This window comes from Bradyrhizobium sp. STM 3557 (genome assembly GCF_045571465.1).
In the GTDB taxonomy this organism is placed as follows: Bacteria; Pseudomonadota; Alphaproteobacteria; order Rhizobiales; family Xanthobacteraceae; genus Bradyrhizobium.
In genome coordinates this window covers 3,517,170-3,573,947 of record NZ_CP120697.1, presented here as the reverse complement: position 1 = coordinate 3,573,947, position 56,778 = coordinate 3,517,170, and the positions used below count along the sequence as shown (strand labels likewise).

General features: G+C 64.0%; 53 protein-coding genes and 1 tRNA gene (1 of these 54 cut by a window edge). 24 read left to right on the top strand and 30 right to left on the bottom strand.

Going from position 1 to position 56,778, the window contains the following annotated elements; genetic code table 11:
* Positions 1-265: 265 nt before the first annotated feature.
* The 4 genes from P6U24_RS16165 to P6U24_RS16150 form a co-directional block, all read right to left on the bottom strand.
* The gene (locus P6U24_RS16165; protein ID WP_407160061.1) at positions 266-622 is read right to left on the bottom strand and encodes a Zn-ribbon domain-containing OB-fold protein; all 357 of its coding nucleotides are present in this window, start codon (positions 620-622) and stop codon (positions 266-268) included.
* Positions 622-1,758, bottom strand: a complete 1,137-nt coding sequence (locus tag P6U24_RS16160; RefSeq protein ID WP_407160060.1) for a thiolase family protein — start codon at positions 1,756-1,758, stop codon at positions 622-624. The genes P6U24_RS16165 and P6U24_RS16160 overlap by 1 nt, the downstream gene beginning before the upstream one ends.
* A gap of 165 nt (positions 1,759-1,923) precedes the next feature.
* The gene (locus P6U24_RS16155; RefSeq protein WP_407160059.1) at positions 1,924-3,090 is read right to left on the bottom strand and encodes an acyl-CoA dehydrogenase family protein; all 1,167 of its coding nucleotides are present in this window, start codon (positions 3,088-3,090) and stop codon (positions 1,924-1,926) included.
* Positions 3,091-3,093: 3 nt separating this feature from the next.
* Positions 3,094-4,305: a CaiB/BaiF CoA transferase family protein gene (locus P6U24_RS16150; protein WP_407160058.1), complete on the bottom strand. Its 1,212-nt coding sequence runs from the start codon at positions 4,303-4,305 to the stop codon at positions 3,094-3,096.
* Between the two features lie 474 nt (positions 4,306-4,779).
* Here P6U24_RS16150 and P6U24_RS16145 point away from each other — a divergent pair, with 474 nt between their 5' ends.
* Positions 4,780-5,862 (top strand): IS4 family transposase, encoded by a 1,083-nt coding sequence (locus P6U24_RS16145; RefSeq protein ID WP_407155089.1) that lies wholly within the window; start codon positions 4,780-4,782, stop codon positions 5,860-5,862.
* Between the two features lie 804 nt (positions 5,863-6,666).
* The gene (locus tag P6U24_RS16140) at positions 6,667-7,233 is read left to right on the top strand and encodes a DinB family protein (protein WP_407160057.1); all 567 of its coding nucleotides are present in this window, start codon (positions 6,667-6,669) and stop codon (positions 7,231-7,233) included.
* A 72-nt stretch (positions 7,234-7,305) separates the two neighbouring features.
* Here the strand turns inward: P6U24_RS16140 and P6U24_RS16135 are convergent, their stop codons facing one another.
* Positions 7,306-7,914 carry a CGNR zinc finger domain-containing protein gene (locus tag P6U24_RS16135; protein ID WP_407160056.1) on the bottom strand — a complete coding sequence of 203 codons (609 nt, stop codon included), beginning with the start codon at positions 7,912-7,914 and terminating at the stop codon, positions 7,306-7,308.
* A 76-nt stretch (positions 7,915-7,990) separates the two neighbouring features.
* Here P6U24_RS16135 and P6U24_RS16130 point away from each other — a divergent pair, with 76 nt between their 5' ends.
* The gene (locus P6U24_RS16130) at positions 7,991-8,881 is read left to right on the top strand and encodes an EamA family transporter (RefSeq protein WP_407160055.1); all 891 of its coding nucleotides are present in this window, start codon (positions 7,991-7,993) and stop codon (positions 8,879-8,881) included.
* Between the two features lie 265 nt (positions 8,882-9,146).
* Here the strand turns inward: P6U24_RS16130 and P6U24_RS16125 are convergent, their stop codons facing one another.
* The 6 genes from P6U24_RS16125 to P6U24_RS16100 form a co-directional block, all read right to left on the bottom strand.
* Positions 9,147-10,316 (bottom strand): acetyl-CoA acetyltransferase, encoded by a 1,170-nt coding sequence (locus P6U24_RS16125; RefSeq protein ID WP_407160054.1) that lies wholly within the window; start codon positions 10,314-10,316, stop codon positions 9,147-9,149.
* A 27-nt stretch (positions 10,317-10,343) separates the two neighbouring features.
* On the bottom strand, positions 10,344-11,330 hold the full coding sequence (gene denD, locus P6U24_RS16120) for a D-erythronate dehydrogenase (RefSeq protein ID WP_407160053.1): 987 nt from the start codon (positions 11,328-11,330) through the stop codon (positions 10,344-10,346).
* Between the two features lie 284 nt (positions 11,331-11,614).
* On the bottom strand, positions 11,615-12,547 hold the full coding sequence (locus P6U24_RS16115) for a carbohydrate ABC transporter permease (protein WP_407160052.1): 933 nt from the start codon (positions 12,545-12,547) through the stop codon (positions 11,615-11,617).
* On the bottom strand, positions 12,544-13,500 hold the full coding sequence (locus P6U24_RS16110; RefSeq protein WP_407160051.1) for a carbohydrate ABC transporter permease: 957 nt from the start codon (positions 13,498-13,500) through the stop codon (positions 12,544-12,546). The genes P6U24_RS16115 and P6U24_RS16110 overlap by 4 nt, the downstream gene beginning before the upstream one ends.
* Before the next feature lie 190 nt (positions 13,501-13,690).
* A complete protein-coding gene (locus P6U24_RS16105) occupies positions 13,691-15,013 on the bottom strand; it encodes an ABC transporter substrate-binding protein (protein WP_407160050.1) in 1,323 nt (440 codons plus the stop codon).
* A gap of 67 nt (positions 15,014-15,080) precedes the next feature.
* Entirely contained in the window at positions 15,081-16,142 is a 1,062-nt protein-coding gene (locus P6U24_RS16100) for an ABC transporter ATP-binding protein (protein WP_407160049.1), read from the bottom strand.
* A 224-nt stretch (positions 16,143-16,366) separates the two neighbouring features.
* On the opposite strand from P6U24_RS16100, the gene P6U24_RS16095 reads away from it, so the two are divergent.
* From P6U24_RS16095 to P6U24_RS16085, 3 genes are all read left to right on the top strand, one after another.
* A complete protein-coding gene (locus tag P6U24_RS16095; protein ID WP_407160048.1) occupies positions 16,367-18,166 on the top strand; it encodes an IlvD/Edd family dehydratase in 1,800 nt (599 codons plus the stop codon).
* A gap of 158 nt (positions 18,167-18,324) precedes the next feature.
* Positions 18,325-19,059: an SDR family oxidoreductase gene (locus P6U24_RS16090; RefSeq protein ID WP_407160047.1), complete on the top strand. Its 735-nt coding sequence runs from the start codon at positions 18,325-18,327 to the stop codon at positions 19,057-19,059.
* Between the two features lie 191 nt (positions 19,060-19,250).
* Positions 19,251-19,997, top strand: coding sequence for an SDR family NAD(P)-dependent oxidoreductase (locus tag P6U24_RS16085; protein WP_407160046.1), 747 nt, complete (start codon positions 19,251-19,253; stop codon positions 19,995-19,997).
* 136 nt (positions 19,998-20,133) lie between these two features.
* On the opposite strand, the gene P6U24_RS16080 is transcribed toward P6U24_RS16085, so the two are convergent.
* Positions 20,134-21,036, bottom strand: a complete 903-nt coding sequence (locus P6U24_RS16080; RefSeq protein WP_407160045.1) for a DMT family transporter — start codon at positions 21,034-21,036, stop codon at positions 20,134-20,136.
* A gap of 102 nt (positions 21,037-21,138) precedes the next feature.
* On the opposite strand from P6U24_RS16080, the gene P6U24_RS16075 reads away from it, so the two are divergent.
* Positions 21,139-22,002 carry a LysR family transcriptional regulator gene (locus P6U24_RS16075; RefSeq protein WP_407160044.1) on the top strand — a complete coding sequence of 288 codons (864 nt, stop codon included), beginning with the start codon at positions 21,139-21,141 and terminating at the stop codon, positions 22,000-22,002.
* Here P6U24_RS16075 and P6U24_RS16070 read toward each other — a convergent pair.
* Both P6U24_RS16070 and P6U24_RS16065 read right to left on the bottom strand, forming a co-directional pair.
* Complete coding sequence (locus P6U24_RS16070) at positions 21,995-22,291, bottom strand: type II toxin-antitoxin system RelE/ParE family toxin (protein ID WP_407160043.1); 297 nt, start codon at positions 22,289-22,291, stop codon at positions 21,995-21,997. The two genes, P6U24_RS16075 and P6U24_RS16070, sit on opposite strands and share 8 nt — an antisense overlap.
* Positions 22,284-22,469: a hypothetical protein gene (locus P6U24_RS16065; protein WP_407160042.1), complete on the bottom strand. Its 186-nt coding sequence runs from the start codon at positions 22,467-22,469 to the stop codon at positions 22,284-22,286. Before P6U24_RS16065 ends, P6U24_RS16070 begins: the two co-directional genes overlap by 8 nt.
* 272 nt (positions 22,470-22,741) lie before the next feature.
* Between P6U24_RS16065 and P6U24_RS16060 the strand changes: the two genes are divergently transcribed.
* Together P6U24_RS16060 and P6U24_RS16055 are read left to right on the top strand one after the other, a co-directional pair.
* On the top strand, positions 22,742-23,431 hold the full coding sequence (locus P6U24_RS16060) for a site-2 protease family protein (RefSeq protein WP_407160041.1): 690 nt from the start codon (positions 22,742-22,744) through the stop codon (positions 23,429-23,431).
* An 81-nt stretch (positions 23,432-23,512) separates the two neighbouring features.
* Positions 23,513-23,920 (top strand): hypothetical protein, encoded by a 408-nt coding sequence (locus tag P6U24_RS16055; protein ID WP_407160040.1) that lies wholly within the window; start codon positions 23,513-23,515, stop codon positions 23,918-23,920.
* Between the two features lie 78 nt (positions 23,921-23,998).
* On the opposite strand, the gene P6U24_RS16050 is transcribed toward P6U24_RS16055, so the two are convergent.
* From P6U24_RS16050 to P6U24_RS16010, 9 genes are all read right to left on the bottom strand, one after another.
* Positions 23,999-24,787, bottom strand: coding sequence for a TonB family protein (locus P6U24_RS16050; protein WP_407160039.1), 789 nt, complete (start codon positions 24,785-24,787; stop codon positions 23,999-24,001).
* Positions 24,788-24,803: 16 nt separating this feature from the next.
* Positions 24,804-25,262, bottom strand: coding sequence for a TonB system transport protein ExbD (gene exbD, locus P6U24_RS16045; RefSeq protein ID WP_407160038.1), 459 nt, complete (start codon positions 25,260-25,262; stop codon positions 24,804-24,806).
* Between the two features lie 3 nt (positions 25,263-25,265).
* Positions 25,266-26,201: a tonB-system energizer ExbB gene (exbB, locus tag P6U24_RS16040; RefSeq protein WP_407160037.1), complete on the bottom strand. Its 936-nt coding sequence runs from the start codon at positions 26,199-26,201 to the stop codon at positions 25,266-25,268.
* Positions 26,198-26,887, bottom strand: a complete 690-nt coding sequence (locus tag P6U24_RS16035) for a Fe2+-dependent dioxygenase (RefSeq protein WP_407160036.1) — start codon at positions 26,885-26,887, stop codon at positions 26,198-26,200. Before P6U24_RS16035 ends, exbB begins: the two co-directional genes overlap by 4 nt.
* A gap of 10 nt (positions 26,888-26,897) precedes the next feature.
* The gene (locus P6U24_RS16030; protein WP_407160035.1) at positions 26,898-29,489 is read right to left on the bottom strand and encodes a TonB-dependent receptor; all 2,592 of its coding nucleotides are present in this window, start codon (positions 29,487-29,489) and stop codon (positions 26,898-26,900) included.
* Between the two features lie 263 nt (positions 29,490-29,752).
* A complete protein-coding gene (locus P6U24_RS16025; RefSeq protein ID WP_407160034.1) occupies positions 29,753-32,173 on the bottom strand; it encodes a TonB-dependent receptor in 2,421 nt (806 codons plus the stop codon).
* Between the two features lie 226 nt (positions 32,174-32,399).
* Positions 32,400-32,639, bottom strand: a complete 240-nt coding sequence (locus tag P6U24_RS16020) for a hypothetical protein (RefSeq protein WP_407160033.1) — start codon at positions 32,637-32,639, stop codon at positions 32,400-32,402.
* A 130-nt stretch (positions 32,640-32,769) separates the two neighbouring features.
* A complete protein-coding gene (locus P6U24_RS16015) occupies positions 32,770-33,036 on the bottom strand; it encodes a DUF2798 domain-containing protein (RefSeq protein ID WP_407160032.1) in 267 nt (88 codons plus the stop codon).
* Positions 33,037-33,251: 215 nt separating this feature from the next.
* A complete protein-coding gene (locus P6U24_RS16010; RefSeq protein WP_407160031.1) occupies positions 33,252-33,713 on the bottom strand; it encodes a MarR family winged helix-turn-helix transcriptional regulator in 462 nt (153 codons plus the stop codon).
* Between the two features lie 147 nt (positions 33,714-33,860).
* Here P6U24_RS16010 and P6U24_RS16005 point away from each other — a divergent pair, with 147 nt between their 5' ends.
* The 3 genes from P6U24_RS16005 (at position 33,861) to P6U24_RS15995 (ending at position 38,500) form a co-directional block, all read left to right on the top strand.
* Positions 33,861-35,030, top strand: coding sequence for an efflux RND transporter periplasmic adaptor subunit (locus P6U24_RS16005; protein ID WP_407160030.1), 1,170 nt, complete (start codon positions 33,861-33,863; stop codon positions 35,028-35,030).
* Entirely contained in the window at positions 35,027-38,179 is a 3,153-nt protein-coding gene (locus tag P6U24_RS16000; RefSeq protein WP_407160029.1) for a multidrug efflux RND transporter permease subunit, read from the top strand. Before P6U24_RS16005 ends, P6U24_RS16000 begins: the two co-directional genes overlap by 4 nt.
* A 247-nt stretch (positions 38,180-38,426) precedes the next feature.
* Positions 38,427-38,500: transfer RNA gene (locus P6U24_RS15995), tRNA-Gln, on the top strand.
* Between the two features lie 51 nt (positions 38,501-38,551).
* Here P6U24_RS15995 and P6U24_RS15990 read toward each other — a convergent pair.
* The 5 genes from P6U24_RS15990 to P6U24_RS15970 all read right to left on the bottom strand — a co-directional run bounded on the left by P6U24_RS15990 (position 38,552) and on the right by P6U24_RS15970 (position 44,248).
* Complete coding sequence (locus tag P6U24_RS15990) at positions 38,552-38,878, bottom strand: hypothetical protein (protein ID WP_407160027.1); 327 nt, start codon at positions 38,876-38,878, stop codon at positions 38,552-38,554.
* Between the two features lie 186 nt (positions 38,879-39,064).
* Positions 39,065-39,490 (bottom strand): OsmC family protein, encoded by a 426-nt coding sequence (locus tag P6U24_RS15985; protein ID WP_407160026.1) that lies wholly within the window; start codon positions 39,488-39,490, stop codon positions 39,065-39,067.
* A 375-nt stretch (positions 39,491-39,865) separates the two neighbouring features.
* The gene (gene hpaD / locus P6U24_RS15980; RefSeq protein WP_407160025.1) at positions 39,866-40,783 is read right to left on the bottom strand and encodes a 3,4-dihydroxyphenylacetate 2,3-dioxygenase; all 918 of its coding nucleotides are present in this window, start codon (positions 40,781-40,783) and stop codon (positions 39,866-39,868) included.
* A 96-nt stretch (positions 40,784-40,879) separates the two neighbouring features.
* Complete coding sequence (locus tag P6U24_RS15975) at positions 40,880-42,613, bottom strand: thiamine pyrophosphate-binding protein (RefSeq protein WP_407160024.1); 1,734 nt, start codon at positions 42,611-42,613, stop codon at positions 40,880-40,882.
* A 9-nt stretch (positions 42,614-42,622) separates the two neighbouring features.
* Positions 42,623-44,248: an FAD-binding dehydrogenase gene (locus tag P6U24_RS15970; protein WP_407160023.1), complete on the bottom strand. Its 1,626-nt coding sequence runs from the start codon at positions 44,246-44,248 to the stop codon at positions 42,623-42,625.
* A 363-nt stretch (positions 44,249-44,611) separates the two neighbouring features.
* On the opposite strand from P6U24_RS15970, the gene P6U24_RS15965 reads away from it, so the two are divergent.
* Positions 44,612-46,345, top strand: coding sequence for an ATP-binding protein (locus tag P6U24_RS15965; RefSeq protein ID WP_407160022.1), 1,734 nt, complete (start codon positions 44,612-44,614; stop codon positions 46,343-46,345).
* Between the two features lie 15 nt (positions 46,346-46,360).
* Here the strand turns inward: P6U24_RS15965 and P6U24_RS15960 are convergent, their stop codons facing one another.
* On the bottom strand, positions 46,361-47,632 hold the full coding sequence (locus P6U24_RS15960; RefSeq protein WP_407160021.1) for an MFS transporter: 1,272 nt from the start codon (positions 47,630-47,632) through the stop codon (positions 46,361-46,363).
* A gap of 90 nt (positions 47,633-47,722) precedes the next feature.
* Between P6U24_RS15960 and P6U24_RS15955 the strand changes: the two genes are divergently transcribed.
* The 5 genes from P6U24_RS15955 to P6U24_RS15935 all read left to right on the top strand — a co-directional run bounded on the left by P6U24_RS15955 (position 47,723) and on the right by P6U24_RS15935 (position 51,964).
* Positions 47,723-48,196: a MarR family winged helix-turn-helix transcriptional regulator gene (locus tag P6U24_RS15955; protein ID WP_407160020.1), complete on the top strand. Its 474-nt coding sequence runs from the start codon at positions 47,723-47,725 to the stop codon at positions 48,194-48,196.
* Between the two features lie 2 nt (positions 48,197-48,198).
* On the top strand, positions 48,199-50,247 hold the full coding sequence (locus tag P6U24_RS15950; protein WP_407160019.1) for an FUSC family protein: 2,049 nt from the start codon (positions 48,199-48,201) through the stop codon (positions 50,245-50,247).
* Positions 50,244-50,453, top strand: a complete 210-nt coding sequence (locus P6U24_RS15945) for a DUF1656 domain-containing protein (protein WP_407160018.1) — start codon at positions 50,244-50,246, stop codon at positions 50,451-50,453. The genes P6U24_RS15950 and P6U24_RS15945 overlap by 4 nt, the downstream gene beginning before the upstream one ends.
* Positions 50,454-50,470: 17 nt before the next feature.
* Positions 50,471-51,316: an efflux RND transporter periplasmic adaptor subunit gene (locus P6U24_RS15940; protein WP_407160485.1), complete on the top strand. Its 846-nt coding sequence runs from the start codon at positions 50,471-50,473 to the stop codon at positions 51,314-51,316.
* A 63-nt stretch (positions 51,317-51,379) separates the two neighbouring features.
* Entirely contained in the window at positions 51,380-51,964 is a 585-nt protein-coding gene (locus P6U24_RS15935; protein ID WP_407160017.1) for a peroxidase-related enzyme, read from the top strand.
* Between the two features lie 13 nt (positions 51,965-51,977).
* Here the strand turns inward: P6U24_RS15935 and P6U24_RS15930 are convergent, their stop codons facing one another.
* Complete coding sequence (locus tag P6U24_RS15930; protein ID WP_407160016.1) at positions 51,978-52,604, bottom strand: ParB-like protein; 627 nt, start codon at positions 52,602-52,604, stop codon at positions 51,978-51,980.
* Between the two features lie 140 nt (positions 52,605-52,744).
* Between P6U24_RS15930 and P6U24_RS15925 the strand changes: the two genes are divergently transcribed.
* From P6U24_RS15925 to P6U24_RS15900, 6 genes are all read left to right on the top strand, one after another.
* Positions 52,745-53,659, top strand: coding sequence for an ion channel (locus tag P6U24_RS15925; RefSeq protein WP_407160015.1), 915 nt, complete (start codon positions 52,745-52,747; stop codon positions 53,657-53,659).
* A 119-nt stretch (positions 53,660-53,778) separates the two neighbouring features.
* Entirely contained in the window at positions 53,779-54,138 is a 360-nt protein-coding gene (locus P6U24_RS15920; protein WP_407160014.1) for a hypothetical protein, read from the top strand.
* 229 nt (positions 54,139-54,367) lie between these two features.
* On the top strand, positions 54,368-54,649 hold the full coding sequence (locus tag P6U24_RS15915) for an acyl carrier protein (protein WP_407160013.1): 282 nt from the start codon (positions 54,368-54,370) through the stop codon (positions 54,647-54,649).
* A gap of 9 nt (positions 54,650-54,658) precedes the next feature.
* Positions 54,659-55,129, top strand: coding sequence for a 3-hydroxyacyl-ACP dehydratase FabZ family protein (locus P6U24_RS15910; RefSeq protein WP_407160012.1), 471 nt, complete (start codon positions 54,659-54,661; stop codon positions 55,127-55,129).
* Positions 55,126-56,328: a beta-ketoacyl-ACP synthase gene (locus P6U24_RS15905; RefSeq protein WP_407160011.1), complete on the top strand. Its 1,203-nt coding sequence runs from the start codon at positions 55,126-55,128 to the stop codon at positions 56,326-56,328. The genes P6U24_RS15910 and P6U24_RS15905 overlap by 4 nt, the downstream gene beginning before the upstream one ends.
* A 30-nt stretch (positions 56,329-56,358) precedes the next feature.
* On the top strand, positions 56,359-56,778 hold the beginning of the coding sequence (locus P6U24_RS15900) for a beta-ketoacyl-ACP synthase (protein ID WP_407160010.1). 861 nt of this gene lie beyond the right edge of the window; 420 of the gene's 1,281 nt are visible here — the first part of the coding sequence; its start codon is at positions 56,359-56,361; the stop codon falls past the right edge of the window.

Genomic DNA, 56,778 nt, shown 5'->3' with positions numbered 1-56,778 from the left:
GCTCATTCGGTCGAGTAAGGGTTGCGTAGGGTTGAGTGAGTATCGAGTTGGGCCGTATCAGTTTCGCGTCGGTGCCAGCAGGTAATGAGTTCGAGTCCGCGTTGTACGAGTTTGAGTCCGCGTAAGAAGTAAGCGTATCGAGTGTTAACGGGTATCGCGCGCGCACGCAGCGATACGGGGCGGGGCGAAGTTTGTAGTTTGGAGTATCGTCCCGCCCCGGCTACCCGGATGGCGGTACAAGGTTGCACGGCAGTCAGCTCGTCAATCATCTTGTTGCCTTCTCAAAGTAAGGCACCAGTCGGCCAGCGAATTGCACGAAGCCAGCGGTAACGAGATCGCCGATCGCAAGATCGCCTGCGCCGTGCGCCATCATGCGAAAGCCTTCCTTCATATCGATCAGCACGATGTTGTAGGGCACATGCGCCCGCGTCTCCGGCGACGCGGCGCGGCAGACCAGCGACGTCGCATAGACCGTGCCCTCGCCGCTTGCCGTCTCCTCAGCGAGATGGATCGCGCCGCAGGCGGCACAGAAGTCACGCCGGAAATACTGCACGTGGCCGCACCGCGCGCAGCGCTGATATCGAATGGCGGGATCGCCCGTGGTCCAGTCCGGAGCCTGCATCAGCGCACCCGCTCCAGAAACATGCTGACATGGGACGACAGCACGCCACCATCGCCATGCAGCAGCGTGACCGAGGCGTCCCGCACCTGCCGCGCGCCGGCGCGGCCCGTCATCTGCAGATGCGCTTCTGACAGATGCGCCATCGCGCCGCCGACGCCGCAGTGACCGTAGCTCAAGAGGCCGCCATGGGTGTTGAGCGGCACCGCGCCGTCGCGGCTGAAATAGCCGGCCCGCACCTGCGCAGCCGCCTCGCCCCGCCCCGCGAGGCCAAGGTCCTCCAGCAGCATCGCGAGCGTGATCGTGAAGCTGTCATAGACGGCAGCGTAGCGCACGTCGCTGATCGATAGTCCCGACGCCGTCTTGGCTCTTGCGATCGCGATCTCGGCACCCAGCTCGCCAAGTGCGGGCGCTGCTGTGACATGCTGATGCGTGTGCGCCTGGGCGCAGCCGCGCACCTTGATCTGCGCATCGCCTGCCGGCTCGCGGCTGACGATGCAGGCCGCGCCTCCATCCGACACCGGACAGCAATCCAGCAGCTTCAGCGGCAACGCCACCGGCTTTGACGCCATCACATCAGTGACGCTGATCGGCTCGTGGAACTGCGCGCCGGGATGGCTCAGCGCATGGTTACGCATCAGCACCGCGAATTCGGCGAGGTCCTCCTGCGTGACGCCGTATTCGTGCATGTAGCGCGAGGCGACGAGGGCGTAATAGGCAGGGATGGTCGGCCCCAGGGGCACTTCGTAGTCGGGATGGCCGACCTGCGCTAAGGCCTGGATCGAGGCGTCGCGGCTTTGCCCGGTCAGCCGGTTCTCTCCGCCGACCACCAGAACGTGGCGAGCGAGGCCGGCGTCGACCAGATGATGCGCCAGCATGGCCATCGCGAGCCCCGTGGCGCCGCCGACCTGCACCGCATGGGCATAGGATGGCTGGACGCCGAAATGCTCGGCAAAAACGGTCGCGAGCATGATGTGCGGCGACACCGTGGAATAGCCGCAGAGGATGCCGTCGATGTCGGCACGCTTGAGCCCGGCATCGTCGAGCGCGAGCTGTGCCGCCATGCTCATCAGGTCGAGCGAGGAGCGGCCCTCGTGCTTGCCGAAAGGCGTGAGGCCCGTGCCGGTGATGTAGCTCATAGGGTCACCCTCGCTGCCGCTCTTTGCTCCCTCCTTGCAGGGGAGGGCCAGGGAGGGGGGTGCTCCACAAACGGTCTTCGTGTGGGGACCCCCACCCCCAACCCCTCCCCGCAAGGGGGAGCGGAGCGAAGCAGCGTGCGTCCATCACGATTGCTCTCACCATCATCAATACGACTTCGGCAGGCCGAGCACCTTCTCGGCGATGAAGCTCAGGATCAGCTGGGGGCTGATCGGGGCGATGCGCGGGATCAGGGATTCGCGAAGATAACGCTCGACGTGGTATTCCCTGGCGTAGCCGAATCCGCCATGGGTCATCATGGCCTGCTCGCAGGCATGAAAGCCGGCCTCTGCCGCGAGATATTTCGCCGCGTTCGCCGCAGGGCCGCAGGCTAGGCCTTGGTCGTATTGCCAGCCGGCCTGCAAGGTCATCAGCCACGCCGCCTCCAGCTCCATCCAGTTCTTCGCCAGGGGATGCTGGATCCCCTGGTTCTTGCCGATCGGCCGGTTGAAGACGTTGCGGGTCTTGGCGTAGCCAGAGGCGCGCGACAGCGCGAGATGGCCTAGCCCGACCGCCTCGGCCGCGATCAGGATGCGCTCCGGATTCATGCCGTGCAGGATATATTCGAAGCCGCGGCCCTCTTCTCCCAAGCGATCCTCGACCGGGATCTCGAAATCCTCGAAGAACAATTCGTTGGAATCGACCGGCTTGCGGCCCATCTTCTCGATCTCATGCACGGTGATGCGGCTGCGATCGAAATCGGTGTAGAACAGGCTGAGGCCATGGGTCGGGCTCTTCACCTCCTCGAGCGGCGTGGTCCGCGCGAGCAGCAGGATCTTCTCGGCGACCTGCGCCGTCGAGATCCACACCTTCTGGCCGTTGACGACATATTTGTCGCCCTGACGCACCGCACGGGTCTTCAGCTGCGTGGTGTTGAGGCCCGTATTCGGCTCGGTCACGGCGAAGCAGGCGCGCTCACGGCCGTCGACAATGCCCGGCAGCATGCGCGCGCATTGCTCCTTCGTGCCGAACACCACGACCGGATTGAGCCCGAACACGTTCATGTGGATCGCAGATGCGCCGGACATGCCGGCGCCGGATTCCGCGATGGTGCGCATCATGATCGCGGCATCGAGAATGCCCAGCCCAGAGCCACCATACGCTTCAGGAATGCAGATGCCGAGCCAGCCGGCCTCGGCCATGGCCTTGTGGAAGTCCGAGGGAAAGCCGCCCTCCTTGTCCTTCCTCAACCAATAGGCATCATCGAAACGCGCGCAGATTTTCGCCACGGCATCGCGGATCGATTCCTGATTGGCAGAGAGCGCGAAATCCATGGCTTACTCCTTCACTGCCGATGGCGCAGGGCGGGTCACGCCGTCGCGGATCATCGCGGCGATCTCATCATCCGAAAATCCGGCCTCGCGCAGGATCGCCTCGCCGTGCTCGTTCAGGCGCGGTGCCAGCCGCTGCGGCTCGGCCTTGGTCTCGGACCAGGTTGCGGAGACCCGCATGCTGCGGATCGGTCCTTCGGTCGGGTGCGCGACCACAGGAAAGAAATCGGTCACGACCAGATGCGGATCTTCGAGCACGCTCTCGAGATCGTGCATCGGCATGACGGGCACATCGGCCTTGGTCAGCAGCTCGGTCCACTCGCCGGTGGTGCGGGTCAGAAAGATGCGCGCGAGCTCGCCATAGACTGCGTCGATGTTCGCCGCACGGCCGGCGAAGGTGGCAAAGCGCGGGTCATCGCGCAGATCGCTGCGGCCGGAGGCCTCGAAGAACGCGTTCCACTGCTTGTCATTGTAGACGATGACGCAGAGATAGCCGTCTGATGTCTTGTAGGGCCGGCGGTCGCGCGACAGATGCCGCGCATAGCCGCCCTTGTCGAGCGGCGGGTCAAAGGTGAGGCCGCCCATGTGGTCGCCCATCACGAAGCCGGTCATGGTCTCGAACATCGGGATGTCCAGGCGCTGGCCACGGCCGGTGCGGTCGCGATGCACGAGGCTCGCGCAGATCGCGCCCACGGCCGTGAGGCCGACGATACGGTCGACCAGCGCATTCGGCACATAGCGCGGCGTGTCGTCTCCGCCGAGCGCCATCAGATGCGCGAGCCCCGCCCCGCCCTGGATCAGATCGTCATAGGCAGGCTTGGCCGCATAGGGACCGTCCTGGCCGAAGCCGAACACGCCGGCATAGATCAGCCGCGGATTGAGTGCGGAGACGACGTCGTAGCCGAGATCGAGCCGCGCCATCGCCTGCGGGCGGACATTATAGACCAGCACGTCGGCGTCCTTCAGCAGCCGCAGCACGGCCTCGCGACCCATTGGCTTCTTCAAATCGAGGCAGATCGAGCGCTTGCTGCGATTGGTATTGAGGAACACCGGCCCCATGCCGGGATGGCGCGTCGGACCGATCAGCCTCGTCACGTCGCCCTCCGGCGATTCCACCTTGATGACGTCGGCGCCATAATCGCCGAGCATCTGGGTGGCATAAGGCCCCATCAACACCGTTGTCATGTCGATGACCTTGATGCCGGCAAGCGGTCCCATGGCGGCGTCGGCTCCCTGTTATCTGTTTTCCAGTCGACCTAACGGCAGCGGCGTCGCGAGCGCAAGCATGGCTGGCGTATGGGGGTATGCGCTAAGCTCGCGCTGCAGCCGCTCCCTGCGCGCCACATCATCGCTGTCATCGCCCGGCTTGCCGCCTTCGCTGAAGCTTCGGCGCGCCCCCCCCCCCGAGTGTGCGGCCGCGTCGAAGCCGAGAGGCGAAGACGGGACCGGGCGATCCGGTAAACGCCGGCATATCGAGTCCTCACGACTGCCGCGGCGTACGGGATGCCCCGCCTCGCGGGGCATGACGACTGAATATGCATCATCGTTCTCGCGGCGCGTTTGCGTCCGAGCTATTCCGGCAAACCACCCTCCGTCGATCGGAGGGCGCAGGGAAGACCGCATAGGCGTTAAGTTTAGTCTTGCGTGTTGGAATCGTTCGTGATTCGAACATGGGATGACACGAGATCGCTTTTGAACGAAGACTGGGCGAGCGTCGTTACGCAGCTAGGTGGGGCTGCGCAGCTCGAGAGCAGCGCGCGCCAGACGAAAGCTTTCGTGCGGCAACGGCGGATCCCTGATGCGGTGGCGTTGCTTCGGCTGATGCTGGCTTATTGTCTGGGTGAAAGAGGGTTAAGATCGACGGCCGCGTGGGCTGCTTCTGTTGGCCTTGCCAATCTGAGTAGCGTGGCGCTGTTCTACCGCCTGCGTCAATGTGGCGATTGGTTTACCGTGCTTGTGGAGCGCTTGCTCGCGGCGGCGGCGCCAAAGGCGAGCCGAGGCCGTCTGATCCGTATCATCGATGCCACGACAGTGCCTCAGGCAGGGCCGGCTGCGCGCAAGAACAGCGAGCTTTGGCGCATTCATAGTGCATTTGATCTGCCATATGAGCGGTTTGGCCATTTCGAACTGACAGATCAGCAAGAGGGCGAGACGTTTGACCGCATACCAGTGGTCAAGGGTGAGATCCGTATTGCTGACCGCGCCTATCTACAACCTGATCGCATCTCGGCAGTGCTCGAAGCTGGTGCAGATGTTTTGATCCGAGCGGGCTGGAAGAACGCACGTTGGCTTGATGCCAAAGGCTATCCGCTCGATCTGATAGCCGAATTACGGGCGGGGAACGCCCGCGGACTGATCGATCGGCCGATTTGGATCAAACGCAAGGCCGGCGCGCCTCTGGCTATGCGTCTGATCGCAGTCAAGAAGTCTGCCGATGCGGCTGCCGCGTCGCGTCGTAAAGCCCGGCGAGACGCCCAAGACGAAAACCGCACCATCTCTAAAGAAACTTTGGAAGCGGCGGATTGGGTCATCCTGGTCACCTCGCTAGCGCCGGACGAGTTCACCGTCGAAGATGTGCTTGCGCTTTACAGACTGCGATGGCGGATCGAACTCGGCTTCAAGCGATTGAAGAGTTTGATCGGCCTCAAGACACCGCCTGGAACCGATCCGCGCTCCGCCAAGCCCTACCTGCTGGCTCATCTCTTGATCATTTTGCTGCTCGAACCGCTTGTCCGCGAGTTCGAGGACTCTCCCCACTGGACGCAGGCCGCCTGACGACACCTGGCGCTTGGCGTGTCTTGCAGCAACTCATTGCGTCCTTGCTACAAGCAATCATTCCACAACCAACCATCCGCCGCCTCCATCACAGCAAACGGGTACTGGACCGGCACCTCTACGAGCCACCTCGAAAACGACGATATCAATCGATGCCCGCATTATCTTAACGCCTATGGGGAAGACCGGGCGTTGGCCTCGCCCATGGCCCGCCTGCAGAAAGAAAAGCAGGCGGCAGTCACCACAGGTTTGGCCGAAACAACCCGGCCTTCCCTGCGCGATAGTGTTACGGCTTATACGCGCTCTCCTCGGGGACCGGCGTTCTCGCCCCCGTCACCTTGCGAGATCATCTTCGCAAGGCTTGGCATCAGCACCGGGATGCCAGGACCACACGATTTCACCGTCCGCCGCGGTGCCAGTCGTCTTGCGCAAAAGCACCTGACACACGGCGGCCATCGCATCCCGCGCCAACGTTCGTGACGATCGCGAAGCGCCCCTCGGATCGGAGCGGGACGGCGCCACCATACACGCATTTCTGAAAAGGCGAAAGCAAAATATTTTTGCCGACAGGGCTGGACAGCCAAATCAGCCTGTCCTCACTCGCAGAAATCGCGTTTCGGCAGCCCCGATTTTCCCTCAGGAACTGGCGGCGGCGGAGAGCCTGCCGTTCCGTCTCGGGCAAACCGGTCGATCCCGAAGGGAATGCAGCAAACAACTGCGTCCATTCGCGCCTGCGTTCCCAGCGCGTGACGCTTATAGTGACATCGATCGCATGATGTCTGCCTTCCGCACCAAGAGCAACCAATGCCAGCCGACCTCATTCAGCCCTTTCGGGCGTTCGCCTACAACAATGCCTTCGCCAACCACCGCCTGCTCACGGCATGTGAACGATTGAGCGAGGCGGAATTCGCGGCCGCGCGGACCGGCTTCTTCCCCAGCCTGAAGCGCACATTGAACCACATCTACGTCATCGACCTCTTCTATATCGATGCGCTGGAAGGTGGATGGCTCGGCCCGCGCGCCTGGGAGAACGAAGTGCCGTTTCCATTGCTTGCGCAGCTAAAGCCGGCACAGGCCGCGCTAGATCGGCGCCTGATCGCCTTCTGCGAGGCACTGACACCGGCGGGTCTCGCCGATATCGTCCGGATCAATCGCGACACGCGGGTGCAGAACGAGCGCTGCGATCGCCTGCTGATGCATCTGTTCCAGCACGACATCCATCACCGGGGCCAGGCGCATGCAATGCTCTCAGCAACGAGCGTTGCGCCGCCTCAGCTCGACGAATTCTTTGCGGCTGATGAGGCTCCGCTCCGGGCTAATGAGTTCGCCGAGCTGGGCTGGACCGAGGAGATGATATGGCGCGGCAAGTAGCCTCTGAAGATCGCCCCCGAAAACCTCTTCGGCCGGCACCTGATCCGCTCGGTGATCCGTAGCTGCATCTGGTCAAGTTCCGCCGGCTGCGCGGGCGCGGTGGCGCCGCGCCTTGGCGACATTGCCGCAATCGCCCATCGAGCACCAGCGGCGGTTCTTGAGCCTGCTGTCATCGACAAAGAGCCAGCCGCAGCCGCGCTCGTCCGCGCATTGCTTGAGCCTGTCAGCGCGCGGACCGGTGACCAGCGCGGCCGCTGACAGCGCGATCGGCTTCAGCAGATCATCCGTCGCGTCCGGCAATTGTGTTGCGCGCCAGCTCGGCCGGCCCTCGTGCCATCCAAGGCGCAGCGTGGATGGACGGCCGATGAATTCGCTGAGATACGCCATGACCGCAGCGTCGGCCGGGCGCTGACGGATCACGCTCAGAAACATCGCGTAGATGGCCTCGCGTAATCGCAAGGCGCTGTCGTGGGCGGCGCTGGCCGCGTCCGGCCGCGCCTTCCAGGCTGACGCCAGGCGCCGGCTTTCGCCCGCGGAAATCAACTCGTTCTGCTCCAGCCAGCGCAGCAGAGCCTCAGGGGAACCCAGGCGCTCCTCGCTGGGATCCTTCAGCCGCCAGGCGACCGTGTTCACGAAGCGGATCGCGAGATCTTCGGATTGTTGGGAGAGCTTGGTCGGCACGATGCATCCTGGCTGCGGAACGAATTCCGTCGGATCGGGTTGGAGGACAACATAACCGTTTAAATGGTTACGGACAATGCGATCCTCCAAACCTGCGATAGCGGCAGCTTTTGCTGTGATCTATCTGGTGTGGGGCGGAACCTATCTGGCGATTGCGCTCGCGCTCCATTCGATCCCACCGTTCCTACTGATGGGCTCGCGATCCCTGGTGGGCGGAGGCCTCTTGCTCGGCGCGGCATGGCTCGGCAGCCGGACCGTCGATGCGCCAACATGGGTGCGCGCGGCCATCTGCGGGCTGCTCCTGTTCGTCGGCTGTCATGGCATCCTGGCCTATGCGCAGCAGCGGGTGTCGAGCGGGCTCGCCGCGATCCTTCTCGCCACCATTCCGTTCTGGATCGCGCTGATCGGCGCGGTGATGCCAGGCGGACAGCGCCCCGGATGGAAACAGCTCGGCCTGCTCGCGGCAGGACTTGGCGGCGTTGCGCTCGTCGTCATGGGCGGGGGCAACGACACGCCCGGCGGCACGGCCTATGCGGATATCGCGCTGCTCGTCGCTGGCGCATTCTCCTGGGCCGTGGGGACCATTCTTTCGGAGCGCTGGTCGCCAAAGGACAGGGAGGTCGCGTTCTCCGGCATCAGCCTATCAGCAGGAGGCGCCGTTCTCGTGCTGCTGGGTGCGCGGCGTGGCGAGTTCGCAGCGTTCGATGTCTCCGCAGTGTCGCTGACGGCTGCCGGCGCCTGGATCTATCTGACCCTGGCCGGCACGGTGCTCGCCTTCGCCGCCTATATCTGGCTGCTGAAGCAGGTATCGCCGACGCTGGTGGCGACCTACACCTTCATCAACCCGCTGATCGCACTGCTGCTGGGCTGGGCGGTGCTGGGAGAGCAGGTCGGCATCATCATGGCGCTGGGCGCGCTGCTTGTCATCGCGTCGGTGGTCGGGCTGCTCGTAACACGCCAGAAGTAGCCCCGAGAGAATGGTTGAAGTGCGCGAGCGAAGCACACGCTGCAGCGCCGGCGGGCCACGGCATCCCGTGCCACCTTTGCCACCGCTGTCGTCCCGGCCTTGCGCCCGGACCCATATGTTGCGGCCTCTCGATGAGGCACAATGGCTGACGGCTTTCGCCACACTTTGGACGGTGGTTATGGGTCCCGGCGCAAGGCCGGGACGACACCGATGATGTGGCTACGCGATTGCCTCACATCACGAGCCCACCTTCATCTCACAGGCCCTACTTCGCCGGCTCGAGGATCGAGACGTAATTGGCGACGGCCGCGCCGCCCATGTTGAAGATGCCGCCGAGCTTCGCGTTCGGCAGCTGCATGCCTTCGGGCGCCGTGCCCGTCAGCTGCATCGCCGTCATCACATGCATGGAGACGCCGGTGGCACCGATCGGATGGCCCTTGGCCTTCAGGCCGCCCGAGGGATTGACGGGCAGCTTGCCGTCCTTGAGCGTCCAGCCCTCCTTGATGGCGCGGGCGCCCTGCCCTCTGGGCGTCAGGCCCATCGCCTCGTATTCGATCAGCTCGGCGACCGTGAAGCAGTCATGGGTCTCGACAAAGGAAAGATCGTCGAGCTTGACGCCGGCCTTCTCCAGCGCGCGCTGCCAGGCCACAGTGCAGCCCTCGAACTGCAGAATGTCGCGCTTTGACATTGGCAGGAAATCCTGCGCATGCGCGGTGGCGCGGATGCTCACGGCCTTGCGCATGCTCTTCGCGGTCTCGGCACCGGTCAGTACCAGTGCCGCGGCGCCGTCGGACACCAGCGAGCAGTCGGTGCGCTTCAAGGGGCCGGCGACGTAAGGGTTCTTCTCGCTTTCGGCGCGGCAGAACTCGAAGCCGAAATCCTTGCGCATCTGCGCGTAGGGGTTGGCGACGCCGTTCTTGTGGTTCTTGGCGGCAATCATGGCGAGCGCATCGGACTGATCGCCATATTTCTGGAAATAACTCTGGGCGATCTTGCCGAATACGCCGGCAAAGCCGCCGACCGTATCGCCGTCTTCCGGCAGATAGGACGCCTTCAAGAGGTTCTTGCCGATCTCGGCCGAGGGCGTGCGCGTCATCTGCTCGACGCCGACGACGAGCACGGTTCTCGCCGCGCCGGCCTGGATCGCGCGGATACCCTGATGCACCGCGGCCGAGCCGGTGGCGCAGGCATTCTCGACCCGCGTGGCCGGCTTGAAGCGCAGCGCGGGGTCGGCCTGCAGCACTAACGACGCGGTAAAATCCTGCGGCGAGAAGCCCGCATTGAAATGGCCGAGCACGATCTCGTCGACGTCGGATGCGGCGAGGCCGGCGTCGGCCAAGGCTTCATTCGCGACCTTGACGACGAGGCCTTCCACAGTCTCGGCGTCGAACTTGCCGAATGGTGTATGCGCCCATCCGACGATGCTGGCTGTCATGATTCTTCTCCTAAGATCGCGCTCAAATCAGCCGACGAAGTTTCCGCCCAATTCGTCCTCGATGTGAATACGGATGATGTCATCGAAGCTATGCTCTTCCGTGGTGAATCCAAGCTCGCGGGCGCGCCTGGCCTCGAAGTTCCGCGGCCAGCCGGCGACGATGCCGACGATGAAGGGATCGGGCTCGCGCTTGATCCGTGCGGCAACCTTCTCGCCGGCGACACGCCTGAGCGCGGCGATCTGCTCGCCGACGGTGGCGGACAGGCCGGGCATGGTGAGGTTGCGGCGCGGGCCGATCTTGGCCGTGTCCATGGTCGCGGCGTGCAAGAGGAAGCCGACCGCGGAGCGCGGCGTCGCGTGCCAATGGCGGACGTCCTCGGAGACCGGCAACACCGCCTCCTGGCCTGCCAGCGGCTCGCGCAGGATGTTGGAGAAGAAGCCGCTCGCCGCCTTGTTCGGCGCGCCGGGGCGGATGCAGATCGTCGGCAGGCGGATGCCGACGCCATCGAAGAAGCCGCGGCGGGTGTAGTCGGCCAGCAGCAATTCGCCGATCGCCTTCTGGGTGCCGTAGCTGAGCAGCGGCGTGTGGAAGAACTCGTCGCCGATCGCGTCCGGGAATGGCGCGCCGAACACCGCGATCGACGAGGTGAAGACCAGCCGCGGCTTGTAGCCCCCGCCGATCACCCTGACGGCATCGAACAGCATCCGCGTGCCGTCGAGATTGATGCGATAGCCCTTGTCGAAATCGAGCTCGGCCTCGCCGGAGACGATCGCGGCGAGATGGAAGATGACGTCGGGCCGCCCTGCAACCAGCTTCTCGGCAAAGCCCGGGACGGCGAAATCGCCGGCGACGATGTCGACCGGATAACCTGCCTTCTCAGGCTTGGTCGGCGCCACCACGTCCTGCAGGGTCAGCTTGCTGATCTCGGCATTGCCGAGCCTGCCATCGCGCACCAGGCGCTCGACCAATTTGCGGCCGACCATGCCGGCCGCGCCCAGAACCAGGATATGCAAGGGGATACTCCTTATTGTCTGTTCTTATTCTGCAATCGATCACCGAGCGATGCTCGTGAATGCGCCCTCTCCCCTTGCGGGAGAGGGCTGCACAGAAGTCAGCCGCGGACTCGATTGGGTGAGGGGTTGGCGCCACGAACTCCGTCTTCGCGGAGAGAGACCCCTCACCCGGCGCCTCCCGGCGATGCTTTGCATCGCCTCGACGGCGCCACCCTCTCCCGCAAGGGGAGAGGGTGCACTGCTCGTGCGGCACCATCTGCATTCACTCACAAGCAGCGTGTTCGCTACTCCTTCACCGCGCCGGTCATCGCCGAGACATAATGCTCGACGAAGAACGCGTAAAGGATCACGAGCGGCAGCGAGCCGACCAGCGCGCCGGCCATCAGCGAGCCCCATTTGTAGATGTCGCCGTCGACGAACTCGTTGACGATGGCCACCGGCACCGTCTTGTTCGGCGTCGATTGCAGGAAGGTCAGCGCGTAGATGAACTCGTTCCAGCACAGCGTGAACGAGAAGATGAAGGCCGAGATCAGCCCGGGGATCGCCAGCGGCACCACGATCTTGACCAGGATCTGCCAGCGGCTGGCGCCATCGATCAACGCGCATTCCTCGAGCTCGAACGGGATGGTCTTGAAGTAGCCCATGAGCAGCCAGGTCGAGAACGGGATCAGAAGCGTCGGGTAGACCAGGATCAGCGACAGCGGCGAGTCGAACAGGCCGTAGGCCTGGATCACAGAGGCCAGCGGGATGAAGAGGATCGAGGGCGGCACGAGATACGCGAAGAAGATCAGGATGCCAACGGTGTCCGCGCCCTTGAAGCGCAGCCGCACGATCGCATAGGCCGCCAGCACCGAGGCGACGATCGACAGCGTGGTGGCGCCGATCGCCACATACATCGTGTTCCAGAGCCAGCGCGGATATTGCGTCTCGAACAGGAGCTTGGAGATGTGCTTCAAGGTCGGATGAACAACCCAGAACGGATTGTAGGTGTTCATGTCGATCAGCTGTTCGTCCGGCTTGATCGAGGTCAGCGCCATCCAATAGAACGGGAATAGCAGCACGACCAGGATGATGAACAGCGGCAGATAGAGCGTAATCAGCCGCCTGGGCAGCGACTCCAGATAGCTCATGCCCTCGCTGTCGTCAGCGCCGGCGAGCGCCGCCGCATTCACGGTAGCCTGGGCAGCCGTTTTTGACTGCAGCATGGTTTCGGTCATTGGTCGGATCCTTGCTGCCACTTGCGTCGTTGCATGCCGAACCAGGAGATCGCGATCGCAGCCAGCAGAAACGGGATCATGGCGGTCGCGATCGCGGCGCCCTCGCCCAGCCGGCCGGAAATGATGCCGCGCTGATAGCTCAAGGTTGCCATCAGGTGGGTGGCGTTGACGGGCCCGCCGCGGGTCAGCGCCCAGATCAGCTGGAAGTCGGTGAAGGTGAACAGCACCGAGAACGTCATCACTACCGCGATGATCGGCGTCAGCAGCGGATAGGTGATGTAGCGGAAGCGCTGCCAGTTGGTGGCACCGTCCAGCGTCGCCGCCTCGTAGAGCGAGGGCGACACCGTCTGCAGACCGGCCAGCAAGGTGATCGCGACGAAGGGCACGCCGCGCCAGATATTGGCGATGATGACCGAGGCACGCGCCCAGTTGGAATCGCCGAGGAAGTTGATGTTCTGGGTGATGACGCCAAGCTTGATCAGCGACCAGGAGATGATCGAGAACTGCGCGTCATAGATCCACCAGAATGCGATCGCCGACAGCACGGTCGGGACGATGAAGGGGATCAGCACGATGGCGCGGATGACAGCCTTGAAGGGCATGCGCCGGTTCAGGAGCAGCGCCAGATACAGCCCGATGCCGAATTTGATGGCGGAGGCGACGATCGTATAGAGCAGCGTGTTGAACACCGCGAGCCAGAAGATCGCATCGTCCCACAGCCATTCGTAGTTCTCCAGGCCGATGAAGATGCCGGTACGGCCGATCTTCTCGTCGGTGAAGCTCATCCAGACGCCGAGCCCCAGCGGATAGGCCAGGAACAGGATCAGGAAGGCGGCGGCCGGCAGCATGAACCACAGCGCGACGAAGTTGCGATTGGTGTGCAGCCGCGACCAGGCGGAAGGCTCGCCTGTGGTCACCGCGCGCGCGGGCAGCGAAGTCTGAACGGTACTCATTCCCTCAAGCAGCTCCAGTGTAGCAAGCGTGGTCTCGATGAGTTCGTCATTGCGAGGAGCCGAAGGCGACGAAGCAATCCAGCTTTTCTTCCTGGCTCTGGATTGCTTCGCTTCGCTCGCAATGACGAAGCTCACAAGGCGCGTCGGTGGGCACGCTTCGCTTTGCTCACCTCACGCCGGCGTCACGTCCTCAGCGGAAGATGCGCTTGGCCGACCGCTCCGCGGTCGCCATCGCGCTCTTCACGTCCTCGCGTCCGGTGCAGTAGTTCGCGAACATGTCGACCACGACGAAATCGGCGATCGCCGCGGCTGCCGCCTCGCTCATCTGGGCGACACCGGCCGGCGTGGACGCGGTCGCTGCCACCGACTGGTACGGCGTGGTCTTGGGATCGGCGGTCCAGACCGGATTGGCATCATAGGCCTTCAGGAAGTGCGACAGATAGCCCTGCGCCGCCTCGATCCAGGGGTTGAACTGCGCCGGCTCCAGCATGAAGGCGGTGAACGCCTTGCAGGTCTGCGGGAACTTGGTGAAGTTGTAGACCAGGATCGGGAAGCCCAGATGCAGTTCACGCGTCTTGCCGTCGATGCCGGCCGGCAGATGCGCGTGGTTCATGTCCTCGGCGATCTGCGGGTTCTCCTTCTTCGCCGTGACGTAGATCGAGATGCCGTTGACCGTGAGGTAAAGCTGACCGGCCAGGAAGGCTTTGTTGTTTGAGCTATCGTTCCAGGACGCGGTGCCGGGCGTGAAATTGTCGTAGAGGCCCTTGACGTATTCCAGCGCCTTCGCCGTCTCCGGCGAGTTGATGACGACCTTGCTGTTCTTGTCGATCAGGTTGCCGCCATGGGCCCAGAGCGCCCAGTGCAGCCAGCCATTGGCGTCGCCCGAGGCGTGGCCGAGCGCCATGCCGCCTGGTGTGCCGTTCTTGTTCATGGCCTTGAACAGGTCGGCAAAGCCGGTGAGATCCTTCGGGAATTCCTTGTGGCCGGCCTTCTCCATTGCGGAGATGCGGTAGTTGACGAGACCGCCGGTGGCCGCGACGGGAATGCCGATCCACTTGCCGTTCAGCATGCCATAGGCCTTGCCGGAGTCGGTCCAGCCGCCAGCGACCTTGCCGAGGTGATCGGCGACGTCGGTCATGTCGGTACATTTGTTTGGGAACAGGAACGGCAGCGAATAGAGGCCCCAGACCATGTCGAGCCCCTGCCCGGTGTTGGCGGCAACCGACGCCTTGGGCTGGATGTCGTCGTAGGATTCGTTGGAAACGTTGATCGTGACGTTGTTGGCCTTCTGGAACGCGTCGACGATCTTCATGAAGGCCACGTCTTCGGCCTCGACGAAGCGCTTCCAACGCAACAGGTTGACCTTGGCGCCGGCCTCGGGCTTCCACGGCGAGGTCTGCGCCCAGGCCTTGGCATAGCCGAGCAGATCCTCGCTGGACATGGCGGCCGCCGCGGCCAGAAGGGTCGCACCGCCCTTGAGCAGCGACCGCCGGTCGGTCAGGAAATCAGCCATCTGAAGTTTTCTCCCGTATCATTATTCGCTTGTTTTGTTGTTCTGGTTTGCGTCGAGCGGCCGGCGCTTAAATCCTCCGGCCGCTATCCTTGTCGAACAGATGCGCCGCCGACGCGCGCGGACGCAGATGGATCTTCTCTCCGGGGTTGACGTCGTGCCGGTCGCGGAACACCGCTATGATGTCCTGGGTGCCGATGCGGGCGACGATCTGGGTCTCCGATCCCGTCGGCTCGACCACGATCACCTCGGCCTCGATGCCGTCGCCCGCAAGCTCGAGATGCTCGGGCCGCACGCCGTACACCACCGGCCGTCCATCCGACGCGCTCGGCGCCGTCAGCAGCGGCAGCTTGGCGCCGTTGTCAGTCTCGACATAGGCCGAGCCGTTGGACTTCAGATGGCCATTGAGGAAGTTCATCGCCGGCGAGCCGATGAAGCCGGCCACGAACTGGTTGTCCGGCTTGTCGTAGAGGTCGAGCGGCGAGCCCATCTGCTCGACGATGCCGTCATGCATCACCACGATCTTGTCGGCCATGGTCATGGCCTCGATCTGGTCGTGGGTGACGTAGACCGTCGTGGTCTTCAGCCGCTGGTGCAACTCCTTGATCTCGGTGCGCATGGCGACGCGCAGCTTGGCATCCAAATTGGACAGCGGCTCGTCGAACAGGAACACCTGTGGATCGCGCACGATGGCGCGGCCCATCGCCACGCGCTGGCGCTGGCCCCCGGAGAGCTGCCGCGGATAGCGATCGAGCAACGGCGTCAGCGCCAGGATCTCGGCCGCGCGCGCCACACCCTTCTTGATGTCCTCGGCCTTGGCGCCGCGCAGCTTGAGCGAGAAGCCCATATTGTCGGCGACCGTCATGTGCGGATAGAGCGCATAGTTCTGGAACACCATCGCGATGTCGCGCTCTTTGGGCTGCACGTTGTTGACCACGCGCTCGCCGATCGAGATCGTGCCGGAGGTGATGTTCTCGAGGCCCGCCAGCATGCGCAGCAGCGTCGACTTGCCACAGCCGGAGGGCCCGACCAGCACGACGAACTCGCCGTCCTCGATCGGGATGGTCACGCCGTGCAGAACCTCAAACCCACCAAACGACTTGCGCACGTCGCGAATATGCACCGACGACATAGATCCGTTCCCTCCACAGACTTTAAGGAATGGCCACGGCCGTTGCCGCGGTCCTGGTTTTGTTGCAAAGCGTCTTAGCAGACTTTTCCGCCGATGTCGTTGGATCAAAGTCGTAAGTCTTCGGTCTTTACCACTGACATTGCGCAGAGAATTGCGACATGCAAAATGAGGCCAGGTAATGATGTTGCACATTGCGAAGGCATGTGTGCAGTGCGGGAGGATTCATGAATAAGCCAATCACGAAGCGCAAGCTTCGCTCCAGCGAATGGTTCAACAACCCGCACAATCCGGGCATGACCGCGCTCTATCTCGAGCGCTATCTGAATTTCGGCCTCACGCGCGGTGAATTGCAGTCCGGCAAGCCGATCATCGGCATCGCCCAGACCGGCAGCGATCTGTCGCCCTGCAATCGTCATCATCTCGAATTGGCACACCGCGTGCGCGAAGGCATCCGCGCCGCCGGCGGCATCGCGATGGAGTTTCCCACCCATCCCATCCAGGAGACCGGGAAGCGTCCGACTGCGGCACTTGACCGCAACCTCGCTTATCTCGGCCTCGTGGAAATCCTGTTCGGCTATCCGCTCGACGGCGTGGTGCTGACCACAGGTTGCGACAAGACAACTCCGGCGTGCCTGATGGCGGCGGCAACGGTCAATATTCCCGCGATCGTGCTTTCCGGCGGACCGATGCTGAACGGCTGGCACGACGGTGAGCGCACCGGATCCGGCACCGTGGTTTGGAAATCGCGCGAGCGGCTTGCCGCCGGCGAGATCGACTATGAAGAGTTCATGGAGATCGTCGCCTCCTCGGCGCCTTCCGTCGGCCATTGCAATACCATGGGCACGGCCTCGACTATGAACGGGCTCGCCGAGGCGCTCGGCATGTCGCTGCCGGGCTGCGCGGCGATCCCCGCGCCCTATCGCGAGCGTGGCCAGATCGCCTACGAGACCGGACGGCGCATCGTCGACATGGTCTGGGAGGATCTGAAGCCGTCGGACATTTTGACGCGCAAGGCATTCGAGAACTGCATCGTGGTCAATTCCGCGATTGGCGGCTCGACCAATGCGCCGATCCATATCAACGCGCTGGCGCGCCACATCGGCGTCGAGCTCGACATCGACGACTGGCAGAAACTCGGCCATGACGTGCCGCTGCTCGTCAACATGCAGCCGGCCGGCTTCTATCTTGGCGAGGAATTCCACCGCGCCGGCGGTGTGCCGGCCGTGGTCGGCGAATTGATGCGCCACAAGCGCATTCACGAGGATGCGATCACCGTCAATGGCCGTTCGATGGGCGACAATTGCCGCGATGCTGCCAAGCCGGACGGCGACGTGATCTGGTCCTATGACAAGCCCTTGGTGAAGGATGCCGGCTTCCTGGTGCTGCGCGGCAATCTCTTCGATTCCGCGATCATGAAGACCAGCGTGATCTCGAAGGAATTCCGCGACCGCTACTTGAGCAACCCGAAGGATCTGAACGCCTTCGAAGGTCGCGCCATCGTGTTCGACGGCCCGGAGGACTATCACAACCGCATCGAGGATCCCGCGCTCGATATCGACGAGCACTGCGTGCTGTTCATCCGCGGCGCCGGCCCGATCGGCTATCCCGGCGGCGCCGAGGTGGTGAACATGCAGCCGCCGGCGGCACTGATCAAACGCGGCATCTTGTCCCTGCCCTGCATCGGCGACGGACGGCAGTCCGGCACCTCAGGCTCGCCGTCGATCCTCAACGCCTCGCCGGAGGCCGCGGCCAATGGCGGGCTTGCGATCTTAAGGACCGGCGACCGCGTGCGCATCGACCTCAACAAGGGATCGGCCAACATTCTGATCTCGGACGAGGAGGTTGAGAAGCGTCACGCCGAGCTGAAGGCCAAGGGCGGCTTCCCGCATCCGGCCAACCAGACGCCCTGGCAGGAGCTCTATCGCAACACCGTCGGCCAGCACGCCACCGGCGCCTGCATGGAGCTCGCGACCCGCTATCACAACATCGCCGGCACCGTCGGCGTGGCGCGGGATAATCACTGACGCAACGACCGTCATTGCGAGGAGCGAAGCGGACCAAGCAATCCAGAGTCTTCTTTCACGGCCCTGGATTGCTTCCGCCTTCGCCCGCTGGGCTTCGGCGGACACGTCGCTGCGCTCGCAATGACGAGACATCACGACAAGAATCCGAGGAGACATCCATGTCCGACCGCCTCAAGGGCAAGCGCGCCTTTGTCACCGCAGCTTCCGCCGGCATCGGCCGCGCCTGCGCCATGGCCTTTGCGCGCGAAGGCGCCAGCGTGTTCGCGACCGATATCGACGAGACCGGCCTTGCCACGCTGAAGAGCGAGGGCATCGCCGAGACCGCGCGGCTCGACGTCCGCGACACAGCCGCTGTGAAGGCGATGGCCGACAAGGTCGGCAAGGTCGACATCCTGCTCAACGCCGCGGGCTTCGTGCACAACGGCACGGTGCTCGACTGCTCCGACGAGGATTTCGACTTCTCTTTCGATCTCAACGTCAAGTCGATGCACCGCACGATCCGCGCCTTCCTGCCGAAGATGCTGGAGAGTGGCGGCGGTACCATCGTCAACATCGCCTCCGCCGCCGGCGTGTTCAAGGCCGCGCCCAACCGCTACGTCTACAGCGCCACGAAGGCGGCGGTCGCGGCGCTGACGCGTTCGGTGGCGGCTGACTTCGTCGGCAAGGGCATTCGCTGCAACTGCATCTGCCCCGGCACGATCGAGACGCCCTCGATGCTCGGCCGCGCCGCCGCCGCAGGTCCGAGCGGACTGGAGACTTTCATCGCACGCCAGCCGATGGGCCGGCTCGGCAAAGCTGAGGAAATCGCGGCGCTCGCGCTCTATCTCGCCAGCGACGAGAGCGCCTTCACGACAGGCGTCGCCCACTGCATCGACGGCGGCTGGACGCTGTAACTGCTTTCTTCACCTCTCCCCGCTCGCGGGGAGAGGTCGATCGCGCAGCGATCGGGTGAGGGGGTACAGATCTAACAACTCGCACCAATGGTGCGTCTGCCCCTCACCCCAGCCCTCTCCCCGTGAAGAACGGGGAGAGGGAGTGCACCGGCCACTTGGCAAAGAGCCGGGCTCTCATGGGAGGAAACAACATGAACCAGATCGACCTCAACAATCGCTGCGCTGTCGTCACCGGCGGTGCGCAGGGTTTTGGCCGCGCCATTACCGAGCGCTTCGTCAGCTCCGGGGCGAAGGTCGCGATCTGGGATCCCGACGTGAGGCTTGCGGAGAAGACCGCGAAGGAAATCGGCGATGCCGTGATCGCGCTTGACGTCGATGTCTCCGATCCCCTTGCGGTCGAGAAAGGCCGCGATGCGACGCTGAAGGCGTTCGGCCGGATTGACATCCTGGTCAACAATGCCGGCATCACCGGCCGGAACGGCACGGTGTGGGAGACCGATCTTGCCGACTGGCAGCGGGTGATGCGCATCAACCTCGACGGCCCCTTCATCTGCTGCAAGGCGATCGTGCCGACCATGCTGGCGCAGCAGTACGGCCGCATCATCAACATCGCCTCGATCGCCGGCAAGGAAGGCAACCCCAATGCGGCGCACTACTCCGCCTCCAAGGCCGGCCTGATCGCACTGACCAAATCGCTTGGCAAGGAGCTCGCTGCCCACAACGTCCTTGTCAACGCGGTGACGCCGGCCGCGGCGAAGACTGCGATCTTCGACCAGATGACGCAAACGCATATCGATTTCATGTTGTCGAAGATTCCCAAGGGCCGCTTCGTGAAGGTCGAAGAACTGGCGGCGATGGTGGCGTGGCTGGCGTCGGAAGATTGCGCATTCTCTACGGGGGCCGTGTTCGACATTTCGGGGGGACGAGCGACGTATTGAAGACAATGCCCTGAGCTCCGTCATTGCGAGGAGCCGAAGGCAACGAAGCAATCCAGACTTTTTCCTCGGCTCTGGGTTGCTTCCGCCTTCGCCCGTTGGGCTTCGGCGGACACGTCGCTTCGCTCGCAATGACATGTCAAGACTCCGCACGTTTCGTCTTACTTGACGCCGTCGTCGCTACCCAAATCCCGGCAAACACCGCCACAATGCCGGCGAGCAAATTCCACGACAGCGGCTCGTGCAGGATCGCGGCTCCGACCAGAGACGCCGCAATCGGATTGACGCAGACCGAGATCGCGACCCGGGTCGGCGTCGTACGCTGCAGGGCGAAGGCCCAGAGATAGAAGGTCAGCGCGGCACCGAAAACGCCGAGATAGACGGCAGCGAACCATTGCGCTGCACCGAAGCCGGCCACCGGCTCGAAACTGCCGCGCCACCAGGAGATCAGGACGAGGCATGCGCCGCCGATGCCCATCGCCATCGCCGTGAAAGGGATCGGCCCGAGACGGCCGATGAACGATTTCGACCAGATGCTGTAGAGCGCCATGCAGAGCGCAGCCGCGACCATCAACAGATCGCCGCGCCACGCGCCTGCTGGCGCAAACGACAGACCCGACAGCAGCGCCAGCGCAACGCCGCCCATCGCCAGCAGCACGCCCGCGGATTTGCGCGCTGTCAGGGCCTCGCGGCCAAGCGCCGCGCCGACAACCATGGTCAAGAGCGGCAGCGTCGAGAGCGCCAGCGCGCCTCGCGCCGCCGTGGTGAAGATCAATGACGCGTTGAACAGGATCGGAAACAGCGCGAAGTACAAAACGCCCAAAGCGGCCGTGCCGAACCAGTCCTGCGGCGACGGCCGCGGCCCGCGCGCGAGCCAGGCCGCCGGCGCCAGCAGCAGAAAGCCGATCCCGAAACGGAACGCGCCGATCGCCAGCGGATCGATCGCATTCACAAGGAAACGCGTGGCCCCGATCGAGGTGCCGCCGAGCGTGCTCGACAGCACGGCCGCCAGAACGCCCCAGCCCTCTCCGCCCAACGCCAAGCCCTCGCCTGTTGTCTCGCTGTTTGTCTTGCCGTAGCAGCTTAAGAAAACGATACTGGGCGATAAATCGAATTTCCCTGAAGACGACGATCACGGCCCGTGATGAACGATCCGCCCCTCGATCCCGAGCTGCTCAAGGCCTTTGTCGCCGTGGCCGACAAGTGCTCGTTCACGCGCGCCGCCGAAATGCTCAATCGCACACAATCGGCCGTCAGCATGCAGATCAAGCGGCTGGAGGACCGCCTTGGCGTCATCCTGCTCCATCGCAGCAAATCTCGTGTCGGTCTCAGTCCGGCCGGCGAAGACCTGCTGGGCTATGCCCGCCGTCTCCTGGCGCTCAATGACGAGGCGATCGCGCGGCTCGGCGAACGCAAGATCGCAGGCAGTGTCCGGCTTGGCGTCATGGATGACTACGGCACCGCGATCATGCCGCCGCTGCTCGCGAACTTCATGGCCAACCACCCCGCGATCCATGTCGAGATGGAGACCGGTCTCACCGCGACCATGCCGGCGCGGCTCGGCGCGGCCTACGACCTCGTCATCGCAATGCATGCCGAGGGGCACAACCAAGGCGAATTTCTGCGGCGCGAACAGGCGGTCTGGGCCGTCGGTGCGGAGCCGATCGAGGCCAGCGATCCGCTCCCCGTCGCACTCTACCCGCGCGGCTGCCTATTTCGCGACTGGGCCATGGCCGCGCTCGACGATGCCAAGCGCCCCTGGCGGCTCGCCTTCGTCAGCCGCAGCGCCGCGGTCGAGCAGATCGCCGCGCAGGGGCTTGCCGTCACCGTGGTGAAGGCCGGCACTTTCCCCGCGCGTCTTCGTCCGCTGTCGGAGCAGGACGGCATGCCGCGATTGCCTGCCGCGGAGATCCGGCTGCACCGGGCCGGCCGTCTGTCCAGAGCGGCAACCCTGCTCGCAGATCACCTGCAAGTCGAGCTGTCTCAGGCGACCGACCAAATCAGGTGAAGAGGCCAGGCCGAATATTTCTCGCGTGATGGAGCACGCCACGGATTTCGACCGTATCGTCCTCGACCGTATAAAAAATGATGTGCGCTTGAAAACGAAAGCGCCGTAAGCCCTCGCGCAATTCATCTGCTCGTTGGCCGATGGCTGGAAAATCCGCCAAAAGGCCAAAGCTACGGATCAGGCCCGCGTAATACGCCTCCGCCTGGTAGGCTCCAAAATTGGCTTCAGTGTAATCGAAAATGCCGATCAGGTTCGCGCGAGCGCGGCTTGTGATCCGATAGCTAGCCACGCCGACGCGCCGCAACCTGTGCCCGTGCCGCAGCCAGGATTTCTTCGGGCGTGTCCGCCGTAAAAGCCTCGCAATCGGGATGTGCAAAGTACTCGCGATAGCGCGCAATCTGCTGCTCGCGCGTCAAAGCGTTCCACTCGGCGAGTTCAACCTCCGTCGGCGGAAGCTCGGACGGCATGATGCGGGTCGACGTATCGGACATAAATCGAAGTATACCAGGGCGGAACGCGGCCGACCAGTGCTGAACATTCCGGGACGCCGCACCTCACGACGATCTGACGGACGGGCCGCTCAATGTCGACCGGCAAATCCTTGCGCCGGACCTCAGCTAGAAAGCATGACTTAAGTTGAAAAAGCATGACTTAAGTTGCAGGAATAGCTTACGAAAAAGCGACAGCTTGCCTGAACCGACCTCTCAACGAAGCGGCCTAACCCAACGGACCCCCTGCTTTGCCCATCTCCCCTTACACGCTCTCCGTCTGGGTGCTGCCGCTCGTCCTCGCCATCACCTTCCACGAGGCGGCACACGGCTTCGTGGCCTGGCGCTTCGGCGACGACACCGCGCTCAAGCTCGGGCGCGTCAGCTTTAATCCGATCCGGCACATCGACGCCTTCGGCACGCTGCTGCTGCCGGCACTGCTCCTGTTCACGGGCTCGCCCTTCCTGTTCGGCTATGCCAAGCCGGTCCCGGTCAATTTCCGCAACCTGCAGCCACTGCGGGCCGGCATGGTGATGGTGGCGCTGGCCGGTCCGGCCACCAACATCCTGTTGGCGCTCGCCAGCGCCGCGGCGCTCAACGTCCATCAGCTGTTCGAGATGCTGTCCGCGGATCAGGCGCAGTGGATCGTGGACAATCTGTGGAACTCGGTCCGGATCAACGTCCTGCTTGCCGTGTTCAACATGATGCCGATACCGCCACTCGACGGCGGCCGCGTCGCCGTCGCAATCCTGCCGCGGCCACTTGCGTTGCCGCTGGCTCGACTGGAACCGTTCGGCATGCTGATCCTGGTCGGAATTTTGATCCTGCTACCCTTGGCAGGCTCCCAGTTCGGTCTAAATCTTGATGTTGTTTCAGGGCTGCTGCGCGCCACAACCGATTCTCTCATCAGGCTGCTTCTGCTATTAACCGGCAATACCTAGCCCAAGAACCTGGCCCGGATATTTGACTTGGGCCGGAATGGGGAAACGAGACCCGAGGCACCTTTGGTCAAAGCTGCTGATATGATGATTGCACGCCGGGCCGATACGCGGGCCCGGGCCGATTTTGCAACCTGGAAGATGATCGCCAAGCTCAACGGCGCATCGGAGCTGCCACCCCAGGCCCAGGAGTTTCTCGCCAGCTATAAGACCCGGCTCGATCAGATGTCGGAGCACGACGCGGCCGAGGCCACCATCGGCGAGATGTACAAGTCCTATTACGCCGAGATGGGCGGATATGGCGCGCCGCCGGAGATCAAGTCGGCTCCAAGCGAACCGGTGAAGGACAATGTGACCACCTTCCGCCGGCTGCCCCCCAAGCCAAAGTCGGCGCCGAACGGTCAGGCTGCCGCCAGGCCGCGGCTTCCCGTCGCGCTGATCTTCGCCGCGCTATGCGTGATCTATATCGGTATCAGGCTGTATTGGCGCTAACCCGGACGGGCGCGATCGGAACGGCCTCTGGATGCGCCGGCCGGCCATCCGCCAATTCGTCACTGCGCGCAGCGCGCGTCACTTGCGCGCGTTGAAGATCACCGGAAGCGTGAAGGCAAACTGATCATCGGTGAGGTCGGCGGGCGGCGCAGGCACCGGGTTGGAGCGATGGATCATGGCGATCGCGGCGTCGTCATAGGCCTGGTCGCCCGAGGACTCCACGACATTGGCTGACAGCACGTTGCCGCGGCGATTCAGCACCAGCGCGACGCGGACCTTGGCGCCGTTCTTCCGGCCTTCCGGAAACTTCTTGTGCAGCTCGAAATAGGCACTGATCTTGCGGCCCCATCTGGCCGTCTCTTTCAGTTTGTCCTTGCCGATGCCCATGTTGGGCGCCTTGGCCTTCTCGGCCTCGGGCGCGTCCTCGGCCAAAGCCTTGCGCGAGCTGTCCTCGGCCGCATCGGTGGCCTCTGACGCCTTGGTCTCGACGGCCTGGACCTTCTGCTCCTCGGTCGGCTTCTTCACGTCGCTGGTGGTGACGACGCGGTCCGCCTCCTCGGTCTCGGTCGGTGTGTCCTTTGGCAGGTCGGTCTGCTCGACCTCGGCTTTCTGCTCCGGCATCGCGTTCGAGGCCGCCTGAGCCATGGAGTCGACGCCCGCCGGTAGCTCGTCGTCCTGAAGCTTGGGCGAGGCCATGTCGATGTCGATCACCTCGGCGCCGCTGGCGCCCAGGCCGCCGTCGTCCTCATCGCCCTTGAGACTGGTCAGTGCGAGCGCGGCGCCGCCGAGATGCAGCGCGAGCGCGATGGCGGCCGCACCGACCCATAGCCGCCGCGGCGTCCGCTCTCCGGTATCGAGATCGCTCATCGTCCTGTCCGTCCGGTCACGGATTGGCAGCGTCGGCCGGCGCCGGTTGTCCCGGTGCGCGCTCCAGCGCCACTAGCTTGATCTTGGTATAGCCGCCGGCACGCAGGATCTCCAGCACGCCCATCATCTCGCCATAGGGCACCGAGCGGTCGGCGCGCAGGAAGATCGGCTTGTCGTGGCTGGCATCCGGCTGCGCATCGAGCTCGCGCACCAGGTCGACGCGCTTCACCGCAGTCTCGCCGATCGCAAGGGCGAGATCCGGCTTGATCGAGACATAGGTCGGCTTGTCCGGCTTCTTCTGCGGTGTCGCGGTCGAGGTCGGCAGATCGATCGGCAGGTCGACGGTCGAGAGCGGCGCGGCCACCATGAAGATGATCAGGAGCACCAGCATGACGTCGATGAACGGCGTCACGTTGATGTCATGGGTCTCCTCGAAATCGTCGTCGAGATCGCCTTCCGAGAGCGAAACCGCCATGATCTACTCCGCTGCGCGCGAATGAATGCCGGCCTGGCTGCGATCGAGATCGCGCGACAACAGCCGGCCGGCCACGCCCGAGGCACGATTGACCAGCTCGAGGTAGGCCTTGGTGACGCGCGAGAAGTGATTGTAGATGATCACGGCGGGGATCGCCGCGGCAAGGCCGATCGCGGTGGCCAGCAGCGCCTCGGCAATGCCGGGCGCGACCACGGCAAGGTTCGTGGTCTGCGACTTCGAGATGCCGATGAAGCTGTTCATGATTCCCCAGACGGTGCCGAACAGGCCGACGAAGGGCGAGATGGCGCCGACTGTGGCGAGCAGGCCCATGCCGACACGGACGCGGCGGGCTTCGGCCCGCGTGATCTCGGCGAACACCGACGCCGCCCGCTCCTTGATGCCGGTGTCGTTGTGAATGCCCTGCGACAGCCGCAGCTCGGCGATGGCGGCGTGCAGCAGCGAGGCCAGGACGTTCCGCGACGATCCCAGCGCAAGCTGCGCTTCGGCAAGCGACTTGGCGCCGGAGACCTTGCGCAGGCCGCCGCGCACTTTGCGGCGCAGCATCGAGAATTCGATGCTCTTGGCGATCAGGATGGTCCAGGTCGCCAGCGAGGCCAGCGCAAGGCCGATCATGACCGCCTTGACCAGGATGTCGGCGTTCAGGAACATGGTCCACGGCGACAGTTCGTGCAGCCCCGTGGTCAGCGATTTGACGGGGCGGCTGCCATCAGTGCTCGCCTCGGGCGCAGGGGACGATGCGGCGACCGGCGCGCCCGACGCAGTTCCTGGTGCCGAGGCATTCGACACGGCTGCGGGCTGGGTCGCAGCGTTTGCTTGCGAGGCCGGCTGCGTTGCCTGTTGCGCATGGGACGCCGGCAGCGCCGATGTCAATGCAAACAGCAAAACGAGAGCAGCCCTCGAACGGAACAATGTCATCATACTTCGGCCCAGTAGCGGATCAAGTTGTGATAGATGCCGGTCAATTTGACGGTTTCGGGATCGTCGCGCCCCAGCCGTTCCGTCAAGCCCTGGATCGCCGTGTCGAGATCGAAGATCATGCTACGGGCATGTGCATCCCGTATCATGCTCTGCATCCAGAAAAAAGAGGCGACGCGGGTGCCGCGCGTCACCGGCGTCACCATGTGCAGGCTCGAGGCGGGATAGAGCACGGCGTCGCCTGCCGGCAGCTTGACCTCGTGGGAACCATAGGTGTCCTCGACCACAAGCTCGCCACCGTCGTAATCCTCGGGCTCGGCCAGAAAGAGCGTGATCGAAAGATCAGTGCGGATCCGCAGGCCCGTCAAGGGATCGCCGCGCACCGCGTTGTCGACATGGATGCCGAAGTGGTGACCGCCTGACGCCGCGTAGCGATTGAACAGCGGCGGAAAGATCTGCAGCGGGATTGCCGCCGCCAGGAAGCGCGGATTCTTGGTCAGCGCGGAGATAATGCGCTGGCCGAGCTTGCGCGCGACCTCGCTGTCCGGTGGCAATTGCTCGTTGCGCTTGACCATGGCCGATTGCGCGCCCGCGGTCGAGCGGCCGTCCTCCCAGTCCGCCGCATCCATGATGCGACGAAACTCGGCGACCTCCGCTTTGCTTAAGACCTCGGGGATGCAGATCAGCATGGTCTCACTTTCAGTAACGTGCCGAGAGCGCGACGTAGGCTGCCCTGCCCGGTGCCTCCAGCACGAACGGCGCCGCGCTCTGATAGAGCGCGTCGTAATAGCGCTTGTCGAAGATGTTGTTGACGAACAGTTTCGCGGTCCAGTTCTTGTCGATCTTGTATTCAGCAAAGGCGTCGAAGCGCCAATAGCTCGGGATCGAGGTGCCTTGGTTGGCCGCGAGCAGCGTGCCGCCATAGATCTTCGAGCGATACACCGCCTGGCCGCCCAGCTCCCACTGGTCCGTCAATTGGTACTTGGACAGCATGCTGAACGACTGGTGTGCGATGTTGGCGAGCGGCAGTCCGACATTGGACGTATAGAGCGCGCTGTTTGCCACGGGCGCCAGCGATTTCGTCACCTCCGACTGCATCAGCACGAGGCCGCCGAACACGCTCCATCTGTCGGTGATCTTGCCGCCGACGCCGAGATCGATGCCGCGGACGCGATAGGCTGCGCCGGCGGTAATGCAGGACACGGTGGTCGTTCCGGCCGGTGGCGAATAGGAGCACCCGGCCGGTATTTTGGCGGCAGGAGTCGAAGCGGTGATATTTTGCGCTTCGCGGGCGTTCTCTTTCTCGGTCTGGAACAACGCCGCTGTCACAAGGAGATGGCGGTCAAAGAGCTCCCACTTCGTGCCAACCTCAATGGCCTTGTTCTTTTCCGGCCCGAAGATCTGGGTATTGCCGCCTGGCAGCACCGGATTGAGGCCGCCATAGGCGGTGCTGGTGCCGTCGAACTCGGCGCCGACGGGATTGGCCGAGGTCGCGTAAGCCGCGTAGACGCTGCCATTCGGCAGCGGCTTCAGGGTCAAGCCGAGATTGAAATCGGGAATGCCGAACTCGGCCTGCTGGGTGCCGAAGGTCGAGACGCCTCCGACAGTGCCGTAGCCCGAGGTCTTGATCGAGTAATTGTCATAGCGGACGCCGCCATTGAGGATCACGAGATCATGGTAGTTGGCCGTGTCCAGCACATACCCGCTCACGGTATCGATACCGATCTTGGTCGGCTTGTTGTTGAGTGAGGGAATAGGGAACGGCGTGTCGGTGAATTGCGGACTGAAGACGCTGACGCCGCGCAACGATCCGGTGCCGGTAAAAGAGGTCGTCCCGGTCGTTACTTCGGAGGCAAGCCCGGAATAGCTGTCGATCGAGGAGCGTTCGTTGTCGTATTCGATGCCGGCCAGCACGGTATGCTTGAATCCTGCGCCGTCGCTGAACTTGTACGTTGCCTCCGTCTGGTTCGCGAAAACATCCGTCACCTGGAAGCGGCTCTGCGGATTCGCCGTGAGCGTAGAGGCGGTCAACGGTGCGGCGAGCGACGGCTGTTCCGGCAGCGTTCCGATGTAGTTCTGGGTCGAGCGAGATTCCCGAGTCTTGTTGGAAATCGTGAGATCGGGCGTGATCTGGACCTCGGCATTGATCGTGCCGATGTCCTGCCCCGTCCTGTAGAAATCGCGATTGACGAAGCCGTAGAAATTATTGCGGTTGACGCCAAAGTCGGGGAATGGCCCGCCTGCCGTGCTCGCGGTGCTCGGGCGATAGTAGGGAACGCCGAAATCCGGAATGCCGGTCAGCTCGGTATGGATGTAGTTGCCGGTAACCTTGACCGCGTCCGACGGCGTCCACGTGCCGGCGACGAACGCGCCGTTGCGGTTATCGGTGACGTGGTCTCGCCCGGCGACATTGGCATCCTGAAACAGACCGCCGGCGCGCACCGCCAGGGTCGGGCTGATCACCTGGTTGACGTCGAGCGTCACCCGCTTGGTGTGATCGGTGCCGAACGTCGTATCCATGTTGTAGAAATTGCCCGCGCCCGTGGCCTGCTTGGTCACGATGTTGATCGCGCCGCCGGCGGTGCCACGGCCGGCGAAGGACGAGGCCGGGCCGCGCAGGATCTCGACCTGCTCGGTGAAGAAGTTCTCCCGCACGCTGACGCCGGCATCACGCACGCCGTCGATGAAGATGTCATTGCGTGCGTCGAAGCCGCGAATGAAGAAGCGGTCGCCGAAGGCGTTACCGCCCTCGCCGGTGCCAAGCGTGACCCCGGCGGTGGAGAGCACGGCCTGCTTCAGGTTGGTGGCGTTCTTGTCCTCCAGCACCTCCTTGCTCAGCACCGTCACCGTCTTCGGGGTGTTGAGGATCGGCTCCGGAAACTTGCCCGACTGCTGCAGATGGTCGACCTTGTAGGGCGCAGCCGCATCGGCATAGGGGTTGCGGTCGGCGCTCAGGCCCCCGGCATTCGGGAATGGGACGGCCGCGGCCTGCTGCGCCGCCTGCTGGCGCTGCGCGGCGCGACGGAGCGCATTGCGTGCGCGGACCTGGTCGGCAGTGGGCTTGGCGGCGACGGGCTTGTGGCGCGCCACCGGCGCGTCGACATTGACCGGCGGAAGCTCGGACTGCTGTGCCTCGGCGGCCCCTGACACCGACGCCACGGCGATCAGGCCGGCAACTGCCGATACTCCCCTGCCCGAAACGCCGTCGGACTTTCCCTCGTTCAGCTTGCCGTCTTTCAGCTTGGCGGCTGCGATCGTCCGCAGCGATCGCGGTGCAATGACCTGTCCCATTGAATTTTCACGCGCCCCTGAAGCTCGATTTCCGTTGCTGCTGCGGATTTCCCCCCCTGCAGCTTGAGACGGTGGTATCGGTCGGGTCTGACAGGGTCAATTTGAACGGCTCGATGCGGTGTTTGAATTGTTCCAGATCAAAACGATTCTAAACTGTGCGCTTGAAATCGTTCTAAGAAGTTGCGCGCGGCCTCCGCCGATACCGGCAGGCGGTATCGGCGGAGACAGCGATGGTGTGCGGCGGACACGTTCCGCCGCTCTCGTCAGAACTTCGCCGTGGTGACGATATAGAAGGCCCTTCCCGGCGCGACCGCGACGAACGGCACGGCACTTCGGTAAAGCGTGTCGTAATAGAGCTTGTTGGTGAGGTTCTGCGCGTAGAGCTTCATCTTCCAGTTCTTGTCGATCTGCTTCTCGACGAAGGCATCGAAACGCCAATAGCTCGGCAGCTCGTTACCGGTGTTGGCCGCGAACGTGCCGCCATAGACCTTCGAGCGGTAAACAGCCTGGCCGCCGATCTCCCAGCCGTCATCGAGCTTATACTTTGACAGCAGGCTGAACGATTGGTGCGCCACATTGGCGAGCTGCAGCCCGAGATTGGAGGCGATGTTGCTTTGGGTGACCTTGGATTGCATCAGCACCAGGCCGCCGAACACGCTCCAGCGATCGGTGATCTTGCCCTCGGCCTCGATGTCGATGCCCTGAATGCGATAGGCTGCGTTCGAGGTCAGGATGCCCGCCGCATTGGTCTCGCGCGCGTTGTCTTTGGTGGTCTGGAATAAGGCGCCGCTCACCAGCAAATGGCGGTCGGCGAGCTCCCATTTGGTGCCGACCTCGGCTGCCTTGTTGCGCTCGGGCCCCAGCGTGAGCAGCGTGTTGGGCGGCACACCGCCATAGTCGGTGCCAGTGGCGTCAAGCTCCGAGCCGAACGGATTGGCTGAAGTGGCATAAGCCGCGTAGAGGCTGCCGATCGGCATCGGCTTGTAGACCAGGCCGACATTGTAGTTGACGAGCTCGGAGTCGAACGACTTCGAGGCCGTATTGTTGGCCGCCTTCATCCCGTAGTCGTCGTAACGGACGCCGCCGTTCAGGATGATGGTGTCCCGCCAGTTCGCGGTGTCCATGACGTAGACGCTCTTGGTGTCGACGTCGTAGCGCGTCGGATTCCCGGTCAAGGACGGGATCGTGCTGAAGGGGATCCAGGTGTATTGCGCCGAATAGAGATTGACGCCCGAGACGGCACCATTGCTGGTCGAGCCGCCGCCGAACAGTTCGGATGCGAGCCCGGTGTAGCGGTCGATCGAAATCCTCTCATCTGAGAATTCTGTCCCGACGACCGCAGTGTGTTTGACTCCGCCGAGATCGAGCTTGAACGTGGCGTCGTTCTGGTTGGCCCAGAGATCAACCGTCTGATACCGGCTTTGCGCACTCGCTGTCGTGGTCCAGCGCAGGGGATTCGGGTTCGTTGTCACCGGGTTCTGCGGCAGCGTGCCGATATAGTTCAACACGGAATGCTCGCCGCGCAGCTTGCTGCTCAGCGTGATGGCGTCGTTGACGTTGTATTCGGCCGTCGCGGTGCCAAAATCCTGCCGCGCGGTCTGGAAGTCGCGATTAAGGAACCCGTACCAGGTCTCGCGCGGAATGCCGGCCGAGGTCACCGGCACGTTGCCCTGCTTGTAGTAGGGCACGCCGAAATCGGGATAACCGGAGAGATCAGTGTGGACGTAGTTGGTCGTGACCTTTAGATCGTCGATCGGTGTCCATTTGGTCGAGAGGAAGGCGCCCCAGCGATCGTCGGTGACGAAGTTGCGGCCCGCCACGTCGGCGTCCTGGAACAGGCCGCCGGTGCGCACCGAGAAGGTCGGCGAGATCACCTGGTTGACGTCGAGTGTGACGCGCTTCTCGCGGTCGGTGCCGAACTCGGTGTCCATCCGCTGGAAATTCGTGTCCCGCGCCTGCTTGGTGACGATGTTGATGGCGCCGCCCGCGGTGCCGCGGCCGACATAGGCCGACGCCGGCCCGCGCAGGATCTCAATCTGCTCGGTGAAGAAGTTCTCGCGAATCGACACCGCGGGATCACGGATGCCGTCGATGAAGACGTCGTTGCGCGCATCGAAGCCGCGGATGAAGAAGCGGTCGCCGAAGGCATTGCCGCCCTCGCCCGAGCCGAGCGTGACGCCCGCGGTGGAACGGCCGATCTCCTTGAGAGCGGTGGCGTGCTTATCCTCGAGCACCTCCTTGCTCATGACAGTGATCGTCTTGGGCGTGTTGAGCAGCGGCTCGGGAAACTTCCCCGACGCCTGCACCCGGTTCACCTTGTAGGGTGCCGCCGCATCCGCATAGGGATTGGCGTCGGGCGGCGCGAGCCCGCCCGCATTCGGATATTGCACGGCCTGGGCCTGCTGCGCTGCCTGCTGGCGCTGCGCCGCGCGACGCAGCGCATTGCGGGCGCGGACCTGGTCAGCGGTCGGCTTCGAGGCGACCGGCTTCGAACGCGCGACGGGCGCATCGACACTGACCGGCGGCAGCTCGGATTGCTGCGCTTCGGCGCCGGAGAACGACGCCACCGCGATCAGCCCGGCGAGCGCCGACACCTTGGCGCCCGAGGCGCCCTCCAATCGTCCATCCCCAAGTTCGACCGCCGCGATGCCCCGCAGCGATCGGGGTGCTACCACCTGCCCCATCTGTCTTCACACGCCCCCGCGTACTTCATTGCCCCGCCTCCGCGAGTCGTTCGCGGCGGCGATGCGAGGTTGGTAGCGAGCGGGTTTCTCGTGATCAATTTGAAGCGATCAAAGCGTGACTGGAATTGCTCCAGTTCGGAACGACTCCAAGAACGAGTCTAAGAACGCCTCCTGCCGGATCTCGTTCTCGCTGTGGTTGCGTAGTCGGGCTCAACTGCCTCGCGAACTAATCGCTGCTCGGCGGCTTCATCAGCGAGAACAGCTCGTCGACTGTCTGCTGCGCGATCTGCCGCACGCGATCGGAATTGTCGATGCCGGCGATGCCGACGCCCTTCACCACCGCTTTGATCTCGTCGCGAAAGTCGGTGAGAAAGCGCAAGGGATCACGCTGCTCATTGGCGACGCGCGCAATCAGCCCCGTCACCAAAATCTGGCAGGCCAGCATTTTACCGTTCAGTTCGTCCATTCGAAGCTCCATGCAGCAGCCGGCCGATATGACCCGCGCGGGCGCACCCTGACAACCGCAGCGCTCCCGCTTTGAAGTCGTTCTAAAGCGGCAGGTGGTGAGGCAACGGCCCCTTTCACCTGTTCGGCCGCTAGTCCGGCCAGCCGCGTGCAGGCGGCCGTGACGGCGCGACCACCAGCGCGACGATGCGGCGGGCCAGTGGCAGCACCGCGAGCAGCGTCGGAAACGCCACCAGCCAGGACAATAGCGATGCCAAAGGTGAAGCCGAGACAAAGGCCGTGCCTGCCCCGAAGCTGCACAATGTCGAGATCGTCGAGACGACGCGGGTCGTCAGGATGGATAACACGAACGGCATGACGGCCGGCGCAAAACGCGCCGGCAGCTTGCGAAAAAGCATGGGGATCTCTTGCAGTGAAGCGGGTCGATCACGCGGGATCAGAAGATGTGCATCGTGTCCGACCACGTCGGTTGATGCGTTGCTTCACGTGAGACGCTTACGTCCGTGCAATGACGGCGGATACCCCATAATGGACACGGAGGCCGCGGGCAAGCGCTGCCGGTTCAGAATCGTTCAAGCACGCTTTGCGCAGCGCGGCAGACCTGCCGGCGGCTTCACTTCGCCGCCAATTGGCCCGTCGGGAAGGGCTGCGCCTTGATGCGCTCCTTGATGTCGAGCAGCGTCTTCAGGCTGGTCGCGACCGCCTCATCGGAAACATCGTGCAGCACGTCAGCGGCGATGGCGTCGCGCAGGCTGTCGAGCTCGTCGACGAGGCGGCGCCCGGCCTCGGTCAGGAACAGCCGATTCGCGCGGCGGTCCCTGGGATCGTGGCGGCGCTCGAGCAGCCCCTGCTCCACCAGGCGGTCGAGCAGCCGGACCAGCGAGATCGGCTGCAATTCCAGCACCTCCGCGAGATCGACTTGTGATAAACCTTCACACGCGCGCAGGCGGAACAACACAACCCATTGCGCGCGGGTGGTGCCGCGCTCTTTGGCACGGTGATCGATATAGTTGCGCAGGATGCGCGAGCTTTCGACAAGCTGTGCGATCAATTGACGTTTAAGATCGAGTGACATCCGCTGGATATCCCGGAAGCTTGCCAATTGTTTAGGTTTCTGCGCGCCCTAATGTGTTTACACATTAATTGCACGCATACTATATCTGGAACGCTGGGAACGCTTTTAAAGGCCGGTTATTCTCCTCTCTCCAGCATATGAGCCAACATGAAGACGTCGCGGACTATCAGTTGGATCTTGCTGCTCGCAGTCGCTGGCGGAGCCGGCTATTACGGCTGGCAACGTTATCATGGCGCGGAACAGGCCAAGCGCGCCGATGCCCAGAAAGCGGCACGGCCTGCTGCGGTGCGCGTCAGCACCGCCCCCGTCGAGAAGACCGATTTCCCCGTCTATCTGACGGGGCTCGGCACCGTCCAGGGCTTCAACACCGTTCAGGTACGGACCCGGGTCGACGGCCAGATCGACAAAGTCGCCTTCACCGAGGGACAGCTCGTCAACAAGGGCGATCTCCTCGTTGAGATCGACCCGCGGCCGTTCCAGGCGACTCTCGACCAGGCCAAGGCCAAGAAGCAGCAAGACGAGGCCAACCTCGCCAATGCCAATCTTGATCTGCAGCGCTTCACCAAGCTCGGCGAGTTCGCAACCAAGCAGCAGACCGACACTCAGCGTTCCACGGTGGCGCAGCTCACCGCGCAGATCGCCGCCGACGACGCCGCGATTGCCAATGCGCAGACCCAGCTCGATTACACCCAGGTGAAAGCGCCGATCTCCGGTGTCGCGGGCCTCCGCCAGGTCGATATCGGGAACATCGTCAACGCTTCGAGCCAGACCGGCATTGTAACAATCGCCCAGATTGAACCAATCGCGGTGATCTTCACCGCACCGGAAGACCAGCTTCCCTACATCAACGAAGCCCAGAACGTGGCTCCGCTGAAGGTGATTGCGATCACCACCGACGGCAAGAAACCGCTGGCCGAAGGCAAGCTCGCGGTGGTCAATAACCAGGTCGATACCACCAGCGGGACTATCCGGCTGAAGGCGGTGTTCGATAACAAGGATCACGCTTTGTGGCCGGGGCAGTCGGTCTCGACGCGGCTTTTGGTGAGGACCTTGAAGGATGCTACGGTGGTTCCAGACGATGCCATCCAGCACTCGACCAACGGCCTTTACGCCTACACGGTGAACCAGGACAACAAGGCCGAGTTGCACAAGGTGAAGGTGAGCTCGTCGATCGACGGCAGGTCGGTGGTCGACGAAGGCTTGAGCCCGGGGCAGCAGGTGATCACGGGCGGTCAGTTCAAGGTCCAGCCGGGCACGCTGGTCACCACGGCGGTGGCAAGCCAGGAGCCGGCGCAAGCTAAGGTCCGGCAGGAATGAACGCGAACGGCGGCGGCATCTCCGCACCTTTCATCCGCTACCCGATCGGCACCTCGCTGCTGATGGCGGGCATCCTGTTCGTCGGTCTCGTCGCCTATCCGTTGCTCCCGGTCGCCCCGCTGCCGCAGGTCGACTTCCCGACCATCCAGATCACCGCCAGCCTGCCGGGCGCGAGCCCGGAAACGATGGCGACCTCGGTGGCCCAGCCACTGGAACGGCAGTTCGCTCAGATCCCCGGCATCGCCCAGATGACCTCGACGAGCTATCTGGGCACTGCGTCGGTCACCATCCAGTTCGATCTCAATCGCAGCATCGACGGCGCCGCCAACGACGTGCAGGGCGCCATCAACGCCGCTTCCGGCCAGCTGCCGAAGACGCTGCCCTCGCCCCCGACCTACCGCAAGGTGAACCCGGCCGACTCGCCGATCCTGCTGCTGTCGGCGACATCAGACACGCTGCCGCTGACCACGGTGTCGGATGCGGTCGATGCCCAGCTCGCCCAGCAGATCAGCCAGATCTCCGGCGTCGCCCAGGTCATCATCGGCGGCCAGCAGAAGCCGTCGGTCCGGGTTCAGATCGATCCGGCCAAGCTGGTCGCCAAGGGCCTGTCGCTGGAGGACGTGCGCAGCCAGATCGCGATCACCACCGTCGACAGTCCGAAAGGCAATGTCGACGGTGAGCGGCGCGCCTATACCATCTACGCCAACGACCAGCTCACCGATTCCAAGGACTGGAACGACGTCATCATCGCTTATCGCAATGGCGGCCCATTGCGGATCAAGGATATCGGCCAGGCGGTGACCGGCCCTGAAGACGCCAAGCAGGCAGCCTGGGCCAACGGCAAGCGCGGCGTGTTCCTGGTCGTGTTCAAGCAGCCCGGCGCCAACGTGATCGAGACGGTCGACAAGATCAAAGGCATGCTGCCGCGGCTCGTCGCCGCGATCCCGCCGGCGATCAAGATCGACGTCATCTCCGACCGCACCACCACCATCCGTGCCGCGGTCGAGGACGTCCAGTTCACGCTGCTTCTGACCATCTTCCTGGTGGTGATGGTCATCTTCATTTTCCTGCGCTCGTTCTGGGCCACGGTGATCCCGACCATCACCGTGCCCTTGGCGCTGCTCGGCGCCTGCGCGCTGATGTGGGTGTTCGGCTACACGTTGGACAATCTCTCGCTGATGGCGCTGACCATCGCGGTCGGCTTCGTGGTCGACGACGCCATCGTCATGCTGGAGAACATCTCGCGCTATGTCGAGGAAGGCGAGGCGCCGATGGCCGCGGCCTATCGCGGCGCCAAGGAGATCGGCTTCACCATCGTCTCGATCTCGGTCTCGCTGGTCGCAGTGCTGATCCCGCTGCTGCTGATGGGAGGCATCATCGGCCGCCTGTTCCGCGAGTTCGCGGTAACATTGACCATGACCATCTTCGTCTCGATGGTGGTGTCGCTGACGCTGACCCCGATGATGGCGTCACGCTTCCTGCGCGGCCATGACGAGATCCAGCACGGCAGGTTTTATCAATGGAGCGAGCGCGGCTTCGAGGCGATGCTGCGCACCTATGAGCGCGGCCTCGACCTCGCGCTGCGCTGGAAGTTCGCCACGCTGATGGTGTTCTTCGCCACGCTCGGCCTGTCGGTCTACCTCTTCATCCTGATCCCGAAGGGCTTCTTTCCGCAGCAGGACGTCGGTCTGATCACCGCGACCTCGGAAGCCTCGCAGGACATCTCCTTCCAGGCGATGCAGTCGCGCCAGGAGGCACTGGCCAAGATCGTGATGGAAGATCCGGGCGTTGCCAGCGTCGCGATGGCGATCGGCGGCTCGGGCCGCGCCGGCAACAACGGCAACATGTTCATCACGCTGAAGCCGCGCGATGAGCGTGACGCCTCCGCGCAACAGATCATCGGCCGCTTGCGGCCGAAGCTGGAGAAGGTCGAGGGCGCCCGCCTCTATATGCAGGCGGCACAGGACATCCGCCTCGGCGGCCGCCCAACCCGCACCCAGTTCGAGTTCACGCTGCAGGACGCCAATCTTGGCGAGCTCAACGAATGGGCGCCGAAGGTCCTGGAGAAGATGAAGACGCTGCCGCAGCTGCGCGACGTCGCCACCGACCAGCAGACCGACGGCACCACCGTGCAGCTCACGATCAACCGCGACACCGCCTCGCGCTACGGCATCACGCCGCAGCTGATCGACGACACGCTGTATGATGCGTTCGGTCAGCGCCAGGTCGCGCAGTACTTCACCCAACTCAACTCCTATCACGTGATCCTGGAGATCCTGCCGGAGTTGCAGGGCAATCTCGACACGCTGAACAAGATCTACCTGAAGTCGCCGGCGACCGGCGATCAGGTGCCGCTGTCGACCTTCGCGAAATGGACGACGGTGCCGGTGCGGCCACTGTCAATCAGCCACCAGGGCCAGTTCCCGGCGATCACGATCAGCTTCAACCTCGCCCAGGGCGTGGCGCTGGGCCAGGCCACCCAGGCCGTGCAGCAGGCGATGGTCGAGATCGGCGCGCCGGCGACGCTGAATTCCAGCTTCCAGGGCACCGCGCAGGCGTTCCAGCAGTCGCTCTCCACCGTGCCGCTGTTGATCCTCGCGGCGCTTGTCGTGGTCTATTTGATCCTTGGCATCCTCTACGAGAGCTACATCCACCCGATCACGATTCTGTCGACCCTGCCCTCGGCCGGCGTTGGCGCGCTCGCGATCCTGATGGCGTTCGGCTACGACTTCAGCCTCATTGCCTTGATTGGTGTCATTCTGCTGATCGGCATTGTGAAGAAGAACGGCATCATGATGGTCGACTTCGCGATCGCGGCCGAGCGCGACCAGCATCTGGCGCCCGAGCAGTCGATCCGGCAGGCCGCGCTATTGCGCTTCCGTCCGATCATGATGACCACGATGGCTGCGCTGCTCGGCGGCGTGCCATTGATGCTCGGCACCGGCACCGGCTCGGAGATCCGCCAGCCGCTCGGCTATTCGATGGTCGGCGGCCTCCTCGTGAGCCAGATGCTGACCCTGTTCACGACGCCGGTGGTCTATCTCTATCTCGACAAGCTCAACAACGCATTCGCGCGCTGGGGCCGCGCCCATATCGAGCACGAGCCCGAGGCCGACGCACACCGCGCCGTCAAGGAAGCGGCGGAATAATCCGCCGCTGCTTGTCTTTCATTCGGCCCTGTCCCGGGTTGCCGCGCCTCGGGCAGCTCCGTCAGGGCATGGCTGCGCGCCGCGTTGCCGTGAATTCTGCGCGTTTCGTGGCTCTTGCGCGCTTGCCAAGGCCGCTCACATATGGGTAGAAGATCGCCGTGCGCGGCGCTGATTTGGCTTAAGAGCCGGTCTTCACGCACCACCGCCGAACAGCCAGCCAAGCGCTTGAAACTGCTCGGAAATCCGTTGGGGAATGGTGTAACGGTAGCACAACAGACTCTGACTCTGTTTGTCTTGGTTCGAATCCAGGTTCCCCAGCCAGCTTGAGCGCACCGCGCGTCTTGGCCGCCGATCCGTATCAGCAGATATCGCCTAACGCATCGAGCCGCGGTCTGGATCGTCGCCCTCGTCGCGCAGCCTGGCCGGTTCGTCATACCCCGCGCGGCTGCTGTAGAAGACCAGCGCCATCAGGCCGACGCCCACGACCATCGAGACGACGACGCCGAAGGCGAGCGCGAGATAGCCTCCCGCGGGGACGTCCGTCCCGGCGGCCGACGACCAGCCGGAAACAGCGACGAAGATCACCGCGACCAGCATGGCCAACAAGACCGCAAGCAGAGCATAGGCGCCCCAGCTCAGGGCGCGGGCGCTGACGACAAGATCGCGCCAGACCGTGTTGATGGACGAAGCCCAATTCATGCGCCGCCTCCTCTCACACCCGTGACCGCATCGTCGCTCGGCGGATCACTGGGATCGATGAGGTTCCGATGTTGGCCGGACAACCGCGGTTGCGCCGAGATCAAATGGCGCGACCTGATGCACATCCTCAGCCGCGCCACGTCAACGGGCATGCGGGACGATCCGTTCCAGCAAGATCGGCGCTGACTACGCGATCAGCTTCGCATCCAGCGTAATCGTGGCGTTGAGGACCTTCGACACCGGACAGTTCTTCTCCGCCTCACCGGCGAGACGGGCAAATGTTGCGTCATCGCAGTTCGGGACCTTGCCGCGCAGCGTCAGTGCCGACTTGCTGATCTTGAAGCCTTTGCCGTCCGGCTCCAGCGTCACTGCCGCCTCGGTCTGCAGCTCGGTCGCCGCGAGACCTGCGCCTTGCAGGCCAAAGGCCAAAGCCATGGTGAAGCACCCGGCATGTGCGGCCGCGATCAGTTCCTCAGGATTGGTGCCCTTCTCGTTCTCGAACCGGGTCTTGAACGAATAGGGCGTGCTCGCAAGCACCCCGGAATCGCTGGAGAGATGACCATCTCCATCCTTGCCGGTTCCGTGCCAAACTGCCTTCGCTTTGCGGATCATTCGCTGTTCCCTCGCGAAGCGGCATCGATGCGCCGCGCAATCTAGATGATGACCGGATCGTTGCGCGCGCTCTTCCAGACTCGCACGACATCCGGTGACCGGGATGTCACGATGGTGCGATCTGACGACCGGCCGAATGGACCGAAGACGCGCAAGCATCGCTCGCGCGCCTCGGGGGACATCTTGTTCCGGTTGCTGCTTGTGGATCGGCTTCGAGGGGCGGCGGCGAGGCCTTTGAAGGCATGCGATCCAGTACGCGGCGGCCGCTCGACTCAAATTCTGCTGTCTCTGGAATACAGGATCGCCCGGTCGAGCCGGGCGATGACGGCGAAATATGGAATGACGAGCGCGAACAAACGGCCCGACGTGCCGGTTTTACAACCTCCCGCCGGCCAGCGCCGGCGAGCGCGGGCGGCCGATGTCATCGATCGCCTTCGGCATCGGCGATACCGGGAACACCGCGTTGATCTGGCCGGTGCCCGAGGACGGGAAGAACGGCGTCACCACCTCGACGCCGCGATCGTAGTGATTCCACCCCAATGCGCCGAGCAGCATCGCGGTGTCATGCATGAAGCCTTCGCCGTGACCCTTGCTGGCATATTCCGGCAGCATGTCGCAGAAATCCGGCCACTCGCCCTGCTCCCACATCTGGATGACCTCGTGGTCGAGACGCTCCAGGAACGGGCTGAACATCTTGTCGCGATAGTCGTCGGCGGTGCCGTTCTGCGCAAAGCGATGACTGAGCGAGCCCGAGGCGAAGATCGCCACCGTGCCCTCATAATCGTCCTCGATGGCGCGGCGGAACGCCCAGCCAAGCTTGGCGCTCTCCGCCAGATAATGCGACGTGCAGAGCGCGGAGACCGAGACCACCTTGAAATGGCGGTCCGCGTTCATGTAGCGCATCGGCACGAGCGTGCCGTACTCCAGCGCCAGCGAGGTCGCATCATGTGCCATGGTGACGACGCCATGCTTGTTGGCGCCATCGGCGAGGATACGGCCGAGCGCGGGATTGCCGTCGTATTCGTAGCGCATGTTGGCGATGAAATGCGGCAGCTCGTTCGAGGTGTAGAGCCCCTCGAAATGCGGCGCGCAATTGATGTGATAGGCCGCGTTCACCAGCCAGTGGGTGTCGAACACGACGATGGTGTCAACGCCGGCCTCGCGGCAGCGCCGGCCAATCTCGACATGGCCATCGATCGCCGTCTGCCGCTTGCCCTTGCCCGGCCCGTCCAGCTCGCTGAGATACATCGAGGGCACATGGGTGATTTTGGCCGCCAATGCGAGCTTGCCCATAGCTGAATTCCTCCCGTCTTGCATTATCTCACCGCACCCGGCGTTTGGCGCAGGATAGCCGCCCTGCCCGCCCGTGCAAGGCTCGCAAGAACAATATCAGCCGACGACGTGACGAACCGCGGCGCGGGTCAGGAAGCGCAGCTTCTCATTGAGCGGGAAGCGGCCGAAATTGGTCTTCACGGTGCCGACTGTGAATGCCGTTTTCTTGGAATAGTCGATCTTGACGGCGACGATCACGGGACGGCCGCTGGCTGCAATCTCGTTGGCCTCCGCGATCGCATCCGCAATGCCGGCATTGTCGTTCATCGGCAGGTAGGCGGCGCCGGTCGCGAGCGCGACGCCCTCGATGTTGAGCTTGCCGAGCTGGGTGCAGGGCTTGCGGCCGTAAGGGATTTGCTGCGCCTGCGCGATCTGGGCGAGCTCGCCATCATTGAAGACGTAGTAGACCACGCCGAGCCCGTTGGCGGCCGCGGTCAGGATCTCCATGCAGGTCATGGTGAAAGCACCGTCGCCGACGATCGCCTGCACGCTGCGATCGGGAAACGCCAGCTTGGCGCCGATCGCCGCCGGCACGGCGTAGCCCATGCAGTTGAAATCGGTCGGTAGGATCACGCTCTTCGGCGCATGGATCGGCATCAGCTCGGCGGTGAGAAAGGTGTGATTGCCGTCGTCGATAGCGAGGATGCCGTCGTCGGGCATCTGACGCCGGAGCTCATCGAAAAAGCGGACCGGATTGACGATGCCCGAAGCATCGTTGCGGTACCAGCTCTCGCGATAGGCCGCCTTATCCCTGGCGATCTGCGCACGCAAGGCGCTGTTGTTCTCGCGCCGCATACTCTTCGCATCGAACGCGGCGAGCAGTTGCCGCACCACAGTGCCCGCGTCGCCGGTAATGCCGACCTTGGCCGGATAATTGGCGCCGATCGCCGCGGGATTGATGTCGATATGGACCAGGTTCTCGGGCATCGGGATGCCGTAGCTGCCGGTCGCGATCTCGGCAAAGCGCGTCCCTATCCCGACCAGGCAGTCGCAATCCCTGAAGGCGTTCTGCGCCGCCGGCACCGCGGACGCGCCAAAGCCGAAGCCCGCATGCAGCGGATGGTTGGCGGGAAACACCGACAAGCCCTGCAGGGTGGTCGCAACCGGAGACTGCAGACATTCGGCGAGCTGCGTCAGCTCAGTCGTCGCGTCGCGAGCGCCCCAGCCAGCGAAAATGCAGGGGCGCTTCGCGCCGGCCAGCAGCGCGGCGGCTTTCTCGATCTCGGATGGCGGCTGCAGCGGATGCGGCTCCGCCGGCTTGAACTGCGGCAGCTCGGCGACCTCGGACGTCATCAGGAGGATGTTGACCGGCAACTCGACGAGGACAGGGCCCGGCTCGCCCGATGTGGCGATACGATAGGCCTCGAACAATGTCGGCACCACCTCTTCATGGCTCCCGACGTGAAACGTCGCCTTGGTGAGCCCGCTCATGAATTTGTGGGTGTCCATCTGGTGCAGCTGATACTGCCGGCCGCTGTCGGTGCGCGGACCTCCGGTCAGGATCAGCATCGGCACGCCATCGAGGAAGGCCTCGCCGATGCCGCTCGCGGCATGGGTCAGGCCGGCTGCCGGCACCACCGTGAGCACACCGATCGAGGACGAGACGCGGCTGACCGCATCCGCCATGAACGAGGCGCCGCCCTCGTGGGTGACCAGCACCTGGGTGATGCGGTTGGAGTTGTTCAGCGCATCATAGAGCTCGGCGGTGTGCACGCCGGGAATGCCGAACGTGAAGCGCGCGCCGATCTCTTCGAGCGCATAGACCGTGAGCCAGGCTCCGGTTCTTTTCATGGCGTTTCCTCAACCCTTCAGAAGCTCAGTTCTGCCATCGATCGAGGCCGCCGCCAACCGGCCCGAGAGGATGCAGCCGCCGAGGAAGGTGCCCTCCAGCGCGCGCAGCCCGTGCATGCCGCCGCCGCCAAAGCCGGCAGCCTCGCCGACCGCGTAAAGACCAGGGATCGGGTGGTCCATGGCATCGCGCACCCTGCTCTGCAGATCGGTCCTGATGCCGCCAAGGCTCTTGCGGCTGATGATGAACTCGCGGATCGCGATCAGCGGCAGCGCGTCCTTGGCCATGATCGGCTGGAATTTGCACAGCCGCAGGCGGTCGCCGCGATACTGGCGGAGGGCCGCGATGCGGCGCAGCTGCTCGTCATTCATCAGGCTCTCGCCGCGCGCGATCGTCGCGTCATATTGCGAGACCGCATCCGCGACCGCATCACGCTCGACTGCCTGATCGCCCTGCAGCGCGTTCATCTTGGCGACGAGCTCGGGCAAGCTCATCGCCGTGACCACGTCCGGACAAGTCTTGATCATTTCATCCACCAGCCAGCGATTACCGGCCAGCAGATCGCGGACGAAGCGGAGCCGGCTCTTCTCGCGGATCGACGGGTTGAATTCGGCGCCGGACACCGCGAGCTCGCGCAGCGCGATGCGCCGGTTCATGAGCTGCCAGGAATATTGGCGCTCCTCGGCACAGATCGCGGTGACCAGCCGCCGCGTATCGAAGCCAGAGACCAGCGGCTGCGGTCCGATGCGCTGCCCTCGCCAGTTCAGCCATAGCGCCGAGCGCGGCGGCACCAGTGACAATCCGTGATTTGCTTTGCGCGGGCGCGGATGATGGACGCCGGCAGCGTAATTCCACATCCGATCGAGGTGAGTCACCACGCCCCCGGCGGCCAGGGTCGCATCGTGGAGCGTGCCGTCAGCGAAACGGTGCGAGCCATTGAGGATCGTTGCCGGCGGACGGCCCCAATCGGCATGCCAGTGCTGCCGGACCCGATCGAGACTGCCGTTGATGCCGCCTGCCGCGATGACGACCTGCTCGGCGCGAACGGCAAACGGCGTGCCGTCGATCTCGTCATGGCCCTCGGCGCCTATGACGCGGCCGCCCTGCAAAGTCAGCTGTTCGACGCGGGCGTTGAAGCGCAAAGTGAGCCGGCCTGCATTGGCATGCCCGCGTAGTGCGGAGATCACGGCATCGGTGATGCCCTTCCCCGTGCCCCACGCGATATGAAACCGCGGCACTGAATTGCCGGGTCGGAATTCGCCGCGCTCGACCCAGTTGACGACCGGCAGGAAGCTGACACCCAAACGGCGCACCCAGCCATGGACGTCGGCCGTCGCGCGCTCCACGTAAGTTTTCGCCCAGGCGCGCGGCCATCCGTCATGCGGATCGAATTCGGCGAAGCTGCACCAGTCGCGCCAGGCGAGATCAACGGAATCGCGAATGCCTTGGCGGCGCTGCTCCGGCGAATCGACGAAGAACATCCCGCCAAAGCTTTCGCGCGCCAGCCCGCCGAAGGCCTGCTCGTCATCGCGATCGAGCACCAGCACCGAATGCCGACCGTCCAGCAGATCGAGCGCGGTCGCCAAGCCCGCGATGCCGCCGCCGATGATCAGGATGTCGCTGCGATCCGTTCGCATGGGGTCTCGTGCGGTGCCGGCTTGGCTCTCACGATGATGTTGAAACCCGACCGCCGTCACAAATCAATCGGCAGATGTCGACGGGCTCCCGCTCGCCCGGCGCGACCGGATGACGCAGTGCGATGCGCGCCCGTTCAGAATGGTAAACCGATTCTTAAAACGCACTATCCGGACTTATCATATGATAAGCGCGCAAAGCCCTTATTTTCCAGCGTGATTCACCACATTGGCTGCGTCATGCCGCAGCGGCGGCGATGCTGACCGGCGCCGACGGCCGCCGGCGAATTGCCGGCCGCTTAACAGTTTTTCCAGTCACAACGGCCAAGGTAGCAACCCTACTCATTCAGCACAGGTTCATTCACCGTGACATCCTTCGGACGCGTGATCTCGGTACGAGGCTCTCAGGCACGTGTCGGGATTCTCGCCACCACGCAGATGGCGGCCTCAGAGGTTCGCGCGACCGTCGGCCGGTTCATCACCATCCACTGCCCGAAGGCCACGATCATCGCCATCATCTCGGAAGTGACGAGCGAGGCGGTGGCGGATGCCGAGACCTATCTCGCCACCGCCTCGGTCGACCTGCTCGGCGAGATCCTGGGACCGGCGGAGAAGCCGAAATTCCAGCGCGGCGTCACGCACTATCCAACCATCGGCGACGCGGTCGAGATGATCACGAGCCAGGAGCTGCGCACCATCTATACGCCGACCACCGCCGACCAAATCGATATCGGCGCGCTGCAGCAGGACCCGTCGGTGCGCGCCTGCGTCAATGTCGAGGAAATGCTGTCCAAGCATTTTGCGGTGCTCGGCTCGACCGGCGTCGGCAAGTCGACCGGCGTGTCGCTGCTCTTGAACGAGATCCTGAAGGCGCGGCCGAATCTGCGCCTGTTCCTGCTCGACGTGCACAACGAATATGGCCGGTGCTTCGGCGAGCGTGCGCTGGTGCTCAATCCGCGCAATCTGAAACTGCCGTTCTGGCTGTTCAATTTCGAGGAGATCGTCGACGTCCTGTTCGGCGGCCGGCCCGGCGTGCCTGATGAGCTCGACATTCTCGCCGAAGTCATCCCACTGGCGAAGGGCGCCTATACGCAATATGGCGGTTCGGACCGAATCGGCCTGAAGCGGATCGACCCGAAGAACATCGGCTACACCGTCGACACGCCCGTGCCTTACCGCCTGGTCGACCTGATCAACCAGATCGACGAGCGCATGGGCAAACTCGAGAATCGGTCCTCGCGTATCATCTATCACAAGCTGATCTCGCGCATCGAAACCGTGCGCAACGATCCGCGCTACGCCTTCATGTTCGACAACGCCAATGTCGGCGGCGACACCATGGCCGAGGTCGTCAGCCATCTGTTCCGCCTGCCCGCGAACGGCCGGCCGATGACGGTGATGCAGCTCGCCGGCTTCCCGGCCGAGGTCGTCGATTCCGTGGTCTCGGTCTTGTGCCGCATGGCGTTCGATTTCGGGCTGTGGAGCGATGGCGTCTCGCCGCTGCTGTTCATCTGCGAGGAGGCCCACCGTTACGCCTCCGCCGATCGCTCGATCGGCTTCGGCCCGACCCGCAAGGCGATCTCGCGCATCGCCAAGGAAGGCCGCAAATACGGCGTCTATCTCGGCCTGGTCACGCAACGCCCGGCAGAGCTCGACGCCACCATCATCTCCCAGTGCAACACGCTGTTCACGATGCGGCTTGCCAACGAGCGCGACCAGTCGCTGTTGCGTTCGGCCGTCTCGGATGCCGCCGCCAACCTGCTGTCATTCGTGCCCTCGCTCGGCACCCGCGAGGTGCTGGCTTTCGGCGAAGGCGTGGCGCTGCCGACCCGGCTGCGCTTCAAGGAGGTGCCGCCACACCAGATGCCGCGCAGCGAAGCCACCATCGCCACCGTACGCTCGTCCGCTGGCCATGACATGCAGTTCGTCAGCGCCGTCCTGGAGCGCTGGCGTGGCGCGACCTCGAGCCGCGACGGCGAGTCCGCCGCCAATAGCGATCGCACCTCCAATCTTGCAATGGCGGCGGACGCGCCACTTCTGCAGCCGACGATGGGGCTCGATCCCGAGCGCTTCTCGCTGTTGAAGAAGCCGCTGCGCTAAGCACCACGTCGCGCCTCATTGCGGCGCGAGCGTCAGGTCGCGCGACATTCGCCTGGGCTGCGTGCGGTGCCGGGACAGCAGCCGCGCCGTCATGACGGCGCCGAATGCCGTGATCGCCGCAATCACGATGGCCCAGATCGTATCGAGGCCACGCCCGATCAGAGCGCCTGAGAGCAGCGGGGCCATGATGTTGGCCACCGACATCAGCGACTGGTTGAAGCCCATCACCATGCCCTGACGGTTGAGCGCCGCACTGCGCGACAGCTCCGCAGTCAAGGTGCTGCGCACGAACATGCTGCCGCCGATGATCAGCGTCAGGCACACGGCAAGCACGCTGACTTCAGCCGTGAAGGCCAGCGCCAGGAGGCCCAGGCACATGCAGGCGAAGGCGAAGATGACAATGCTGCGGTCGGACGCGAACAGACTGACGCGGCTGATCAGAAGTCCCTGGATGAGGATGTTGATGAAGCCGGCATAGGCGAAGATGCAGCCAAGCTCCCGCGCGCCGAACGGATGTCCGTCCCAGGTGAAGCGCTCGGACAGAAACAGGCCGATCTGCGACAGGAACATCGCATTGGCCACGAAGAACACCAAGAGCAGCCCGAGCAGCCGCCACGCATGGCGCATCCCGAGCAACGTTCGCGCAGGCCGCCACTCCGCAATCCGCTGCATGTGAGGGGCATCGGATTCAGGCTGGTCCGGCGGCAGCAGCAGCGCCGTGGACAGGATGCTCATCAGCGAGAGCGCAGCGGCAGCCCAGATCGGCGCCGCCTGTCCGAAAGGAACCAGAAATCCCGACAGCGCCGGCCCGATTAGAAGGCCAGTCCCGATCGCGCCCGAGGTCATGCCGAGCGCCTGCTTGCGCGCCGAGGGTGGGCTGTGCTCGGCCGCATAGGCATGGGCCACCGAGATGTTGCCCGAGGTGAGGCCGTCGATGATCCGCGCTGCGAACACCAGGGCCAGGCTGCCGGCGGAGGCCAGCAGGACCAGGCCTGCGAAGGTGCCGAGCTGGCTGAGCAGCAGCACGTTGCGGCGGCCATAGCGGTCTGACAGCATGCCGACGATGGGCCCCGCCACCAGCTGGCAGGCGGCGTAGACCGACATCAGGGCGCCAATCATGAACGGCGTGGCCCCCAGCCGCTGCGCATAGAACGGCAGCAGCGGCAGGATGATCCCCAGAGCCGTGGCGTCCACCGCGACAACAATACCGGTTGGAACCAAAGCCAGCGGACCGGCTTGCTCCGCCGAGGAATGGGGCTGTGCCCGGATGACGGGACCAAAGTCCATGCGCAATGCCTCTGCCCGCTTCCGCGAGCCTCACGAATCTTTCAATGCATATAAGTTGTAGCCTAACAGTTTTGACCCTATCTATTTTGCATGGCTCCGTCGCAAACAACTGTTCAAGCCGAAATCGGCCTGCTCATCGCCCGTCTGGCGCGCCTGTGGCGCCGCGAGGCGGACCAGGCGCTGGCCGATCACGGACTCTCCCAGGCGACCGCCCACCCGCTGCGGATCTTGTCAGGCCGCGGCAAGTGCGTGCGCCAGGGCGTGCTCGCCGACGAGATCGGCATCGAGGGCCCCTCTCTCGTCCGGCTCATCGACCTGCTGCAGTCCGAAGGACTGGTCGAACGGCGTGAGGACCCGACCGATCGCCGCGCCAAGACGCTGCATCTGACCGCAGAGGGCGAGGCCAAGGCGGAGGAGATCAACCGGGTGTTACGGCGGGTCCGGGCCGATCTGTTGAAGGATATCTCCCCTGAGGACCTCGCGGTCACCTACGACGTTTTGCAACGGATCGAGCAGCGGGCGGTTCGCCTGCGGGAGGCCGCCGGCCGCCCCGACGCGGATTAGTCATGAGCCAGAGCACGCATCTGCCGGTCCGCGCAGCGGACCTCGTGTTTTCTTTGAAGACGTTCGCCGCGGCCATGCTCGCGCTCGTCATCGCGTTATGGCTCGACCTGCCCCGCCCCTATTGGGCGATGGCGACCGTCTATATCACTTCGCAGCCGCTGGCCGGCGCCACCAGCTCGAAAGCGCTCTATCGCGTGCTGGGAACACTGATCGGCGCCGTGGCGTCGGTGGCGATCGTCCCCACTTTCGTCAATTCGCCCGAGCTGCTTAGTCTCGTGATCGCGCTCTGGGTCGGAGGTTGCCTCTATCTGTCGCTGCTCGACCGCACGCCGCGCTCCTATTTGTTCATGCTGTCGGGATATACGTTGGCCCTGGTCGGCTTTCCTGCCGTGACCGATCCCGGCAGCATCTTCGACACCGCGGTCGCACGTTTCGAGGAGATCACGCTCGGCATCATCTGCGCCACGCTGGTCTCGACGCTCGTTCTGCCGCGCTCCGTCGCGCCCGTCGTCGGCGCCAAGGTCTACGCCTGGCTCGCCGATGCCCGCCGGCTCAGCCGGGATATTCTGCTCGGTGGCGGCGGCGAGCTGCGCGATCAGGAGCAGCGATTGCGGCTGGCTGCCGAGGCGCTTGATATCGACACGCTCGCCAGCCATCTCGCCTTCGACCGGGTTGCCGACCATCACGCCGTCCGGGGCCTGCGCGCGCTACGCCTGCATATGCTGCTGCTGTTGCCGCTGCTCGGCTCGATCCGCGATCGCCTGACGGCACTCGACGGGCACCTGTCGCCACCGTTGCAGGACCTGCTGCAGCGGCTCGCAAACTGGCTGTCCGCGCCGACCGGTGAGCGCGAGGCGGCAGACGAGCTTCGCGCTGTCGTCGCAGAGTTGCGGCCGCCCCTGCACGCGGATGCCTCATGGCATGAGATCATGACGGCCAACCTGCTGATCCGTCTGCGCGAGCTCGTCGACATCTCCGAGGACTGCCGGGCACTCGGCGCGGCGATCGCAGCCGACGAAGACACATCGCAGCTTCAATTGGCGTTCCGGACCGAGCAGGGCATCGCGCCTGCGCGGCACCGTGACCACACGCTGGCGCTGTGGTCGGCGGCCGGCGTCATCATCGCGATCCTGGTCTGCTGCGCATTCTGGATCGGGACCGGTTGGGTCGATGGCGCTTCCGCGCCGATGATGGCCGCGGTCGCCTGCTCGTTTTTCGCCTCCCAGGACGATCCGGCGCCCAGCATCCAGAACTTCGCGCTGTGGTCGCTGGTCGCCATCATCATCGTGGCGATCTATCTGTTCGGCATCCTGCCGGCGATCTCTACCATCGAGATGTTGATCGTTGCCCTGGCGCCCACCTTCATCCTGTTCGGCGTCCTGATCGCGCGGCCGACCACGACACCGATCGGTATGGCGCTCGGCGCCAACGGGGCCACGCTGCTGGCGTTGCAATCGACCTATAATGCCGACTTCGAGAGCTTCGCCAATTCCTCCGCCGCGTTCATGGTCGGCATGGTTGCAGCGATCGTGCTGACGCGCCTGATGCGCTCGGCGCGCGCGGAGTGGATCGCGCACCGGCTGCTGCAGACCAGCTGGATCACGCTGGCGGAGACCGCGGAGCGGCGCGGCAACAACGACCGCGCCACCTTCGTCGGCATCATGCTGGACCGTCTCGGCCTGCTGGCTCAGCGCATCACAGCAATTCCGGAAGCCGAGCGGCGCGACCTCGATAGCCTGAGACAGCTCCGGGTCGGCCTCAACATCATCGACCTCAGGCGCGCGCGTCATGGACTTTCGTCTCCGACGCTGCGGGCCATCGACGCCATGCTGGACCAGCTCGCCTCGGCCTGTCGCGAGTGCGCAGCGGCGCCAATACCCACCACGCTGCTCAGCGCGATCGATGCCGCGCTCGCCAAGGCGCTCGACGAGCCCGCCGCTCCGGCGAAGGAGGATGCCCTGATCGGCCTGGTCGGTATCCGCACCGGATTGTTTCCGGACGGCCCGCCCTATCACATGCGTCCACTCGAGCCGCGGAGTCTCGTCGCATGAGATATGAAATCGACATCGCCGGCGTGCTGGTGCCGTCACTGCTGCTCTGGCTCGTCATCGCCTACGTCCTCTCCGCGGTGCTGCGCGCGCAATTGCGCCGCCTCGGCTTCTACCGGCTGGTCTGGCATCGCGCCTTGTTCGACTTCGCCGTCTTCGTTTGCCTGCTCGGCGGCGTCGTCTATCTCTCCCGGAGTATCTTGACGTGAAAAGCACCTTCAGCCTGATGGGCCGCGTGGCCATCACCGTCGTCGCGGTCGCTGCCGCGGCCTGGGTCGGATATTATCTCTGGGGCTACTACATGAAGGCGCCATGGACGCGTGACGGCCGCGTGCGCGCCGACATCGTGCAGATCGCGCCCGACGTCTCCGGCTTCGTCACGGACGTTCTGGTCCGCGACAATCAATCGGTGAAGCGCGGCGACGTCATCTTCCGCATCGATCGGGAGCGATTTGCATTGGCGTTGCGACAGGCCGATGCGGCGGTTGCAGGCCGCCTCGCCACGCTGAACGAAGCCGAGGCCGATCTGAAGCGCTATCAGTCGCTGACCACCGATGCCGTGTCGCAACAGCGGCAGGAGCAGGTGCTGGCGACGCAGCAGCAGGCCAGGGCGGCCTACGACCAGGCGCTCGCAGACCAGGCGGTAGCCAGGCTCAATCTCGAGCGCAGCGAGGTGCGCGCACCGGTGAATGGCATCATCACCAACATGGATCTGCGTCCGGGCACCTATGTCACCGCCGGCAAAGGCGTGATGGCGCTGGTCGATACCGATACGCTCCATGTCGAGGGATATTTCGAGGAAACCAAGCTGCCGCGCATCCGGATCGGCGCTCCCGCGAGGGTCCGGCTGATGGGCGATTCCCGCGAGCTTACCGGTCATGTCGAAAGCATTGCGGCTGGCATCGAGGACCGTGACCGCGGTCAGGGCGCAAGCCTGCTCGCCAACGTCAACCCGACCTTCAACTGGGTGCGCCTGGCGCAGCGCGTGCCGGTGCGCATCGCGCTCGACGAGGCTTCGCGCGAGCGCGAGCTGGTGGCCGGTCGTTCGGCGACGGTGGAAATTCTGAACTGACTTTGCTTTGCGGCATTCACCCGATGGATTATTCTCGCGGCCCACCCAGCCGGAGCCGTTCTCATGTCGCAGCCTGCCATCAGCCGCTTTCCCGTCCCCGCGATCGCCGACATGCCCGAGGACATTCGCAGCCGGCTGCTCGCCGTGCAGGAGAAATCAGGCTTCATACCGAACGTCTTCCTGACGCTGGCGCACCGGCCGGACGAATTCCGCGCCTTCTTCGCCTACCATGATGCGCTGATGGACAAGGATGGCGGGCTGACCAAGGCCGAGCGTGAGATGATCGTGGTGGCGACGTCGAGCGCCAACCAGTGCCAATATTGCGTGATCGCCCATGGCGCGATCCTGCGCATCCGCGCCAAGAACCCGCTGATCGCCGATCAGGTCGCGGCCAACTATCGCAAGGCCGACATCACGCCGCGCCAGAAGGCGATGCTCGACTTCGCGATGAAGGTCGCGCTCGAGGCGCAGACGGTGGGAGATGGCGATTTCGCCGCGCTCAGGGAGCACGGCTTCAGCGACGACGACATCTGGGACATCGCCGCGATCGCGGCATTCTTTGGCCTGTCGAACCGGATCGCGAACGTCACGTCCATGCGGCCGAACGATGAGTTCTACCTGATGGGCCGGCTGCCGAAACAGCCGTGAGCCTCAAGCCTCATCAGTCGTCCGAGGCCGGACCGCACCAGCCGGGCAGATAGACGGCATCGTGTCCCTTCGCGAAGGCCAGCGCCTTTTCCATCGCCCCCGCAAAGTTGTCCTCCGCCATCTTCCGCGCGATCTTCCGGCGCAGGAAGTCGGCCCACAGGAATTCGCTGAACGGCGTGGTGTCCTTGGCGAAGCCGCCGGCGCGTCGCAGCTCGCCAGCCAGGCTGCGGAACGGATCGTCCTTGAGGTCTGCGATCGATTTCGGCAGATCCTTGAAATGCCGACGCTCGCCCTTGGCGTCGTAGGGATAAACCCACCGCTTGTTGTCCATCACGCCCCAGAAGGCGTCGCGATCGACCATGGTGAGATCGCCGATGATGGTGACCAGGATGTCCTCGACGCCTTCGTCGTGCAGCGCGCGCGCCAGATGGTGATGGTCCACTACGTAGTAGCGCTGATCGGGTCCGACCACGACGGGGATCATATGCTTGCCGAGCAGCTCCGCGCGCTTCTTGTTCGATTTGTGCTCGCGCCAGCGCTTGCGCTTCTCCTTCACCTCGCGCATCCCCACCGTCATCTGCGTCGGCCGCAGCGACAGGATCGGGATAGGATGCAGGATCGGCTCGCGCGTGTTGGCCATGGCGTTCAGCTCCGCTCATCGCGCATCGATTCTGCGCGTGCACTCCTGCGATTATGGCATGATAGGACCTGCATTCAAGGCGGCTTGCGGATCTGCGAGATTCGTCTTGCGGGAATAACGATTGTGAATGATTGACGGAAATGCTGAAGAAAGCTGCGAATGGGAATCACGATTGGATCGCGCGGCAGCGTGTGGTCCGGCTCGGCGGGCGCGAGATCGTCACCGAGGGACTGCGCCTCAACTTCTGGACGGATATCAGCCACCGCTGTATGACGGCGTCATGGCCGGCCTTCATCGCCGGCGCAGCCGGGCTGTTTCTCGTCTTCAACGCGGCTTTCGGCCTGCTCTACTGGCTTGGCAATCTCTGGTTCGCCAACCAGCCGATCTCGAATGTGCCGAACGGCGATTACATCGATTACTTCTATTTCAGCATCGAGACGCTATCGACCGCCGGCTATGGCGACATGCATCCGCAGACGCATTACGGCCATTTCGTCGCGACCGTCGAACTCTTCACCGGCATCTTCTCGATGTCGTTGATGACCGGGCTGATCTTCGCCCGCTTCTCCCGCCCGCAAGCCCGCCTGCTGTTTGCCCGGCATCCGGTGATTTCCAGTCATGAAGGGCAGCCGACGCTGATGATCCGCCTGGCCAACGAGCGGCAGAACCTGATCGGCAATGCCAGCGCCAAGCTCTGGTTCTTCAAGAACGTCGTCACGAGGGAAGGCAAGCCGTTTCGCCGCTTCTATGAGCTGCCGCTCCTGCGCAACGAAATGCCTGCGCTCGCGTTGAGCTGGACGATCTATCATGTGATCGATGAGGCCAGCCCGCTCTACGGCATGACCGCTGAGGAGCTTGCCTCCGCCCGTGCCTCGCTCACGGTCGTGGTCACGGGATACGACGTTGTTGCAGCGCAATCGGTCCATGCCCGGCAGTCCTACGACCATCCCGACATTCGCTTCGGCCACCGCTACGCCGACATCCTTGACTCCTCCCATGCCGACGGCCGGATCAGGATCGACTACGGCCGGTTCCACGACACCTGCGAGGCCTGACAGGCGCGCCTCCGCATCCCAAGGTCGAATCGCGGCACCGATGCACCTCTGCCATGATGAAGTTTTTTGCTGAGGCTTTCGGCGCACATGGTAGAAATGAAGCAGCGGAGTCGCAGTCGATGAAGACCCAGAGGCCCATCGCAGCGGAGGACGACCACCGCGTCGTACCGTTCAGGCCGCGCAGTGCGCTGCAGCGCCGGGTCGTGACCGGCGGCGGCCCTCCGGTGCCGTTTCATCGGCCCGGCGAGGTCCAGCCCGATGTGCTGGATCTGGCGCATTGTGAGCAGCCGCGCCAGAGACCGGATGACTTCCGCCACCGCATTCTCGCCAATATCGCAGCTTTCGCCTTCACGGTGGCGCTGACGGCGATCGGGATCTGGCTCGCGATGAGCATCGCCGACCTGCGCAAGACCCAGGATTGCGTGCTCACCGGTCGGCGCGACTGCGCGCGCGTCATCACCGAGCCGTACACGCCGTGACCGGCGACGCCTGACTGGGCATCCCGCGCGATCCAAGGCGCGCCCGGCGCGACCACAATCCGGCCATATCGTCGCCCTGCCGCCTCCATTGAACTCACCGCGGCGCTCCGATATACGGGCACTCGACTCCCGGGGGACGGGACCAGGGTACGACACCGGACACTCGCGCCGCGATGCCCCCTCGTCGCGCCAAAACCGGACTTATCTCCAATATATCAAAGGCTTAGTGATGTCCTCCACATTCGATCAGGTCGCCACGATCATCGCTGAAACCTGCGACATCCCGCGCGACACGATCACGCCGGAAAGCCACGCCATCGACGATCTGGGCATCGACAGCCTCGATTTCCTCGATATCGCGTTCGCGATCGACAAGGCGTTCGGCATCAAGCTGCCGCTGGAAAAGTGGACCCAGGAAGTCAATGACGGTAAGGCGAGCACCGAGCAATATTTCGTGCTGAAGAACCTCTGCGCCCGCATCGACGAGCTGGTCGCCGCCAAGGGCGCCTGAGCGCCCGCCATGCACATCGAATATTTCATGCTGATCGACCGGATTCTCGACCTCAAGCTGGACGAGAAGACGATCACGGTTGAGGCGACGGTTCCCACGCAGAGCACGATCTTCGAAGGTCATTTCCCGGGCTATCCGATCATGCCCGGCGTGCTGCTGATCGAGTCGATGGCGCAGACGTCCGGCTGGCTGCTGCTGGGCCTGATGAAATTCGAGCGCATGCCGTTCCTAGCCGCGGTCAAGGAAGCCAAGATGCGTGGCTTCGTGAGCCCCGGCGAGGTGCTAACGGTCGAGGCAAACGTGCTGCACGAGGGCTCCGGCTATGCGATCACCGAGGCGCGGGTGAAGGTCGGCGGCAAGCTGCGCTCCAACGCGACGATCACCTTCAGCCACGTCCCCTTTCCCAATCCTGAGCTGCGCGGACACATGGATGCTGTCGCCAAGCGCGTCGGCTTTCCGCAACAGGCCCTGCTGCCATGACCGAGACGACTTCTGCGACACCAGAACCGGTCGAGGTCTGGATCACCGGCATTGGCCTGGCGACCTCACTCGGCGAGGGGCTGGACGCCAATTGGGAAGCCCTCAACGCCGGCCGCATCAATGTCGACGAACAGCGCCTGGCGCCCTACGTCGTGCATCCCTGGGCGCCGGTCAATCTGGAGACGCAGATCCCCAAAAAGGAGCAGCGTCAGATGGAGGCATGGCAGCGCATCGGCACCTATGCCGCCGGCCTTGCGCTGGATTCCGCCGGCCTCAAGGGCAACAAGGAGATCCTGTCGCGCATGGACATGATCGTCGCCGCGGGCGGTGGCGAGCGCGACATCTCAGTCGACACCAACGTGCTCAATGCCGAGGCCAAGGGCAACTTCTCGCCAGGCTTCCTCAATGAGCGGCTGATGAGCGATCTGCGCCCGACCCTGTTCCTGGCGCAGCTCTCCAACCTTCTGGCCGGCAACATCGCCATCGTGCACGGCGTTTGCGGCACCTCGCGCACCTTCATGGGCGAAGAGGTTTCCGGCGTTGACGCCGCGCGCATTGCGCTGGCGCGGATCGCCGGCGGCCAGAGCGAGATCGCGCTGGTCGGCGGCTCGCATAATGGCGAAAGAAAGGACCTCCTGGTCCTCTACGAATTCGGCGACTACAATCTCAAGGACAAGTTCGCACCTGTGTGGGCGCGGAAGGAGCACACGGGCTTTGCACTTGGCTCCGCCGGCGCCTTCCTGGTGATCGAATCCAAGGCGCATGCGCTGGCGCGCGGCGCCAAGCCATTTGCCCGCCTGACCAGCGTGGTTGCCGATCGCGCCAAGCGCCGCGAGCCGGGCGCGGTGACCGCGACGCTGGAGAAGCTGTGGTCGTCGGTCGGACCACATGACGGCCGCACCGCCATCATCACCGGCGCTACCGGCGCCGAGCCCGCCACCTCGGAGGAGCGTGCGTTCCTGGAGAAGCACAGGGATGTGCCGGTGCGCGCCAGCGGCACCCGCTTCGGCCACACCATGGAGACGCAGTTCGCGCTCGGCCTTGCGCTCGCGGCGCTCTCGATCTCCCGCGGTGCGTTGTTCCCGGCAGGCGATTCCAGCGGCGTCGAGATTGAAATGACGCAGGCGCCCACCCAGATTGTGGTGGTTGGGGCTGGACATTACCGCGGCGAAGGCATGGCCTTGGTCGAAGCGGTCTAACAACTCGACCACCATGCGACGGGGGACATCATGACTGCTGCACGCGACAAGTTTGGCCGCCCGATTGTGGTCGTCACCGGCATGGGCGTCACCACTTCGCTCGGTGCCGGCAGGGCCGACAATTGGCGTAAGCTGGTTGCCGGAGAGTCCGGCATCCGCACCATCACCCGCTTCCCGATCGACGGGCTGAAGACGACCATGGCCGGCACGATCGATTTCGTCCCGGTCGAAGAGCCTTTCACCTCGACAGGTCTTGCCGAACGGCTTGCGCACATGGTGGTCGAGGAAGCGATCGAACAATCCGGCGTCGGCAGCAAAGGCGATTTCCCCGGCCCGCTGTTCCTTGCCGTCGCGCCTGTCGAGATCGAATGGCCGCAGCGGCTCGAGCTCGCGCGCGAGGTCGGCGGCACCGAGTTCACCTATGACGACCTGCTGAAGGTCTGCGGCGGC

Bases quoted from the DNA above. Each gene is read 5' to 3' on its own strand.
- P6U24_RS16165 (WP_407160061.1), bottom strand. From the start codon at position 622: ATGCAGGCTCCGGACTGGACCACGGGCGATCCCGCCATTCGATATCAG.
- P6U24_RS16160 (WP_407160060.1), bottom strand. From the start codon at position 1,758: ATGAGCTACATCACCGGCACGGGCCTCACGCCTTTCGGCAAGCACGAG.
- P6U24_RS16155 (WP_407160059.1), bottom strand. From the start codon at position 3,090: ATGGATTTCGCGCTCTCTGCCAATCAGGAATCGATCCGCGATGCCGTG.
- P6U24_RS16150 (WP_407160058.1), bottom strand. From the start codon at position 4,305: ATGGGACCGCTTGCCGGCATCAAGGTCATCGACATGACAACGGTGTTG.
- P6U24_RS16140 (WP_407160057.1), top strand. From the start codon at position 6,667: ATGCCAGCCGACCTCATTCAGCCCTTTCGGGCGTTCGCCTACAACAAT.
- P6U24_RS16130 (WP_407160055.1), top strand. From the start codon at position 7,991: ATGCGATCCTCCAAACCTGCGATAGCGGCAGCTTTTGCTGTGATCTAT.
- P6U24_RS16125 (WP_407160054.1), bottom strand. From the start codon at position 10,316: ATGACAGCCAGCATCGTCGGATGGGCGCATACACCATTCGGCAAGTTC.
- P6U24_RS16115 (WP_407160052.1), bottom strand. From the start codon at position 12,547: ATGACCGAAACCATGCTGCAGTCAAAAACGGCTGCCCAGGCTACCGTG.
- P6U24_RS16110 (WP_407160051.1), bottom strand. From the start codon at position 13,500: ATGAGTACCGTTCAGACTTCGCTGCCCGCGCGCGCGGTGACCACAGGC.
- P6U24_RS16105 (WP_407160050.1), bottom strand. From the start codon at position 15,013: ATGGCTGATTTCCTGACCGACCGGCGGTCGCTGCTCAAGGGCGGTGCG.
- P6U24_RS16100 (WP_407160049.1), bottom strand. From the start codon at position 16,142: ATGTCGTCGGTGCATATTCGCGACGTGCGCAAGTCGTTTGGTGGGTTT.
- P6U24_RS16095 (WP_407160048.1), top strand. From the start codon at position 16,367: ATGAATAAGCCAATCACGAAGCGCAAGCTTCGCTCCAGCGAATGGTTC.
- P6U24_RS16090 (WP_407160047.1), top strand. From the start codon at position 18,325: ATGTCCGACCGCCTCAAGGGCAAGCGCGCCTTTGTCACCGCAGCTTCC.
- P6U24_RS16085 (WP_407160046.1), top strand. From the start codon at position 19,251: ATGAACCAGATCGACCTCAACAATCGCTGCGCTGTCGTCACCGGCGGT.
- P6U24_RS16075 (WP_407160044.1), top strand. From the start codon at position 21,139: ATGAACGATCCGCCCCTCGATCCCGAGCTGCTCAAGGCCTTTGTCGCC.
- P6U24_RS16065 (WP_407160042.1), bottom strand. From the start codon at position 22,469: ATGCCGTCCGAGCTTCCGCCGACGGAGGTTGAACTCGCCGAGTGGAAC.
- P6U24_RS16055 (WP_407160040.1), top strand. From the start codon at position 23,513: ATGATGATTGCACGCCGGGCCGATACGCGGGCCCGGGCCGATTTTGCA.
- P6U24_RS16050 (WP_407160039.1), bottom strand. From the start codon at position 24,787: ATGAGCGATCTCGATACCGGAGAGCGGACGCCGCGGCGGCTATGGGTC.
- exbD (WP_407160038.1), bottom strand. From the start codon at position 25,262: ATGGCGGTTTCGCTCTCGGAAGGCGATCTCGACGACGATTTCGAGGAG.
- exbB (WP_407160037.1), bottom strand. From the start codon at position 26,201: ATGATGACATTGTTCCGTTCGAGGGCTGCTCTCGTTTTGCTGTTTGCA.
- P6U24_RS16035 (WP_407160036.1), bottom strand. From the start codon at position 26,887: ATGCTGATCTGCATCCCCGAGGTCTTAAGCAAAGCGGAGGTCGCCGAG.
- P6U24_RS16030 (WP_407160035.1), bottom strand. From the start codon at position 29,489: ATGGGACAGGTCATTGCACCGCGATCGCTGCGGACGATCGCAGCCGCC.
- P6U24_RS16025 (WP_407160034.1), bottom strand. From the start codon at position 32,173: ATGGGGCAGGTGGTAGCACCCCGATCGCTGCGGGGCATCGCGGCGGTC.
- P6U24_RS16020 (WP_407160033.1), bottom strand. From the start codon at position 32,639: ATGGACGAACTGAACGGTAAAATGCTGGCCTGCCAGATTTTGGTGACG.
- P6U24_RS16015 (WP_407160032.1), bottom strand. From the start codon at position 33,036: ATGCTTTTTCGCAAGCTGCCGGCGCGTTTTGCGCCGGCCGTCATGCCG.
- P6U24_RS16010 (WP_407160031.1), bottom strand. From the start codon at position 33,713: ATGTCACTCGATCTTAAACGTCAATTGATCGCACAGCTTGTCGAAAGC.
- P6U24_RS16005 (WP_407160030.1), top strand. From the start codon at position 33,861: ATGAAGACGTCGCGGACTATCAGTTGGATCTTGCTGCTCGCAGTCGCT.
- P6U24_RS16000 (WP_407160029.1), top strand. From the start codon at position 35,027: ATGAACGCGAACGGCGGCGGCATCTCCGCACCTTTCATCCGCTACCCG.
- P6U24_RS15990 (WP_407160027.1), bottom strand. From the start codon at position 38,878: ATGAATTGGGCTTCGTCCATCAACACGGTCTGGCGCGATCTTGTCGTC.
- P6U24_RS15985 (WP_407160026.1), bottom strand. From the start codon at position 39,490: ATGATCCGCAAAGCGAAGGCAGTTTGGCACGGAACCGGCAAGGATGGA.
- hpaD (WP_407160025.1), bottom strand. From the start codon at position 40,783: ATGGGCAAGCTCGCATTGGCGGCCAAAATCACCCATGTGCCCTCGATG.
- P6U24_RS15975 (WP_407160024.1), bottom strand. From the start codon at position 42,613: ATGAAAAGAACCGGAGCCTGGCTCACGGTCTATGCGCTCGAAGAGATC.
- P6U24_RS15970 (WP_407160023.1), bottom strand. From the start codon at position 44,248: ATGCGAACGGATCGCAGCGACATCCTGATCATCGGCGGCGGCATCGCG.
- P6U24_RS15960 (WP_407160021.1), bottom strand. From the start codon at position 47,632: ATGGACTTTGGTCCCGTCATCCGGGCACAGCCCCATTCCTCGGCGGAG.
- P6U24_RS15955 (WP_407160020.1), top strand. From the start codon at position 47,723: ATGGCTCCGTCGCAAACAACTGTTCAAGCCGAAATCGGCCTGCTCATC.
- P6U24_RS15950 (WP_407160019.1), top strand. From the start codon at position 48,199: ATGAGCCAGAGCACGCATCTGCCGGTCCGCGCAGCGGACCTCGTGTTT.
- P6U24_RS15945 (WP_407160018.1), top strand. From the start codon at position 50,244: ATGAGATATGAAATCGACATCGCCGGCGTGCTGGTGCCGTCACTGCTG.
- P6U24_RS15940 (WP_407160485.1), top strand. From the start codon at position 50,471: ATGGGCCGCGTGGCCATCACCGTCGTCGCGGTCGCTGCCGCGGCCTGG.
- P6U24_RS15935 (WP_407160017.1), top strand. From the start codon at position 51,380: ATGTCGCAGCCTGCCATCAGCCGCTTTCCCGTCCCCGCGATCGCCGAC.
- P6U24_RS15930 (WP_407160016.1), bottom strand. From the start codon at position 52,604: ATGGCCAACACGCGCGAGCCGATCCTGCATCCTATCCCGATCCTGTCG.
- P6U24_RS15925 (WP_407160015.1), top strand. From the start codon at position 52,745: ATGCTGAAGAAAGCTGCGAATGGGAATCACGATTGGATCGCGCGGCAG.
- P6U24_RS15920 (WP_407160014.1), top strand. From the start codon at position 53,779: ATGAAGACCCAGAGGCCCATCGCAGCGGAGGACGACCACCGCGTCGTA.
- P6U24_RS15915 (WP_407160013.1), top strand. From the start codon at position 54,368: ATGTCCTCCACATTCGATCAGGTCGCCACGATCATCGCTGAAACCTGC.
- P6U24_RS15910 (WP_407160012.1), top strand. From the start codon at position 54,659: ATGCACATCGAATATTTCATGCTGATCGACCGGATTCTCGACCTCAAG.
- P6U24_RS15905 (WP_407160011.1), top strand. From the start codon at position 55,126: ATGACCGAGACGACTTCTGCGACACCAGAACCGGTCGAGGTCTGGATC.